Source organism: Streptomyces sp. NPDC050422 (assembly GCF_044458665.1).
In the GTDB taxonomy this organism is placed as follows: Bacteria; Actinomycetota; Actinomycetes; order Streptomycetales; family Streptomycetaceae; genus Streptomyces.
Genome location: NZ_JBITIE010000022.1, coordinates 55,512 through 112,311 on the forward strand (window position 1 = coordinate 55,512; position 56,800 = coordinate 112,311).

The 56,800-nt window shown below is 70.9% G+C and carries 50 protein-coding genes (2 of these 50 only partly in view); 27 read left to right on the top strand and 23 right to left on the bottom strand.

Annotated elements, in window-relative coordinates; translation table 11 throughout:
• Positions 1-734, top strand: partial view of an ABC transporter permease gene (locus ACIBJG_RS30880; RefSeq protein ID WP_399312463.1) — the 3' portion only. 130 nt of this gene lie to the left of the window's left edge; 734 of the gene's 864 nt are visible here — the last part of the coding sequence; its start codon lies off the left edge, out of view; the stop codon is at positions 732-734.
• Between the two features lie 71 nt (positions 735-805).
• Positions 806-1,843, top strand: a complete 1,038-nt coding sequence (locus ACIBJG_RS30885) for an ABC transporter substrate-binding protein (protein ID WP_399312465.1) — start codon at positions 806-808, stop codon at positions 1,841-1,843.
• A gap of 75 nt (positions 1,844-1,918) precedes the next feature.
• On the opposite strand, the gene ACIBJG_RS30890 is transcribed toward ACIBJG_RS30885, so the two are convergent.
• Positions 1,919-2,230, bottom strand: coding sequence for a hypothetical protein (locus tag ACIBJG_RS30890; protein WP_399312467.1), 312 nt, complete (start codon positions 2,228-2,230; stop codon positions 1,919-1,921).
• 369 nt (positions 2,231-2,599) lie between these two features.
• Here ACIBJG_RS30890 and ACIBJG_RS30895 point away from each other — a divergent pair, with 369 nt between their 5' ends.
• Positions 2,600-3,997 (top strand): APC family permease, encoded by a 1,398-nt coding sequence (locus ACIBJG_RS30895; protein WP_399312469.1) that lies wholly within the window; start codon positions 2,600-2,602, stop codon positions 3,995-3,997.
• A gap of 78 nt (positions 3,998-4,075) precedes the next feature.
• On the top strand, positions 4,076-4,939 hold the full coding sequence (locus tag ACIBJG_RS30900) for a PepSY domain-containing protein (RefSeq protein WP_399312471.1): 864 nt from the start codon (positions 4,076-4,078) through the stop codon (positions 4,937-4,939).
• 99 nt (positions 4,940-5,038) lie between these two features.
• On the opposite strand, the gene ACIBJG_RS30905 is transcribed toward ACIBJG_RS30900, so the two are convergent.
• Positions 5,039-6,970: an ABC transporter ATP-binding protein gene (locus tag ACIBJG_RS30905; protein WP_399312473.1), complete on the bottom strand. Its 1,932-nt coding sequence runs from the start codon at positions 6,968-6,970 to the stop codon at positions 5,039-5,041.
• 286 nt (positions 6,971-7,256) lie between these two features.
• Here ACIBJG_RS30905 and ACIBJG_RS30910 point away from each other — a divergent pair, with 286 nt between their 5' ends.
• The 5 genes from ACIBJG_RS30910 to ACIBJG_RS30930 all read left to right on the top strand — a co-directional run bounded on the left by ACIBJG_RS30910 (position 7,257) and on the right by ACIBJG_RS30930 (position 13,093).
• Positions 7,257-7,418, top strand: a complete 162-nt coding sequence (locus ACIBJG_RS30910; protein ID WP_356316403.1) for a hypothetical protein — start codon at positions 7,257-7,259, stop codon at positions 7,416-7,418.
• 246 nt (positions 7,419-7,664) lie between these two features.
• Positions 7,665-9,485 (top strand): SpoIIE family protein phosphatase, encoded by a 1,821-nt coding sequence (locus ACIBJG_RS30915; protein WP_399312623.1) that lies wholly within the window; start codon positions 7,665-7,667, stop codon positions 9,483-9,485.
• Between the two features lie 180 nt (positions 9,486-9,665).
• Positions 9,666-10,343 carry a TNT domain-containing protein gene (locus ACIBJG_RS30920; protein WP_399312475.1) on the top strand — a complete coding sequence of 226 codons (678 nt, stop codon included), beginning with the start codon at positions 9,666-9,668 and terminating at the stop codon, positions 10,341-10,343.
• A 7-nt stretch (positions 10,344-10,350) separates the two neighbouring features.
• Positions 10,351-10,587, top strand: a complete 237-nt coding sequence (locus tag ACIBJG_RS30925; protein ID WP_399312478.1) for a hypothetical protein — start codon at positions 10,351-10,353, stop codon at positions 10,585-10,587.
• A 142-nt stretch (positions 10,588-10,729) separates the two neighbouring features.
• A complete protein-coding gene (locus tag ACIBJG_RS30930) occupies positions 10,730-13,093 on the top strand; it encodes a glycoside hydrolase family 9 protein (protein ID WP_399312480.1) in 2,364 nt (787 codons plus the stop codon).
• Between the two features lie 54 nt (positions 13,094-13,147).
• On the opposite strand, the gene ACIBJG_RS30935 is transcribed toward ACIBJG_RS30930, so the two are convergent.
• The 6 genes from ACIBJG_RS30935 to ACIBJG_RS30960 form a co-directional block, all read right to left on the bottom strand.
• Positions 13,148-14,113, bottom strand: coding sequence for an ABC transporter substrate-binding protein (locus ACIBJG_RS30935; RefSeq protein ID WP_399312482.1), 966 nt, complete (start codon positions 14,111-14,113; stop codon positions 13,148-13,150).
• Position 14,114: 1 nt separating this feature from the next.
• Complete coding sequence (locus ACIBJG_RS30940; protein ID WP_399312483.1) at positions 14,115-16,073, bottom strand: ABC transporter permease; 1,959 nt, start codon at positions 16,071-16,073, stop codon at positions 14,115-14,117.
• 61 nt (positions 16,074-16,134) lie between these two features.
• A complete protein-coding gene (locus tag ACIBJG_RS30945; protein ID WP_399312485.1) occupies positions 16,135-17,184 on the bottom strand; it encodes a glycine betaine/L-proline ABC transporter ATP-binding protein in 1,050 nt (349 codons plus the stop codon).
• Complete coding sequence (locus ACIBJG_RS30950; protein ID WP_399312487.1) at positions 17,184-18,722, bottom strand: GMC family oxidoreductase; 1,539 nt, start codon at positions 18,720-18,722, stop codon at positions 17,184-17,186. Before ACIBJG_RS30950 ends, ACIBJG_RS30945 begins: the two co-directional genes overlap by 1 nt.
• 16 nt (positions 18,723-18,738) lie before the next feature.
• On the bottom strand, positions 18,739-20,250 hold the full coding sequence (locus tag ACIBJG_RS30955; protein ID WP_399312488.1) for an aldehyde dehydrogenase family protein: 1,512 nt from the start codon (positions 20,248-20,250) through the stop codon (positions 18,739-18,741).
• Between the two features lie 183 nt (positions 20,251-20,433).
• Entirely contained in the window at positions 20,434-21,027 is a 594-nt protein-coding gene (locus ACIBJG_RS30960) for a TetR/AcrR family transcriptional regulator (protein ID WP_399312490.1), read from the bottom strand.
• 256 nt (positions 21,028-21,283) lie between these two features.
• Between ACIBJG_RS30960 and ACIBJG_RS30965 the strand changes: the two genes are divergently transcribed.
• Together ACIBJG_RS30965 and manD are read left to right on the top strand one after the other, a co-directional pair.
• On the top strand, positions 21,284-22,138 hold the full coding sequence (locus ACIBJG_RS30965; RefSeq protein ID WP_399312492.1) for an alpha/beta fold hydrolase: 855 nt from the start codon (positions 21,284-21,286) through the stop codon (positions 22,136-22,138).
• A gap of 171 nt (positions 22,139-22,309) precedes the next feature.
• Positions 22,310-23,524: a D-mannonate dehydratase ManD gene (gene manD / locus ACIBJG_RS30970; protein WP_399312495.1), complete on the top strand. Its 1,215-nt coding sequence runs from the start codon at positions 22,310-22,312 to the stop codon at positions 23,522-23,524.
• 27 nt (positions 23,525-23,551) lie between these two features.
• On the opposite strand, the gene ACIBJG_RS30975 is transcribed toward manD, so the two are convergent.
• Positions 23,552-25,345 carry an ABC transporter ATP-binding protein gene (locus ACIBJG_RS30975; protein WP_399312497.1) on the bottom strand — a complete coding sequence of 598 codons (1,794 nt, stop codon included), beginning with the start codon at positions 25,343-25,345 and terminating at the stop codon, positions 23,552-23,554.
• An 85-nt stretch (positions 25,346-25,430) separates the two neighbouring features.
• The gene (locus ACIBJG_RS30980) at positions 25,431-26,660 is read right to left on the bottom strand and encodes a benzoate/H(+) symporter BenE family transporter (RefSeq protein WP_399312498.1); all 1,230 of its coding nucleotides are present in this window, start codon (positions 26,658-26,660) and stop codon (positions 25,431-25,433) included.
• A gap of 113 nt (positions 26,661-26,773) precedes the next feature.
• Here ACIBJG_RS30980 and ACIBJG_RS30985 point away from each other — a divergent pair, with 113 nt between their 5' ends.
• On the top strand, positions 26,774-27,373 hold the full coding sequence (locus ACIBJG_RS30985; protein ID WP_399312499.1) for a helix-turn-helix domain-containing protein: 600 nt from the start codon (positions 26,774-26,776) through the stop codon (positions 27,371-27,373).
• On the opposite strand, the gene ACIBJG_RS30990 is transcribed toward ACIBJG_RS30985, so the two are convergent.
• The 4 genes from ACIBJG_RS30990 to ACIBJG_RS31005 all read right to left on the bottom strand — a co-directional run bounded on the left by ACIBJG_RS30990 (position 27,351) and on the right by ACIBJG_RS31005 (position 33,988).
• On the bottom strand, positions 27,351-27,941 hold the full coding sequence (locus ACIBJG_RS30990; protein WP_399312500.1) for an N-acetylmuramoyl-L-alanine amidase: 591 nt from the start codon (positions 27,939-27,941) through the stop codon (positions 27,351-27,353). The genes ACIBJG_RS30985 and ACIBJG_RS30990 overlap by 23 nt on opposite strands.
• Positions 27,942-28,235: 294 nt before the next feature.
• Positions 28,236-29,585 carry an esterase-like activity of phytase family protein gene (locus ACIBJG_RS30995; protein WP_399312501.1) on the bottom strand — a complete coding sequence of 450 codons (1,350 nt, stop codon included), beginning with the start codon at positions 29,583-29,585 and terminating at the stop codon, positions 28,236-28,238.
• A gap of 144 nt (positions 29,586-29,729) precedes the next feature.
• Positions 29,730-31,094, bottom strand: a complete 1,365-nt coding sequence (locus ACIBJG_RS31000) for an SWF or SNF family helicase (protein WP_399312502.1) — start codon at positions 31,092-31,094, stop codon at positions 29,730-29,732.
• Positions 31,091-33,988 carry a DEAD/DEAH box helicase gene (locus ACIBJG_RS31005; RefSeq protein ID WP_399312504.1) on the bottom strand — a complete coding sequence of 966 codons (2,898 nt, stop codon included), beginning with the start codon at positions 33,986-33,988 and terminating at the stop codon, positions 31,091-31,093. Before ACIBJG_RS31005 ends, ACIBJG_RS31000 begins: the two co-directional genes overlap by 4 nt.
• A 255-nt stretch (positions 33,989-34,243) precedes the next feature.
• Here ACIBJG_RS31005 and ACIBJG_RS31010 point away from each other — a divergent pair, with 255 nt between their 5' ends.
• The 3 genes from ACIBJG_RS31010 (at position 34,244) to ACIBJG_RS31020 (ending at position 36,123) form a co-directional block, all read left to right on the top strand.
• Entirely contained in the window at positions 34,244-35,287 is a 1,044-nt protein-coding gene (locus ACIBJG_RS31010) for a fatty acid desaturase family protein (protein ID WP_399312506.1), read from the top strand.
• Between the two features lie 95 nt (positions 35,288-35,382).
• Positions 35,383-35,565, top strand: a complete 183-nt coding sequence (locus ACIBJG_RS31015) for a hypothetical protein (protein ID WP_136325839.1) — start codon at positions 35,383-35,385, stop codon at positions 35,563-35,565.
• A 15-nt stretch (positions 35,566-35,580) separates the two neighbouring features.
• Positions 35,581-36,123, top strand: a complete 543-nt coding sequence (locus ACIBJG_RS31020) for an MOSC domain-containing protein (protein WP_399312508.1) — start codon at positions 35,581-35,583, stop codon at positions 36,121-36,123.
• Between the two features lie 78 nt (positions 36,124-36,201).
• Here the strand turns inward: ACIBJG_RS31020 and ACIBJG_RS31025 are convergent, their stop codons facing one another.
• The gene (locus ACIBJG_RS31025) at positions 36,202-37,125 is read right to left on the bottom strand and encodes a hypothetical protein (protein WP_399312509.1); all 924 of its coding nucleotides are present in this window, start codon (positions 37,123-37,125) and stop codon (positions 36,202-36,204) included.
• Between the two features lie 117 nt (positions 37,126-37,242).
• On the bottom strand, positions 37,243-37,551 hold the full coding sequence (locus ACIBJG_RS31030; protein WP_399312510.1) for a hypothetical protein: 309 nt from the start codon (positions 37,549-37,551) through the stop codon (positions 37,243-37,245).
• A gap of 90 nt (positions 37,552-37,641) precedes the next feature.
• Here ACIBJG_RS31030 and ACIBJG_RS31035 point away from each other — a divergent pair, with 90 nt between their 5' ends.
• Positions 37,642-38,544 (top strand): oxygenase MpaB family protein, encoded by a 903-nt coding sequence (locus ACIBJG_RS31035; protein WP_399312512.1) that lies wholly within the window; start codon positions 37,642-37,644, stop codon positions 38,542-38,544.
• A 93-nt stretch (positions 38,545-38,637) separates the two neighbouring features.
• Here ACIBJG_RS31035 and ACIBJG_RS31040 read toward each other — a convergent pair whose 3' ends face one another.
• Positions 38,638-39,237: a class I SAM-dependent methyltransferase gene (locus ACIBJG_RS31040; RefSeq protein ID WP_399312514.1), complete on the bottom strand. Its 600-nt coding sequence runs from the start codon at positions 39,235-39,237 to the stop codon at positions 38,638-38,640.
• 159 nt (positions 39,238-39,396) lie between these two features.
• Here ACIBJG_RS31040 and ACIBJG_RS31045 point away from each other — a divergent pair, with 159 nt between their 5' ends.
• From ACIBJG_RS31045 to ACIBJG_RS31060, 4 genes are all read left to right on the top strand, one after another.
• Positions 39,397-40,272, top strand: coding sequence for an MHYT domain-containing protein (locus tag ACIBJG_RS31045; protein WP_399312516.1), 876 nt, complete (start codon positions 39,397-39,399; stop codon positions 40,270-40,272).
• 65 nt (positions 40,273-40,337) lie between these two features.
• Positions 40,338-42,917, top strand: a complete 2,580-nt coding sequence (locus ACIBJG_RS31050; RefSeq protein WP_399312518.1) for a nitrate- and nitrite sensing domain-containing protein — start codon at positions 40,338-40,340, stop codon at positions 42,915-42,917.
• Positions 42,914-43,351 carry a roadblock/LC7 domain-containing protein gene (locus ACIBJG_RS31055; protein WP_359080229.1) on the top strand — a complete coding sequence of 146 codons (438 nt, stop codon included), beginning with the start codon at positions 42,914-42,916 and terminating at the stop codon, positions 43,349-43,351. Before ACIBJG_RS31050 ends, ACIBJG_RS31055 begins: the two co-directional genes overlap by 4 nt.
• Before the next feature lie 17 nt (positions 43,352-43,368).
• Positions 43,369-43,797, top strand: a complete 429-nt coding sequence (locus ACIBJG_RS31060; protein ID WP_399312521.1) for a DUF742 domain-containing protein — start codon at positions 43,369-43,371, stop codon at positions 43,795-43,797.
• Positions 43,798-43,809: 12 nt separating this feature from the next.
• Here the strand turns inward: ACIBJG_RS31060 and ACIBJG_RS31065 are convergent, their stop codons facing one another.
• Complete coding sequence (locus tag ACIBJG_RS31065) at positions 43,810-44,319, bottom strand: MarR family winged helix-turn-helix transcriptional regulator (protein ID WP_399312522.1); 510 nt, start codon at positions 44,317-44,319, stop codon at positions 43,810-43,812.
• Between the two features lie 81 nt (positions 44,320-44,400).
• Here ACIBJG_RS31065 and ACIBJG_RS31070 point away from each other — a divergent pair, with 81 nt between their 5' ends.
• Positions 44,401-46,515, top strand: a complete 2,115-nt coding sequence (locus tag ACIBJG_RS31070) for an MMPL family transporter (RefSeq protein ID WP_399312524.1) — start codon at positions 44,401-44,403, stop codon at positions 46,513-46,515.
• Positions 46,516-46,598: 83 nt separating this feature from the next.
• On the opposite strand, the gene ACIBJG_RS31075 is transcribed toward ACIBJG_RS31070, so the two are convergent.
• Positions 46,599-47,174: a TerD family protein gene (locus tag ACIBJG_RS31075; RefSeq protein WP_399312525.1), complete on the bottom strand. Its 576-nt coding sequence runs from the start codon at positions 47,172-47,174 to the stop codon at positions 46,599-46,601.
• Between the two features lie 100 nt (positions 47,175-47,274).
• Positions 47,275-47,481 carry a Sec-independent protein translocase subunit TatA gene (tatA, locus tag ACIBJG_RS31080; protein ID WP_399312624.1) on the bottom strand — a complete coding sequence of 69 codons (207 nt, stop codon included), beginning with the start codon at positions 47,479-47,481 and terminating at the stop codon, positions 47,275-47,277.
• A 194-nt stretch (positions 47,482-47,675) separates the two neighbouring features.
• On the opposite strand from tatA, the gene ACIBJG_RS31085 reads away from it, so the two are divergent.
• Positions 47,676-49,178, top strand: a complete 1,503-nt coding sequence (locus ACIBJG_RS31085) for an LCP family protein (RefSeq protein ID WP_399312527.1) — start codon at positions 47,676-47,678, stop codon at positions 49,176-49,178.
• Positions 49,179-49,228: 50 nt separating this feature from the next.
• On the opposite strand, the gene ACIBJG_RS31090 is transcribed toward ACIBJG_RS31085, so the two are convergent.
• From ACIBJG_RS31090 to ACIBJG_RS31100, 3 genes are read right to left on the bottom strand one after another with little or no spacing between them, the layout of a single operon-like run.
• A complete protein-coding gene (locus tag ACIBJG_RS31090) occupies positions 49,229-49,756 on the bottom strand; it encodes a GNAT family N-acetyltransferase (RefSeq protein ID WP_399312528.1) in 528 nt (175 codons plus the stop codon).
• A gap of 5 nt (positions 49,757-49,761) precedes the next feature.
• Positions 49,762-52,473 (bottom strand): magnesium-translocating P-type ATPase, encoded by a 2,712-nt coding sequence (gene mgtA / locus ACIBJG_RS31095; RefSeq protein ID WP_399312529.1) that lies wholly within the window; start codon positions 52,471-52,473, stop codon positions 49,762-49,764.
• Positions 52,457-52,822: an ArsR/SmtB family transcription factor gene (locus ACIBJG_RS31100; RefSeq protein WP_399312530.1), complete on the bottom strand. Its 366-nt coding sequence runs from the start codon at positions 52,820-52,822 to the stop codon at positions 52,457-52,459. The genes mgtA and ACIBJG_RS31100 overlap by 17 nt, the downstream gene beginning before the upstream one ends.
• 443 nt (positions 52,823-53,265) lie before the next feature.
• Between ACIBJG_RS31100 and ACIBJG_RS31105 the strand changes: the two genes are divergently transcribed.
• From ACIBJG_RS31105 to ACIBJG_RS31125, 5 genes are all read left to right on the top strand, one after another.
• Positions 53,266-53,889: a GTP-binding protein gene (locus ACIBJG_RS31105; RefSeq protein ID WP_399312532.1), complete on the top strand. Its 624-nt coding sequence runs from the start codon at positions 53,266-53,268 to the stop codon at positions 53,887-53,889.
• 118 nt (positions 53,890-54,007) lie between these two features.
• Positions 54,008-54,421 carry a roadblock/LC7 domain-containing protein gene (locus tag ACIBJG_RS31110; RefSeq protein WP_399312534.1) on the top strand — a complete coding sequence of 138 codons (414 nt, stop codon included), beginning with the start codon at positions 54,008-54,010 and terminating at the stop codon, positions 54,419-54,421.
• Between the two features lie 115 nt (positions 54,422-54,536).
• Positions 54,537-55,706 carry a DUF6397 family protein gene (locus ACIBJG_RS31115; protein WP_399312537.1) on the top strand — a complete coding sequence of 390 codons (1,170 nt, stop codon included), beginning with the start codon at positions 54,537-54,539 and terminating at the stop codon, positions 55,704-55,706.
• Positions 55,681-56,169 (top strand): GNAT family N-acetyltransferase, encoded by a 489-nt coding sequence (locus tag ACIBJG_RS31120; protein ID WP_399312539.1) that lies wholly within the window; start codon positions 55,681-55,683, stop codon positions 56,167-56,169. Before ACIBJG_RS31115 ends, ACIBJG_RS31120 begins: the two co-directional genes overlap by 26 nt.
• 244 nt (positions 56,170-56,413) lie before the next feature.
• Positions 56,414-56,800 carry the 5' portion of an LAETG motif-containing sortase-dependent surface protein gene (locus ACIBJG_RS31125; protein WP_399312541.1) on the top strand. Its footprint extends 240 nt past the window's final position, so the window shows 387 of its 627 coding nt (coding positions 1-387); its start codon is at positions 56,414-56,416; its stop codon lies beyond the right edge, outside the window.

Genomic DNA, 56,800 nt, shown 5'->3' on the forward strand with positions numbered 1-56,800 from the left:
TCGGGCTGTGGGAGTGGCTGGCCAGGACCGCCGTCATCGATCCGTTCAACTTCTCGATGCCCTCGAAGATCTGGGACCAGATCCGGATCTGGGTGACGGACGGCACCGCCCAGGGCTCCCTGTGGGAACAGATCTGGTACACGCTGTACGAGGCGCTGCTCGGCTGGGTCATCGGGGTGATCGCCGGCGTTCTGCTCGGCATCGCGCTCGGCCGCGTCCGCTTCGCCGCCGATGTGCTCGGCCCGTACATCAAGGTGCTCAACGCACTGCCCCGGATCGTGCTCGCCCCGATATTCCTGATCTGGTTCGGCCTGGGTCCGGCGTCCAAGGTCGCCTCCGCGGTGGTCCTGGTGTTCTTCCCCGTCTTCTTCAACGCCTTCCAGGGGGCGAGGGAGGTCGACCGTAATCTCGTCGCCAACTCCCGCATCCTGGGCGCCAGTAACCGTCAGGTGACGCTTCAGGTGGTCATCCCCTCGGCCACCTCGTGGATCTTCACCAGCCTGCACGTCAGCTTCGGGTTCGCCCTGATCGGCGCCATCGTCGGGGAGTACATCGGAGCGACCAAGGGGCTCGGCCTGCTGGTCGCCGCCTCACAGGGGACCTTCAACTCGGCCGGTGTCTACGCCGCGATGGTCATCCTCGCGATCGTCGCGCTGCTCGCCGAAGGGCTGCTGACCTTCCTGGAGAAGCGGCTCTTCCGCTGGAAGCCGGCCGACGCCGACACCGCACGCTGACCCGTGCCGGACCGCTCCTCCACTCCTTCGCTTTTTCTCCAGCGACTCCTCTTCACAAGGACGTGAACCAGATGCGTATGTCCCCCCGGATCCCGGCACTCGCCGTCGCCGGAGTGCTCGCCGCGGCGAGCCTGACCGCCTGCGGAGGCGACTCCACCTCCGCCTCCGGTGACAAGAACGACAGGGTCAAGATCATGGTGGGCGGCCTGGACAAGGTCATCTACCTGCCCGCGATGCTCACCGAGCGACTCGGCTACTTCAAGGACGAGGGGGTGTCGGTCCAGCTGCTGACCGAACCTGCCGGCGTCCAGGCGGAGACCGCCCTGGTCTCCGGCGACGTACAGGGCACCGTGGGCTTCTACGACCACACCCTCGACCTCCAGGTGAAGGGCAAACAGGTCGAGTCCGTGGTCCAGTTCTCCCAGGCGCCCGGCGAGGTCGAGATCGTCTCCAACCAGGCCGCGGGCGACATCAGGTCGGCGAAGGACTTCAAGGGCAAGAAGCTCGGCGTCACGGGCCTTGGCTCGTCCACCGACTTCCTGACGAAGTACCTTGCCGTGAACAACGGTGTGAAGACCAGCGAGTTCACCCCCGTCGCGGTCGGCGCCGGGCAGACCTTCATCTCCGCGCTCCAGCAGGGTTCCATCCAGGGCGGCATGACCACGGATCCGACCGTGGCCACCATCCTGGACAAGAAGCTGGGCCGCATCCTCATCGACATGCGGACACCGGAGGGCTCCAAGCAGGCTCTCGGCGGGCTCTATCCGTCCTCGAGCCTCTACATGCAGACCGAGTGGGTCAACAGCCACAAGAAGACCGTGCAGAAGCTGGCGAACGCCTTCGTGAAGACCCTCAAGTGGATGTCGTCCCACAGCGCGGACGAGATCGCCGCCAAGATGCCGGCCGACTACGCGCAGGGCGGAGGCGCCGCTCTCTACGCCCAGTCCATCAAGAGCACCCTGCCCATGTTCACCACGGATGGCGTGATGCCCCCGGACGGGCCGGCCACCGTCGAGCGGGTCCTCAAGGCTTTCAACCCCAACCTGCAGAACGCCGACGTCGACCTCTCCAAGACGTACACGACGGAGTTCGTGAAGAAGGCCGGCTGACCCTCGCGCCGTCCACACGTCCGGGGGCCCGTACGCGGTTGCGTACGGGCCCCCGGACGTGTGCGTCGCGCTGGGCTACTCGGCGGCGGCTTCCCCCGCCGTCCGGTCCGGGCCGGGCTGTGGGACCGTGGCCGCCGCACCCTGCCGGACGGCCTCCACCGCGGCCTCGTGCAGCGACCGGCTGGCCTCCTCCGACGGGCAGGGCACGGGGCTGCCCGCCATCGTGAACCAGTCGGCCGCATCGGTGTACTGCACAGTGATCTGCGCCATGCCCTCGGCCCACGTGGTGTGGACGGTCAGGTCGCCGGACAGCGGCCCGACCTCCTCGGTGAGCACGCCGCCGTGCCCCGAGTAAACTCCGCGTGTCGTCCAGGACGCCCAAGTCATGCATCCAGGCTCGCACCAAAGCCGGCGTATCGCGACCCACGGGCGACAAGTCCCGGAACCGCACGGTCCGTAGGGCCGTGACCACCGGGCCCACCGGCGAACGGCGGGTGGATTTGAACGAAACTTTTCGAGCGCCCGCACTGCGGTTCCCGCAGCGGCCGATCCCGTTGCCCCGACGCAATCTTGGCGGCAAATCGTTGACCGATGATCTCCAGGCAACGAATTCCGAAGGAAAACTGCTATTGACCTGCGGAACGCGTCGGTATTGCATGACGCGCTGGGAGCACCGGAACCATCCATCACACCTCGTCCGGAGGCGATACCGCTCCCACGCTCAGACATCGCACCTGTTGATCGGAACCCGACTCGATGACCGACACGCTCAGCGCTCCACAGGCACTCGCCCCCGCGACCGGACCCACCCCGCAGAAGCTCAAGCGTTCCATCGGCGTCGTCGGGGGGACCCTGCTCACGCTCTCCTGCGTGACTCCCGCCTCCACCCTCTTCGTAGTGGTGCCGGACCTGTTCGCCGGCCTCGGTACGTACACCGCGCTCACCATCGCGATCGGCTCGCTGCTCTGTATCGCGGTCGCCTTCTGTTACTCGGAACTGGGCACGCTCATCCCCAGCGCCGGTGGCGAGTACGCCATGGTGTCCACGATGGCGGGCCGGCTCGCGGGGTGGCTCGTCTTCGTGCTCTCCCTGCTCGTCGTCATGATCGTGCCCCCGGTCATCGCCATGGGGACCGCCGACTACCTCGCACCCCTCGTGCACATCCCCGCCTCCCTCGCCGGAGCGGCCGTCATGCTGCTGGCCACCCTCGCGGGCCTCCTCGACCTGCGTGCCAACGCCTGGATCACCGGCATCTTCCTGGTGCTGGAAGTGATCGCCGCCGGTGTCGTCGCCATTCTCGGGTTCGCCCACTCCGAGCGGGGCGCCTCCGCGCTGGTGCACGGTTCCGTCGCGGTGCCGGGCGGCACGAGCTCGACCGTCACCGCCATGATGGTCGTCTCCGGGCTCGCCATCGCCCTCTTCATCACGCAGGGCTTCTCCACGGCCGTCTACCTCTCGGAGGAGCTGGAGGACCCGCGGCGCAACGTTGCCCGTACGGTCCTGGCCACGCTCGCCATCTCGACGGCCGTCATCCTCGTTCCCGTCATAGCCATCACGATGGGCGCCCCCGACCTCGCGGCCCTGACCTCGGGCGACCTGAGCGGCATGGTCGAGGCGTGGTCCAACTCGGCCGTCGGCACGTTCGTCAGCCTCTGCGTCGCCCTCGCCATCATCAACGCCGGCATCGTCATGGTCATCCAGAACTCCCGGGTGCTGTTCGCCTCCGCCCGCGACAAGGCGTGGCCCGCCCCGGTCAACAAGGCCCTCTCCCGGCTCGGCCGGTTCGGCTCGCCGTGGGTGGCGACGCTGCTCGTCGGCATCCCGGGAGCTGCTCTCTGCTTCGTCAACCTCGACACCCTGTACGGAGTGACCGGCGTCTCCGTCACCGCCATGTACCTGCTGGTGGCCGTCGCGGCGCTGTTCTGCCGCCGTGGCTCCCACCGCGACGCACCCGCCTGGCGTATGCCGCTCTGGCCCGCGATCCCGGTGCTGCTCATCCTCGTCCTCGCGTACATCCTGACCCAGCAGGAGACCGAGTACCTGCTCTGGACCGGCGGGATCACCGCCGTCGCCACGCTCTACTGGGCCCTGTACCTGAGGCCCCGCCGCGCGACCCGGTGGCTGGTGAGCATCCCCGAGGACACGCAGGTCTGAGACAGGTTCTCCGGTGATCGGGTGACACCGGGCGGTGGCACGTCATGCCGGACCGGCCGCGCGGTTAAGTATCCGGGCATGACATGTGACTCCCCACCGAAGAACACCGGATTCCTCCGCACCCAGCGCCTGCGCGCCGCCGGCGCCGCCGGCGTCCTGCTGGCCGCGGCCCTGCTCACCGGCTGTGGCCAGGGCAGCGGTGACACCTCGACCGGCACCGCCACCTCGGAAGCCGCGCGGGCCGTCCCGGAGCGGACCACCACGCCCTCGTACAGCGCGAGCACGAGCGCGTCCCCCACCGCCTCGATGACCAAGGACCAGAAGGACCGCAAGAAGCTCCTGGACGAAACCAAGATCACCGTCGACAAGGCCGTCACGACGGCCGAGGGCGCCGTCAGCGGCGGCAAGGTGATCGAGCTCGACCTGCGCGGTCCGGGCAAGTCGGACGACGACACCGACCGGGAGAGCGCGTCGCCCTCGGCGAGCGCCTCGCCGTCGGGCAACAGCGCCTCGCCGTCCGGGAGCGCGAGCGCCTCCCCGACGGCCACCGGCGCCTCGCCCAGCGGTGCGAGCGCCTCACCGGCCGCCACCGGCCCGGAATGGGTCGCCACGGTCGCCGTGAAGGACGGAACCGAGCACACCGTGCGCATCGACGCAATCTCCGGCAAGGTCGTCAAGTCCACCAAGGACTCCGGTCAGGACGCCCAGGAGATGAGCCGCACGGCCGACTGGATCGCCAAGGCCAAGCAGACCCCGCAGCAGGCGGCCAAGGCGGCCACGGACAAGAAGAAGGGCACGGTCACGTCCCTGGACCTGGACGAGAACGACAAGAACGTTCTCGTCTGGTCGGTGGACGTCGTGGACAAGAGCTGGAACGAGACCACGCTCGACGTCGACGCGGCCACCGGCTCCGTCACCGCCGAGAAGACCGACACCGACTGACCGGGCCCCCCGGTCCACCCCCCCCACACACACACACGGAATGCCCCCGGTTCGCACGGACCGGGGGCGTTCCTCGCGCGGTGCGCGGGCCGTGCCGGATCAGACGGACTCGGCGTGCGCTCCCTGTGTCTCCCCGGCCTGCGGCGACTCGAACTGCGCCTCCCCGGCCTGCGGCGACTCGAACTGTGTCCGGTACAGCTCCTCGTACCGGCCGCCCGCGGCCAGCAGCTCGGTGTGGGTCCCGCGCTCGATCACCCGGCCCTCCTCGACGACGAGGATCAGGTCGGCGGCGCGCACGGTCGACAGCCGGTGCGCGATCACCACGGCAGTACGCCCGTCCAGCGCCTCCGCCAGGGCCTCCTGCACCGCCGCCTCCGACGTGGAGTCGAGGTGCGCGGTCGCCTCGTCGAGAATCACCACACGCTGGCGGGCCAGCAGCAGCCGGGCGATCGTCAGCCTCTGACGCTCACCGCCGGAGAGCCGGTAACCGCGCTCGCCCACCACCGTGTCGAGCCCGTCGGGCAGGGAGGCCACCAGCCCGTCGAGCCGGGAGCGCCGCAGCGCGTCCCAGATCTCGTCCTCGGTCGCCCCGGGCCTGGCCAGGGTCAGATTGGCACGGACCGACTCGTGGAAGAGGTGACCGTCCTGGGTGACCATCCCGAGCGTCTCGCGGATCGACTCGGCGGTCAGATCACGCACATCGACGCCACCCAGCCGCACGGCTCCCGAATCGGCGTCGTACAGCCGGGGCAGCAATTGCGCGATCGTCGACTTGCCGGCGCCGGACGAGCCGACCAGGGCCACCATCCGGCCGGGCTCGGCACGGAAGGAGACCTTGTGCAGGACCTCCGTACCCCCGCGGGAGTCGAGGGTCGCGACCTCTTCGAGTGAGGCGAGCGAGACCTTGTCGGCCGACGGATACCCGAACGAGACACCGTCGAACTCCACGGACACCGGCCCCTCCGGCACCTTGCGCGCATCCGGCTTCTCAGAGATCAGGGGCTTCAGGTCGAGGATCTCGAAGACCCGCTCGAAGCTCACCAGGGCGCTCATCACCTCGACCCGGGCACCGGCCAGCGCCGTCAGCGGGGCATACAGCCGGGTCAGCAGCAGGGCCAGGGCCACGACCGCGCCCGGCTCCAGGCTGCCGCGCAGCGCGTAGTAGCCGCCCAGTCCGTAGACGAGCGCCAGCGCCAGCGCGGAGACGAGGGTGAGCGCCGTGATGAACGTGGACTGCGCCATGGCCGTACGGATGCCGATGTCACGCACCCGGCTCGCACGGGCGGCGAACTCGGCGGACTCGTCATCCGGGCGGCCGAACAGCTTGACGAGTGTGGCGCCGGGGGCCGAGAAGCGCTCGGTCATCTGCGTGCCCATGGCCGCGTTGTGCGCGGCCGCCTCCCGCTGCATCCGTGCCATGCGGGAGCCCATCCGGCGGGCGGGCACGACGAACACCGGAAGCAGGACGAGCGCGAGCAGGGTGATCTGCCAGGAGATGGTCAGCATCACCGTGAGCGTCAGCAGCAGGGTCACCAGATTGGACACCACCCCGGAAAGGGTGTTGCTGAACGCCCGCTGCGCCCCGATCACGTCGTTGTTCAGCCGGCTCACCAGCGCGCCGGTCCGGGTCCGGGTGAAGAAGGCGACCGGCATCCGCTGGACATGGTCGAACACGGCCGTACGCAGGTCCAGGATCAGGCCCTCGCCGAGCGTCGCCGACAGCCGACGGGTCAGCAGACCGAGCCCCGCCTCCGCCACCGCGATCACGGCGATCAGCAGCGCGATCCGCGTGACCGTGCCGTTCTCCCTGCCCTGCACGATCGCGTCGACCACCCGGCCGGCCAGCACCGGTGTGGCCACCGCCAGCAACGCCATGACGACGCTCAGCAACAGGAAGCGGTAGAGCTCCCGGCGGCGCGGCCGGGCGAAGTCGGCGATCCGGCGGACGGTGGCCCGCGAGAACGGTCTGCGGTCCTGTTGGGCGTTCATCGCGCTGTGCAGCGATGACCAAGCGGTGACTTCCATACTCATGCGGTGCCTCCGGGGTGCGAAAAGGTCTAGGCGGCTCCCGGTGGCCGGACAAGGACCGGGGCGCAGGGAGAACGCTATGAGCTCAAGCGGACTTGAGGTCAACCGCTTTCCCCGCCGGGGCGGCCCAGGAGCGGCTCCGAAGATCAATTTCTCCGACAAGTGCGCAGGTCGGCCGGGTGGACGCCCAATCCTCGGTGCCGTCTGCGGCGGCGCAAACCGACCACGTAGAATCGGCCCCTGTTTCCGGCCGAACGATGGCAAACACAACCGATTGAGGCAGTGCGACGTGAGTTTCACAGACAGTACCGAGGCACCGATCTACGCCGGACTCGTGGAAGAACACGGGGATGTGCCGGCAGAGGTGCGCCGGGTGGCTGAGGAGACGCTGCGCGAGGCCGACCGGGCCATCGACTTCAGTGACGTCCGCAGGGCGGCCGCGTACCGGTAGCTGCGGGGGCGATGCCGTCCCCGGGGCCCGCGGCGATCCACGGCGGACGCACCCCGTCCTCGACGCGGCGAAGGCGCCCCGGCCTCCGGCAGCATTCCCCTCCCGACTCCCTGATCTCCCGCGTCACGGCGGGGCACGGCACCCCGTGCCCCGCCGTTGTCATGACGTCTCGCACTGCGGACCCGGCTCTCCCGTCGGAGCATGGGACGAACAGTCGGCGACGACATCGGGACGAAGGGATGCCGGATGGGTGGTGAACGGCGTGAGCCGCCGCCGGAGGAGGGCGAGGCCGAGCTGTCCCAGATCGATGCCCTGAACCGCATGGAGGCTCCCCGCCCGGGCCCCATGGACCGGCAGAGGCGGGCCGAAGGGGCGGAGGACGAGGTCAGGCGCCGGGACTCCCGGCTGCTCTCGGCGGGGCACGCCGTCGCCGAGGCCGACTCCGTCGACGAGGCGCTGAAACTCGTGGCCGCGCTGTACGCCCCCGATTTTCCGCTGGACGGCCAGTGTGTGTTCGGTATCGGCGAGGGAACGCTGAGCTCTCTGGGACAGTACGGATTCAGCCCCGGGGGAGCGGATCGCGGGTTCCGGATGCCGATGACGACCGGCTACCCGGCCGCAGAGGTGGCCAGAACAGGCCGGGCCGTCTACCTCGCCTCTCAGGAGGAGTACCAGCGCCGCTTCCCCACCACCTGGCACTCGTCCGCCCGTAAGAGCCGCGCGGCGTGGGCCTTCGTCCCGCTCGTGACCGCCGGGCGGATCACCGGAGTCTGGCTGACCGCCTTCCGCGCGCCGGTGGCGTTCACCGACGCCGAGCGTGCCCTGCTGACCATGACCGGACGGATGATCGCCCAGGTACTCGAACGAGCCCGGGCCAGCAGAGCCGAACTGGAACTCTCCCGGGGGCTGCGCCACAGCATGCGCACGGACGGTCCTGCCCTGACCGGACTGAGCGTGGCCACGCGCTACGTGCCGACCGGGGGAGGACTCATGGTCGGCGGGGACTGGTACGACAGCATCGATCTGCCCAACGGCCGACTGGCCCTGGTCATCGGCGACGTGCAGGGACACGATGTGCACGCCGCCGGGCTGATGGCCCAGCTGCGTACCGCCGTGCACGCCTACGCCGCCGAGGGACACGGCCCGGACGCCGTACTGGCGCGGGCCTCACGCTTCCTGACCACCCTCGACGAGGACCGGTTCGCCACCTGCCTCTACATCGAGGCCGACCCGTCCACCGGCGACCTGCACATCGCACGGGCCGGACATCCGCACCCCGTCCTGCGCACGCCGGACGGCACCTGTCTGATCAAGCACATCAGCGGCGGCCTGCCGCTCGGCCTGATGCCCGGCGAGGAGGACTACCCCGTGGACATCGTGCGTCTGCACGACGACGAGGTCCTCATGCTGTGCACGGACGGGCTGATCGAGAACGGCGGCCACGACATGTACACCGGCTGGGTCCGGGTGCGCGACGCGTTCTCGCCGGGCCCCGTCGAGGACCTGGAGGGGATGGCCGACCGGCTGATGGCGGCCGCCCTCAGCACGGAGCCCGGGACCCGTGAGGGCGACACCGTACGGGACGGCGACGACATCGCCCTCCTGCTCCTGCGCCGGGACCCCGGACAGGCGCGAGCCGAGGTCAGCCGGCGCCGGCTGATGCTGAGCGTGGGCCAGGACCAGGGCGAGGGACTCTCCGAAGCCCGGGCCCAGCTGAAGGCGCTGCTGCACGACTGGGCACGGCCGGACCAGGTGGACACCGCGGTGCTCCTGGCGACCGAACTCCTCGGCAACGTGCTCGTCCACACCGACCAGGACGGCGCCCTCAACGCGTACGTCACCGGCGAGGCCGGCCACCGCCGGCTGCTCGTCGAGGTCATGGACCGGGGCGACGAACTGCCCCATCAGCGGACCCCCGGTGAACTCGCCTCGTCGGGCCGTGGGCTGATGCTGCTCGACATCCTGGCCGACCAGTGGGGTGTGCGCCCCGAACCCGAGGGCAAGACGGCCTGGTTCGCGCTCGACGAAGCCCCTCCGGCGGACGCCGGCGGCACCGCGACGGGCTGACGCGCGCCACACGGGCTGCACCGGCCACACCGGCCACAAGAGCCACAAGGGCCACAAGGGCCACACCTCGAGAAGTCCCCCTCCGGGGTACGGCACGGCATGCCGTGAATCCCTGGAGTGATCATGCGGATACCCTGTGTCACCTCACGTTTGATCATCAGTACCTGAGGGGACCTCTGAATGCACCGCATGCGCACCGTATTCGCCGCGCTCGGCATCACCGCCGGACTGATCACGGCCCCCGCCGCCGGCGCCGCCACGAAGCCGCAGGACCCGACGGCGGGCGCCGCTGCCCGGCACGAGCCCTGCACTGGCGAGTTCCGCGACGACGCACGCCTCGGCCCGAAGTGGCTGCCGAACAGGAAGCTGGCCCCCGTCGGTCCCCTCCTCAAGGGCTACAAGCGCACCGGCGACCTCTCCCCGGAGGCCTTCCTGAAGAAGTACTGGGAGGGGCCCGCCGACTCCGGCAGCTGGAAGTACCCGCCGAACGACGGCTTCGGCGAGGTGAACGGCGAGATCGACAAGGAGCCCACGAAGCTCCGCCCCGGTCAGCGCCTGGACCGCTTCGGTTCGGAGTACGGCGGCTACCTGGCCCCGGCCGGTGACGCGTACGCGGAGCGCGCACTGCCCCCGCAGAACCTCAACACCCGGGACACGGCTGTCGCGTGCGACTACCGCGTGTACAAGGTCGCCAAGCCCTTCTGGGTGTGGCAGGGCAGCATCGCCCCGTGGTTCGAACAGCCGGGCAGGGGTCAGCAGATCAAGCTCGACGCCGTCTTCCTCGACCCGGGTCAGGGGCAGCGGCTGAACGTCAAGTGGCTGCTGGAGCACGACTACCTCACCGCCGCGGGCGCGTAACGCCGTCATGGACCGCCTGGAGCTGCGCAGCGCACTGCGTGCCGCGGGCGTGGCCGACGGCTACTACCGCATCGAGGGGGTCCATGAACCGGTCCCCACCCCCACCGACTTCCTGTTCCTGAGGCAGGCGTCCGACGGGGAGTGGGAGACCGGCGCGTACGAACGGGGCGCCTACGAGGTGATCGCCCGTCACCCGGGCGAGGCGACGGCGTGTGCGCACCTGCTCCGGCTGCTCCTTCCGTAGGCTGACCCGCTTGCTGAGGTGTTCCTGTCAGAAGTGTTGACAGGCTCCCTCGGTAGCTGGCTTCATGAGCAACGCCTATGGGAGCGCTCCCACGCAGTCGCGGTGCCGGCGCGCCCACCGACGTACGGAAGGGGAAGTTCCGTTGCGCTCGCTCACTTTCACCGCTCTGCGAAGACGACTCCGACGGGCCGGCAGCGGCCCTCTCGCCAACCGGCCCGGAGCCATCGCTCTGGCTCTCGCTCTCGGTGCCGGGCTGCTGCTGCCGCTCTCGCTCTCCGGCAATGCGGCCGCCGCACCGGCCTTCGACTACGGCGAGGCGCTGCAGAAGTCGGTGCTGTTCTACGAGGCGCAGCAGTCGGGCACGCTCCCCGGCACCAACCGGGTCGCCTGGCGCGGAGATTCAGCCCTTGACGACGGCAAGGACGTCGGTCTCGATCTCACGGGTGGCTGGTACGACGCCGGCGACCACGTCAAGTTCGGACTTCCCATGGCGTTCTCCACCACGATGCTCGCCTGGGGCGGTGTCGAGCAGGAGGACGCCTACGCGGCCTCCGGCCAGCTTCCGTACCTGAGGAACAACCTCCGCTTCGTCGACGACTACTTCCTCAAGGCGCATCCGTCACCCAACGTCCTCTACGGGCAGGTGGGCAACGGCGCGGACGACCACAAATGGTGGGGACCGGCCGAGGTGATGCCGATGAAGCGGCCCGCCTACAGGATCGACGCCTCCTGCCCCGGCACCGACCTGGCCGGTCAGACGGCCGCGGCCCTCGCCTCCTCGTCGATGGTGTTCGCCGACAGCGACCCGGCGTACGCCGCGAAGCTGATCGCCCACGCGAAGCAGCTGTACACGTTCGCCGACACCTACCGCGGCAAGTACAGCGACTGCATCACCGACGCGCAGGCGTACTACAACTCCTGGAGCGGGTACAACGACGAGCTGGTCTGGGGTGCGATCTGGCTGTACAAGGCCACGGGCGACGCCTCGTACCTCGCCAAGGCGGAGTCGTCCTACGACAATCTCTCGACCGAGCCGCAGAGCAGCACACGGTCCTACCGCTGGACGCTCTCCTGGGACGACAGTTCCTATGGTGCGTACGTGCTGCTCGCGCAGTTGACGGGCAAGCAGAAGTACGTCGACGACGCGAACCGCTGGCTCGACTGGTGGACGGTCGGCGTCAACGGACAGCGGGTGGCCTACTCGCCCGGCGGACAGGCCGTCCTGGACAGCTGGGGATCACTGCGGTACGCGGCGAACACCGCTTTCGTGGCGCTGAGCTACTCGGACTGGCTGACCGACACCACGCGCAAGGCCCGCTACCACGACTTCGCCGTCCGCCAGATCGACTACGCGCTCGGCGACAACCCGCGCAAGTCGAGTTACGTGGTCGGCTTCGGCAGCAACCCGCCGACCAAGCCGCACCACCGCACCGCCCATGGGTCCTGGACCGACCAGATGAACAACCCTGTGGAGAGCCGGCACACCCTGTACGGAGCACTGGTCGGCGGGCCGAGCGCGGCGGACGACACGTACACCGACGACCGCTCCAACTACGTGAACAACGAGGTCGCCACCGACTACAACGCGGCTTTCACCGGCGCGCTGGCCCGGCTCTACGGCGAGTACGGTGGCGCCCCGCTCGCAGACTTCCCGCAGCAGGAGACACCGGACGGGCCCGAGATGTCGGTCCAGGCTTCGGTCAACGCGGCGGGCGGCAACTTCACCGAGATCAAGGCGTATCTGGTCAACAAGTCCGCATGGCCGGCGCGAGCACTCACGGACGCGTCCGTGCGTTACTACTTCACGCTGGAGCCCGGCGTCACACCCGGGCAGATCAGCTTCACCACCAACTACAACCAGTGCGGTGAGGTGACCGGCCCCACGCACGAGGCGGGCGACGTCTACTACGTGACGGTGGACTGCTCCGGTACGGACATCGCGCCCGCCGGCCAGTCCGCGTACCGCAAGGAGGTGCAGTTCCGCATCACCTCGGCCGGAGCCTGGGATCCGGCGAACGACTGGTCCTACCCCTCGTCGGCCACGACCCCCGGCACCACCCCGGTGGACGCACCGCACATGGTGCTGCTGGAGGGAACGGCACCGCAGTGGGGGAGCGCGCCCGACGGCACGGACCCGGAACAGACCCCCGATCCGACCCCGACGCCCGATCCGACCGACACACCAGGTCCGGCCGGCTCCTGCGCGGTCACGTACCGGGTGAGCCAGTCCTGGGGCAGCGGGTTCACGGCCGATGTGACGGTCCGGAACACCGGCACGGATCCGGTCGACGGCTGGCAGCTGGGCTTCGCCTTCGGCGGGGCCGAGACGGTCACCAACGCCTGGAACGCGACCGCGACCCAGACCGGCTCCCGCGTCACGGTGAAGAACGCCACCCACAACGCGGGAATCCCGGCGGGCGGCACCGTCTCCTTCGGATTCCAGGCCGCCGGTGCGCCGGCGCAGGCGCCGTCCTCCTTCACCCTCAACGGGACGGAGTGCGGCTGACCGGCGACGAGGGGTGCAGCTCCGGCCGTGGCCGGGACAGCACCCCTCAGGCCGTCACCCTGGGATCCAGGCCCGCCACTTCTCCTCGTTCGCGTCCACCCACTTCCTGGCCGCGTCCTGGGGCGACATCTTCTGATCGGCGATCATCAGGGCGACCTTGTTCTGGTCCTCCGTACCCCAGGAGAAGTTCTTGAGGAACGAGGCCGCCTTGCCGCCGGCGCCGGCGAAGCGCGCGTTGAGGTACTTCTTCAGCGGCGTGTGCGGATAGGCGCACGCCACTTTCTCGGGCTCGGCATCGCAGCCCTCCTTGTACGCCGGAAGCTTCACCTCCGTCATCGGCACCTGCTCGAACAGCCACTGCGGCTTGTACCAGTAGGTGAGGAACGGCTTCTTCCCCTTGGCGAACTGCTTGATCTGGGTGATCTGCGCCGCCTCGGACCCCGAGAACACGACCTGGTAGTCCAGGCCGAGATTCTGCACGAGGGCCTTGTCGTTTGTGACGTAGGACGGCGAACCGTCCAGCAGCTGGCCCTTGCCGCCGCTCTCCGCCGTGCGGAAGCTGTCGGCGTACTTGTCGAGGTTGTGCCAGTCGGTGACGTCGGGATGCGCCTTGGCGAAGTACGTCGGCACGAACCAGCCGATGTGACCGGTGACCCCGAGATCACCGCCGGGACGGATCGTCTTCTTGTCCTGGACGTACCGGGCCTCCTGGTCCGGGTGGCCCCAGTCCTCCAGGATCGCGTCCACCCGGCCCTGGCTGAGGGCGTCCCAGGCCGGCACCTCGTCGATCTGTACGGTGTCCACCCGGTAGCCCAGCTCGTGTTCGAGGAGGTACTCGGCCACGGCGACATTGGCCTGGGCACCCACCCACGACTGCACGGACAGCGTCACGGTCTTCGCGCCCCGCGCGTTGGCGAACGGGGAGGCCTGCTGCGTCATGTCCGCCGCGCCGCAGCCGGCCACGGCGATCAGGGCCGTGGCCGATGCGAGCGCGACAAGAGGGGTTCGCGTACGAGCCATGTCAGGCCCCCTTTCCGGAACGGCGCCGGGTCGGCTGGGTGACCCGGTCGAGCATCAGGCCGAGGAGGACGATCGCGGCACCGGCCACCAGACCGGTCGCCAGGTCACCCTGCGCGAGGCCGAACACGGCGGAGTAGCCGAGCGAACCTCCGCCGACCAGACCGCCGATCACGACGACGGCCAGGACCAGGACGACGCCCTGGTTGACGGCGAGGAGCAGCGCCGGGCGGGCCAGCGGCAGCTGGACCTTGAGCAGTTGCTGGACGCCCGTCGCGCCGAGTGAGCGCGAGGACTCCATGGTGACGGGATCGACGCCGTTCATGCCCTGTGTGGTGATGCGTACGACGGCGGGCAGCGCGTAGATGACGGCGGCGGCCACCGCCGGTGCGCGGCCGACGCCGAACAGGGCGACGACCGGGATGAGGTAGACGAACTGCGGCATCGTCTGGAACACGTCCAGCACCGGCCGCAGCAGCCGTTCCACACGTTCGCTGCGGGAGGCGGCGATCCCGACCGCGAAACCGGCCACCAGTGTCACCGCGACACCGGCCAGCACCTGGGACAGCGTGTCGAGCGCCGGGTCCCACACGTCGAGGACACCGATCGCGGCCATCGCGAGGACGGCGGTCAGCATGGTGCGCCAGGTACCGATCAGCAGGGCGAGCACGGCGATCAGCAGGAGCACCGCCCACCAGGGCAGCCACTGCAGTCCGTCGCGCACCGGGTCCAGGACCCAGGTGGTGAACCGTCCGGCCCAGTCCGCGGTGCCCCCGATCACGGGCACACCGGAGTAGAGGTGGTCGGTCATCCAGCCGACGGCCTTGTTGACGGGACGGGCGATGTCGGCTGTCCATCCGTCCGGCCAGCCCGTCCCGGAGACCAGGCGTGCCACGACGGCGGCGACGACGGTGCCGGCCGCGACGAGGGCCCAGCCGAGCCGGGCGGATCGGGCGCGCGGCGCCGCGCCGATGCGGTTGCCGGCCGCGGCGGTCACCCGGTCGAGCACCACGGCGAGCAGCACGATCGGGATCCCGGCCGCGAGTGCGGCGCCGACGTCCACGGACGCGAGCGCCTGGTAGACGCGGTCACCGAGGCCGCCGGCGCCGATCACGGAGGCGATCACGGCCATCGAGAGAGCCATCATGATCGTCTGGTTGAGGCCGAGCAGCAGTTCCCGGCGCGCCAGCGGAAGGCGCGCGGTGAGCAGCCGTTGCCGTCCCGTGGCGCCGAGCGAGGCCGACGCCTCCATCACTCCCGCGTCGGCGTCGCGCAGTCCGAGAGCCGTCAGCCGGGCCATCGGCGGCGCCGCGTAGACGACCGTCGCGAGGACGGCGGCGGGGACACCGATGCCGAACACGAGGACCACCGGCAGCAGATACGCGAAGGCCGGCATGACCTGCATGGTGTCGAGCACCGGTCGAAGGATGCGGAAGACGCGGTCCGACAGCCCGGCGGCCAGGCCGAGGACCGCACCGAGAGCGACCGACGCCAGGACCGCGATGACCATCAGCGCCAGCGTCTGCATGGTGGGCACCCACATGCCGAGCACGGCGCAGACGAGGAAGGCGACGACGGCGGTCAGCGCGAGCCTGACGCCCGCCACCCGCCAGGCGATCAGCCCGGCGGCCGCCGTGACACCGGCCCAGCCGGCGGCGAGCAGCACCAGGTAGACACCGCGGACCGAGAGCACGACGGCGTTGCTGAGGTGCCCGAAGAAGTAGAGGAACAGCGGATGAGTGTCGCGGTTGTCGATGATCCAGTCGCTGACGTCACCGAGCGGTCCGGAGAGGTCGACGGTGAGGCGCGTCGGCCACGCACCGTGGCCGACGAGGACGGTGCCGAGCACCAGCAGCACGGCCGCTCCGGTCAGCAGGAACGCCGTGCGGTGCCGGGCGAGGGAAGCGGCCGGCCCGGCTGTGCCCAGCGAGGCGTTATGCGTGGCGGTCGCGGTCGCCGTCATATCGCCCACCTCCCGCTGCCGTACACGCGGCCCGGCGGCCTCGGGGAGGTGCTCACTCGCATCACGCGGCCTCCTTCACGGCCGGGACCCCGGCCACGACGCCGAGCAGGCACGCGTGGTCGACCACACCCAGGCAGCGCCCGTCCTCGACCACACGTGCCGTCTCCCCGGTGCGGACGACCGCTTCGATCGCCTCGGAGACGGTGGCATCCGGTGCCAGCGCAGGACCGGAGACGCTCTCCGGGCCGTCGGCGGGACGCATGGCCGCCCGCACGGTCACCACCTGCTCGCGCGGCACGTCCCGTACGAAGTCCCGTACGTAGTCGTCGGCGGGCGAGCCCACGATCGCCTCCGGCGTGCCGAGCTGCACGATCCGGCCGTCGCGCATCAGCGCGATGCGGTCGCCGAGCTTGAGGGCCTCGTTCAGGTCATGGGTGATGAAGACCATCGTGCGGCCCTCCTCACGGTGCAGCCGTACGACCTCCTCCTGCATGTCGCGGCGGATCAGCGGGTCGAGCGCGCTGAACGGCTCGTCGAACAGCAGCACTTCGGGGTCGACGGCGAGTGCGCGCGCCAGCCCGACCCGTTGCTGCTGACCGCCGGAGAGCTGCCCCGGGCGGCGGCTCTCCAGCCCGTCGAGACCGACCTTGGCGATGAACCCGGCCGCACGCTCACGGCGTTCGGCCCGGCCCACGCCCTGGATCTCCAGGCCGTAGGCGACGTTGTCGAGGACCGAGCGGTGCGGCAGCAGACCGAAGTGCTGGAAGACCATGGCGGCCCGGTGACGGCGCAGTTCGCGAAGCCGGGCGGTGTTCATCGACAGCACGTCCTCGCCGTCCATCGTGACCTCGCCGGACGTCGGCTCGATCAGCCGGGTGAGGCAGCGCACGAGTGTGGACTTGCCCGAACCGGACAGGCCCATCACGACGAACACCTCGCCCTTGCGGACGTCGAAGGAGACATCACGCACGGCGGCGGTGCAGCCGGTGCGGGCGCGCAGCTCCGCGGCGTCGAGCGCACCGAGTTCGGCGTCACCGGGTACGCGGTCGGCCTTCGGGCCGAACACCTTCCACAGATCGCGTACGGAGAAGACGTGCGGTGGCGTGTTCATCAGGCATGACCCCCATAGGTGGCGCCGAGCAGATCCGCACACTTCTCGCCGACCATCAGCACACCGATCATCGGGTTGACGGCAGGCATGGCCGGGAAGACCGACGCGTCGGCTATCCGGATGGCTTCGAGTCCCCGGACCCGCAGGTCCGGGGCGACGACCGCGAGCGCGTCGTCGGGCGCGCCGATGCGGCAGGTTCCGGCCGGGTGGTAGACGGTGTGCGCGACCTTGCGTGCGTACTCGCTCAGGTCCTCGTCGGAGGTGACCTCCGGCCCCGGACAGACCTCGCGCTTCAGCCAGCCGGCCAGGGGCTCCTGAGCGGCGATCTCCCGGGCGATCCTGATCCCGTCCACGAGCGTGCGTCCGTCGTAGTCCTCCGCGTCGGTGAAGTAGCGGAAGTCCAGGGCGGGTTTGACCTCGGGATCGGGGCTCGTCAGGTACAGCCGGCCGCGGCTGCGCGGCTTGGGAATGTTCGGCGTCATCGAGACCCCGTGCGGCGGGCGTTCGTAGCCGAGCCGTTCGGGATTGTCCGTGAACGGGATCTGGTAGAAGTGGAACATCAGGTCGGGGCCCGGACTGTCGGGATCCCGCCGTACGAAGAGCCCGGCGTCGCTGTCCATCGCGGAGTTCTCCGGGATCGGCCCGTGCGTCTCCCAGACGATGACCGACTCGGGGTGGTCGAGCAGGTTCTCGCCGACGCCGGGCAGATCGTGCCGCACCGGAATGCCGAGCTTCTCCAGCTCCGCGCGGTGACCGATCCCGGAGTGCATCAGCAGCCGGGGCGTGTCGACCGCGCCCGCGCACACCACCACTTCGCGCCTGGCCCGCACGACCCGCTCCTCGCCGTCCGCGGTCCGCACCCGCACACCCGTGGCCCGGGTGCCGTCGAACTCCAGGCGGAACGCCCAGGTCTCCAGGGCGATATGGAGGTTCGGCCGGTCGAGGAAGGGATGCAGGTACGCGACCGAGGCCGAGGAGCGCTTGTTGTCCTCCGGGTGGTAGGCGAGGTCGAAGAACCCCACACCGTCCTGGAACGCCTCCTTGTTGAAGCCCTCGACGCGCGGGACGCCGAGCGCCGACTGCGCCGCGTCGACGAAGTCGCGGGCGATGGCGTTGCGGTCGGCCTCGTCGACGGGGACGATGTTGTTGCGCAGCCGGTCGAAGTACGGGTCCATCGACGAGGCGTCCCACCCCGCCGCACCGGCGGCCGCCCACTCGTCCCAGTCGGACGGCAGCGGCTTGAACGCGATCAGGGTGTTGTGCGACGAGCACCCGCCGAGCACCCGCGCCCTGCTGTGGCGGATGTGCGAATTGCCGCGGGGCTGCTCGGTGGTGGGGTAGTCGTAGTCCAGCTCGCCACCGAGCAGGCCCATCCAGCGGCGCAGGGTCAGCACGTCGTCGCGCCCCACGTCGCTCGGTCCGCCCTCGATGAGGGCGACGGTGACGTCGGGGTCCTCGGTCAGCCGGGACGCGATCACCGAACCGGCGGTGCCGCCGCCGACGATGACGTAGTCGTACGGGGTCATGTCGTTCTCCATCGCCTCTGCTCCCCGTTCAGCCCGCGAACCAGCGCACCGGGCGCGGGGCGAGGTTCTGGTAGATGTGCTTGGACTCGCGGTACTCGGCCAGGCCCGTCGGGCCCAGTTCCCGGCCGATGCCGGACTTGCCGAAGCCGCCCCATTCCGCCTGCGGCAGATAGGGGTGGAAGTCGTTGATCCAGACCGTGCCGTGCCGCAGCCGCGCCGCGACCCGGCGGCCGCGGCCCGCGTCGGCCGTCCACACACCGCCGGCCAGGCCGTACTCGGTGTCGTTGGCGAGGGCCACGGCCTCGTCCTCCGTACGGAAGGTCTCGACGGTCAGTACCGGACCGAACACCTCCTCGCGTACGACGCGCATGGAGCGGTCGCAGTGGTCCAGGACCGTCGGCCGGTAGAAGTAGCCGGGCCCTTCCGGACGCTCGCCGCCCGCCCGCAGCACCGCGCCCTCCTTGAGTGCGGAGGCGACGAACTCCTCGGTCCTGGCGAGCTGCTGCGCGGAGACGAGCGGGCCGCACTCGACGCCCTCGTCCGTCCCGCGGCCGATCCGGATCCGTTCGGCGCGTCGCGCGAGCTCGGCCACGAAGCGCTCCCGCACCGACTCCTCGACGATCAGCCTGGATCCGGCGGAGCAGACCTGGCCGCTGTGGATGAACGCGGCGTTCAGCGCCTGGTCGACGGCCGTGTCGAAACCCTCCTCGGTGGCGCACGCGTCGGCGAAGACCACATTGGGGTTCTTGCCGCCGAGTTCGAGCGCGACCTTCTTGACCGAGTCCGCGGCGGCCCGCATCACCTTCGTGCCGCTGGCGAGCCCGCCCGTGAAGGAGACCAGGTCGACATCGGGGTGGTCCGCCAGCCGGGCGCCGACCGTGGCGCCGGGACCGGTCACGATGTTCGCCACACCGGCCGGCAGTCCGGCCTCGGCGAGCAGCGCGACGAGGGCGACGGTGGTGAGCGGGGTGATCTCACTGGGCTTGATCACGAAGGTGTTGCCCGCGGCGAGCGCCGGAGCGATCTTCCAACTGGCCTGGAGAAGAGGGTAGTTCCACGGGGTGATGAGGCCGCAGACGCCCACGGGCTCATGCACCACGACGCTGTGGATCTCCTCGGACCCGGCGTCGACGACCCGTCCTCCGCTCTCGTTCATGACGAGGTCGGCGAAGTAGCGGAAGGCGTCGCGCACACAGTCCACGTCGACCCGGCCCTCTTCGAGGGTCTTGCCCGCGTCACGGCACTCCAGCGCGCCGAGTCGCTCCCGGTCGCGCTCCAGCAGCCCGGCCACCCGCCTCAGCAGTGCGGCGCGCTCGGCGACGGGGGTGTGCGGCCACGGCCCCGCGTCAAAGGCGGCCCTGGCGGCGGCGACCGCGGCGTCCGCGTCCACGACGTCGCCCTCCGACACGACCGCGAAGGCGGTCGCGTCGACGGGGTCGAGGATCTCGCGCGTGGCGCCGGAGGCGGCCGCGCGCCACTCTCCCGCTACCTGGATGGTGTGTTGTGCCGACACGTCGTGTGCTGCCCTTTCGGTGGCCATGGGTTCGACGCCGGGTGATTCCCAGCGGTCTGGCCATCTGCCCCGGAAGGGGGAAGCCATGCGTGAAGGCTGTCGGGAAGTGACCCGGCTCACCCGGACGGCGACGGGCCGGAGGCAGGAGCCCACGGCGACGGGCCGGGGGCAGGAGCCCCCTGGCGGTCACGCAGCCGGTCTTCGGTGAGGTCAGGGCTGAAGCGAGCGCCAGATCCGGTCGGGCAGGATCCGCTCCGCCTCGGCGAGGTCCATGTCGTACGTGCTGGCGAGCCAGCGGTGCGCGGCCTCGGCGATCGGCCCCATCACCAGGACCTCCAGCAGCGGGCCGGGCAGAGGGGCCATCTCGCCCGACAGGACCCTCGGCAGCATCCACTCGGCGACGACGGTCATCTTGGCCGCCTTGGCCGTGCGAATGCGGTCCGCGTGGGCGGACAGGTAGCCGGAGTAGGCGGAGGCGTGCACGAAGAGTGCGGCGTCAGGGTGCTCCTGGGTGAAGCGGAGATAGGCGCGGACGAGTGCCCGGACTCCGGTGCGGGCCGTGCGGGTCCGTCCGAGAGCGGCGATCATCTCGTCGAACAACTGCTCCATGCAGCGGATGTACAGGGCCGCCGCGAGACCGTCGAAGCTGCCGAAGTGGTGATAGAGGCTGCCGAGGCTGACACCGCTGGCCGTCGTGACCGCGTTCACCGTGAAGCCGGACTGGCCCGACGTGGCGTAGACCTCCAGCGCGGCGGTCAGGAGGCGGTCGACGGTGGCCTCGCCGCGCTGCTGCTTGGGCGTCATGATTCCGCTCCGTCGTCCTGCGAAGTCCCCGCCGTGCACGCTGACGCGCTGTTCGCCATGGCCGAGAGCCTATCCCATGAGAACTAGAGGATTCTTCTAGAAAACCTCTCCGAATCCCGCTTCCCGGATCACCGGTCGCTCTCGCCGGCTTCCGCAGGGCCTGTCCCGGACGCGCCTGCTCAGGTAGGCAGTTGACGTGCGAGAGAGATCGTTAATCCCGTGCCCGAGGCGCTGTGCGCCCCTACAGTGACGTCCAATGACACTCCTACATGCCCATGACTACGGGGGCGATGGCCCTCAACTGGTTCTCCTGCACGGTTACGGACGGTCGCACGCCGACTGGGACGCCTCGGCCGCGCACCTCACGGCCGGCCACCGTGTTCTCGCACTCGACCACCCCGGGCACGGCCGCTCTCCCGGAACCATCCCCTGGACCATCCCCGACGTGGTGCGGCACGTCACGGACACGCTCGACGCCCATGACGTGCCGGAGGCCGTCCTGGTTGGCCATTCCCTCGGCGGACTGGTCGCGGTCGAGTACGCCCGGGCGAATCCGGACCGTGCCCGGGCCGCCGTGAACCTCGACGGTTTTTGGTGGGGACGCGACTACCCGGGCGCCGAACGGGTGAGTGAGGGGCTGCTGGCGTCGGCCGGGGCGGTCGCGCCACCCGAGTACATCGAGGGGCAGGCCGCCGGCTCCGCCCGGCTCGGGATTCCCGCCGCCCTCGCGGAAGCAGCGGCCCGCGCCGCCGCACGCCCGCTGCCCGACGGCACGTGGCAGACGTTCCCGGAACGGGCGGCGGCGCTGGGGATCCTCGCCGAACTCCACCGGCTCGGCGATCTCGGTGTCACCACCTGGCTGGACGGGATCGAGCCCCCGCTGCTGCTCGTACAGGCAGGCCGAAGCCTGCCGCCCGCGCCCGGCATGGAGTGGTTCAGCGAGTTCAACACCCGGTTCGCGACCGAGGTCTCCGAGGACCTGGCCGCACTCTCGGGCACGCGGCCGACGATCGGCGTCAGCCGGATCGATGCCACCCATCTCATGCACATGGAGGCTCCGGAAGCGGTGGCGGCCCTGGTCGCCGAGTTCGTTCGGGGACTGCCGGGCTGAGAAGCGTCCGGCACGGTTCGTGAACGTCGATCCCGGTCCTCCTGCCGCTCGAACGCGGACTCGAGAAGCCCCGCCGGCCTGCTCGCGCAGGCCGGCGGGGGCCCGCCGCGGCAGACTGTGGTTGGCTGCGTCCGGACGGCCGCATCGGGGACGGAACAGGTGAGAGCGCGCATGAAGATCGTCGACGCGAAGGTCGTCGTCACCAGCCCGGGACGCAACTTCGTCACCCTGAAGCTGACCACCGACGAGGGCCTCACGGGCCTGGGCGACGCCACGCTCAACGGACGGGAGCTGGCGGTCGTCAGCTACCTCAGCGAGCATGTGGCGCCCCTGCTCACCGGCCTCGACCCGCACAGGATCGAGGACACCTGGCAGTACCTCTACCGCGGCGCCTACTGGCGGCGCGGGCCGGTGACGATGGCCGCGATCGCCGCCGTGGACGTGGCGCTGTGGGACATCAAGGCGAAGGCCGCCGGCCTGCCGCTCTACCAGTTGCTGGGCGGCGCGAGCCGGGACCGTATCGGCACCTACGGCCACGCCAACGGCCGTGACATCCCCGAACTCCTCGACTCCGTACGGGCCAGGCTGGCCGAGGGCTACCCCGCCGTCCGCATCCAGACCGGCATCCCCGGACTCAAGGCCGTGTACGGGGTGTACAACCAGGACGACCACGGCGCCACGGTCGCCCACCAGCAGGCCCGCCCCCTGGTGGAGGACTGGGACACGGACGCGTACCTGCGTCACATGCCGGCCGTCTTCGAGGCGGTACGCGCGGAGTTCGGCACCGAGCTGCCGCTGCTCCATGACTCCCACCACCGGCTCACCCCGATCCAGGCGGCGCGGCTCGGCAAGGACCTGGAGCCGTACCGGCCGTTCTGGCTGGAGGACTGCACTCCCGCCGAGAACCAGGAGGCGCTGCGTCTGGTCCGCCGCCACACCACCACGCCCCTGGCCGTCGGCGAGGTCTTCAACACCGTGTACGACTACCAGGCACTGATCACCGAGCAGCTGATCGACTACGCGCGTTCGGCGGTCACGCACTTCGGCGGGGTCACACCGTTGCGCAAGCTCTTCGACTTCGCCGCCCAGTACCAGGTCAAGAGTGCTGTCCACGGACCTGAGGACATCTCGCCGGTGGGCATGGCCGCGGCCGTCCACCTCGACCTCGCCATCCACAACTTCGGCATCCAGGAGTACTCCGGCCACAACTCCCGTACCGAGGAGGTGTTCCGGCACGGCTACACCTTCACCGACGGGTACCTGCACCCGGGCGAGACGCCGGGCATCGGCGTGGAGCTGGACGAGGAGGCGGCGGCCGCGCACCCGTACGCGCGGGCCTACCTTCCGGTCAACCGTCTCCGCGACGGCAGCGTCCACGACTGGTGAGCCGCGGGACGCCACCGGCCTGGCCGGCTACGGGTAGGCGGGCTGCAGGCCCGCGTACACCCCTTCCCGGCCGATCAGTTCCTCGTGCGTCCCCACCTCCGCGATCCGGCCGCCCTCCATCGCCACGATGCGGTCGGCGCCCTGGATCGTGGAGAGCCGGTGGGCGACGACGAAGACGGTACGGCCGTGCACGAGCCGGGAGAGGGCTTCCTGTACGAGGGCCTCGGAGCGGTTGTCCAGTGCGGACGTGGCCTCGTCGAGCACCAGCACCCTGGGGTCGCGGATCAGCGCCCGGGCGATGGCGAGCCGCTGCTTCTGGCCGCCCGAGAGACGTGCGCCCCGCTCGCCGACGACCGTGTCGAGGCCGAGCGGCAGATCCCTGACGAACTCCAGCGCGTTGGCGTCCGTCAGCGCGCGTATCAGCGTGGCCTCGTCCGTGTCACCCATCCCGTACGTCACGTTCTCGCGGATGCTGCCCTCGAAGAGGATCGACTCCTGCGGCACCACGGACAGGAACCGCCGGTAGCTGCGCAGATCGAGCCCCGCCATGTCGGTGCCGTCGAGCATGATGCGGCCCGACGTGGGCCGGATGAAGCCGATGAGGAGGTTCAGGACGGTCGACTTGCCCGCGCCCGACGCGCCGACCAGCGCGATGGTCTCGCCCGGCCGTGCGGAGAGGGTGAATCCGTCGACGGCGGGGGCCGCGTCCTCGTAGGCGAAGCCGACGTCCTCGAAGTCGATCCGGCCGGTGACGCGGTCGATCTGCGCCTTGCCCGCGTTGTGTTCGAGGTCGGGCGCCTGGAGCACCTCACCCGCCGAACGCACCGACTCCAGCCCCTTGGTGAGGATGGGGGCCAGGCCCAGCAGCGTGGTCACCGAGCCGGTCAGGACGGTGAAGAAGGCGCTGAGCATCACGACGTCGCCGGGGGTGATGGGCATCCAGCCGTGGTACGCGACCAGTGCCGACCCCGTCAGGCACAGCACGCCGAGCGTGTTGAGGATGACCCAGGCCAGGGATCCGAAGCGGCCGTTGATCACGTCCAGGCGCAGACCGGCCGCGAAGACCTGGCGCAGCGAGCCGTCGACCCGGCCGAGCGCGGTGCGCTCCAGTCCGTGGGCGCGGGTGATGGGGATGAGGGTGGTCATCTCGCCGACGCGGGAGGAGAGCTGCTCGACCTCGCGCCGGAAGGACTCGTTGTGACTGCGCAGCCGGGCGCGGAGCTTCATCACGAGGAAGCCTGCCGCGGGCACCACGATCAGGAAGACCGGAAGGAAGGCGGGCACGCGCACGCCGATGACGACGAGGCCGCCGACCAGGGTCACGACGGCGCCGAGTCCCATGTCGGCGCTCTGCTGCATCATCTGCTCGACGGACTCCACGTCGCGGACCACCTTGGCCTGCAGGACGCTCGAACTGACCCGCGAGTGATAGCCGATGGACAGTTGCTGCATGCGGCGGCACAGCGCCGAGCGCAGGGTCGTGCCCATGCGCCGGATGCTGCCGCCGAGGCAGCGTACGTACCACTGGTGGAGCGGGTAGTTGATCACGAGGATGAACAACAGGACGCCGGTGGCCTTCCAGAGCCTGGATTCCGGTCCGTGCTGGACGACCACGTCCAGGACCGTGGCGGTGATCAGGGGAAGCAGCCAGATGGGACTGTGCTTCACGACGAAGAAGGCGACCGCGAGAGCCAGCCGGCCGCGGTCCGGCCGGAAGAGATGTCCGAGGGTGCGGAACGGGTTCTCGCCGCGGTAACGGTGGTCGAGGTGGTCGAAGGGCGCCAGGGGTTCGGCGGAGGGTGGGGAAACCGCTTTCTGCATGGTGTCCATCCCACCCCGCTCCCGCCGTCCGGGGCAACCCCGTCCCACGGACGGGACAGGAGGGGGTGGCGGGGCCCGACGGGTCTCAGTGGACGCGGACCTCGTCCGGCAGCGGCTCGGGTGCGGGTTCCTTGCGGCGTGGGCGTCCCACCGAGGCGATCGCGGCGGTGACCAGGCCGGCCAGCAGCCCCCAGAACGCGGAGCCGATCCCCAGCAGCGTCACTCCGGAGGCCGTGGCGAGGAAGGTCACCACGGCGGCTTCCCGGGACGCCTTGTCGGCCAGTGCCGCAGTCAGCGAAGCCTCGATGGTGGCGAGCAGGCCGATGCCGGCGATCGCCAGGACGAGTTCCTGCGGCATCGCGGTGAGGAGCGAGGCGACGGTCGCGCCGAGCAGCCCGACACAGAGGTAGAAGACGCCCGCCCACACCGCGGCCAGGAAGCGCCTGTCGCGGTCGGGGTGTGCTTCCTCGCCCGTGCAGATGGCGGCCGTGATCGCGGCCAGATTGAGGCCGAAGGCTCCGAAGGGCGCCAGGACGGCGTTGGCCGCGCCGGTCCACGTCATCAGGGGCGAGACCGGCACGTCGTAGCCCGCGCCGCGGATCACGGCGACGCCGGGCAGGTTCTGCGAGGCCATCGTGACGACGAACAAGGGCGCGCCGACGCTGACGAGGACCTTCCAGTCGAACTCCGGAGCGGTGAACACCGGGGTCGCCAGGGCGAGTCGGACCCGGCCCAGCTGCCAGCCGCCGGTGAACACGGTGGCCACCACGCCCGCGGCGAGCGCCAGCAGGACCGCGTACCGGGGCAGCAGGCGCCGGCCCAGGAGGTAGAGCGCGAACATGGGGAACGCGACCGCGAATCCGCCGTGCATCGTGCTGAACAGCCCCGTGCCGAACCGCAGCAGCACCCCGGCGAGCAGTGCGGCGGCCAGCGGCACCGGGATCCGGCCCATGAGCCGGCTGAACCAGCCCGTCACCCCGCTCACGAGGATGAGCAGTGCCGAGAAGACGAACGCGCCGACCGCCTGAGCCATCGACACGCCGCTGAGACCGGTCGTGAGCAGCGCGGCCCCCGGCGTCGACCACGCGGTCACGACGGGGGCCCGGTAGCGCAGCGACAGCCCGATGCAGGTGCAGGCCAGGCCGACGCCGAGGGCGAGCATCCAGGAGGAGATCTCGCGCGAGTCCGCCCCCGCCGCCCGCGCGGCCGTGAAGACCAGCGCCGCCGAACTCGTGACACCGACCATGACGGCGATCAGTCCGGCGACCACCGCCGACGGTGGCGCGATCGAGCGTATGCGGGTGATCGCGAGCATGCGTGAGCCACTTCCTGAGCTGCGCGTTCCGTATACGGAACGTTCTGTATATGGAACACTAGAGAGGCGGGCCGACGCCCGTCAACCAGGACAGCGGAGCGGGTGCACGGCCGATGGGGCTGAACGAGGACGTGGGGCGCAGACTGCGCACGCTGCGGCGCGAGCGGGACCTGTCCCTCTCGGAGCTCTCCCGGCGCTCCCGCGTGGGCAAGGGCACGCTCTCGGAGCTGGAGAGCGGGACGCGCAATCCCACCCTGGAGACGTTGTACGCACTCACCACCGCGCTCGGGTTGCCGCTCAGCGCCGTACTGAGCGATCCGCTGCCGACGGGAGGCCGGGGCCCGACCCCTCCGGGCGTCTCCGGGAGCGCGGTCACCGCCGTCCTGCTGGAACGGTACGAGGACGACGCCGCGGTCACCGACGTGTTCCGGGTCAGCATCCGGGCGGGGGCCGTCCAGGAGTCGGAGGCGCACGTCCCGGGCGCGCGGGAGAGTCTGATGGTGCTGAGCGGGACGGCCGTCGTCGGCCCGCCGGACGACATCAGGACGGCCGGCCCGGGCGCTTCCGCGCACTGGCGGGCCGACGCGCCCCATGTCTACGGCGCACCCGACGGTGATGTGGAGGGTGTCCTCTTCGTCCGCACCCCGGTGGTCGCGGAGGGCCCGCAGGGGGCGCCGGCCGGTCAGCGGGTCACGTCGCGCCCAGGAGGTTGACCATGCGGATGTAGCGGACCCAGTCCCAGTTCGGGCCCGGGTCCGTGTGGTCCGTACCCGGGACCTGTACATGGCCGAGGATGTGCGCGCGGTCCTTCGGGATGGCGTAGCGGTCGCACACCGATGCGGTCAGCAGGGCCGACTTCTCGTACATGGCGTCGGTGAAGTACGCGGGCTGGTCGACATAGCCCTCGTGCTCGATGCCGATGCTGCGGGTGTTGTAGTCCCAGTTCCCCGCATGCCAGGCGACGTTCTTCTCCCGCACACACTGGTCGATGTAGCCGTCGGCCGAGCGCACCACATAGTGCGCGGACACCTGTTTCGCCGGATTCTGGAAGATCGCCACGGCGTCCGAGAACGTCTCCTGGGTGACATGGATGATCACGTACTGCACCGGATACGCCGAAGGCCGGGTCGAGACCGTGTAGTTGGACGTCGAGGCCGGTACCCAGTGGGCCGCCGGATAGTCCGTGTCGCCCGCCGTCGCCGCGGTGGCGCGGACGGAGGCGGGAAGCAGCACCCCCGCGGCCGTCGCCGCGGCGCCCTGAAGGATCCTTCTGCGGTCCATGCGTACTCCTGGGTGTGGGGGGAGGGGCAGGGCAAGAGGCGGGGCGACGGGTCAGCCGGCCCGGGGCCCGGTTCCCCGGCGGCCCGTGACTCTCCTCTTGTCCGATGACCGGAATGTGCTGTCCGCTGTGCGGCCGGGCCATGTGCGCGCCCCACCGTACGGGCGTCCTGCGCGTGACGGAAGACGGCACGAGAGCGAAATCGGTGCGAGAGAGGGGGAGTCGACGGGAAAGCCGGTCGAGCGGCTTCCTGGCCGCCGGAAGAAGTGGTCCGGCGGCCAGGAACCTTCGGTCCGTCAGCGCGTCAGCGGGCGGGGCAGCTTGAGCAGCGTCACGGACGTCTCGATCCCGGAGTCGACCAGTCGGCCGGCCGCGTCGAAGGCGCCCGCCCCGTCGGTCATGCCGAAGTCGTTGTCGTTGATGAGGGCGAGCGTGCTGCGGCCCGTCACCGCCACACCCTCGATCTTTCCGGGCACGCCCGCGACCGTGCCCAGGTCGACGACGAGACTCTTGCGCAGTACCGGGACGCCCGAGGCCGCCGGGTCCGTCAGCTCCTCGTACGAGGGCGAAGCGGACGGGGCGTCCCAGCGGGAGCCCAGGATGCCGGCGCCGCGGGGGAGCGTGACCCGGTGCAGACGGGCCGCCCGGTCGGTGCGCTCCTCGACCAGGAGGTCGTTGCCGCCGATCGCGACGACGGAGGAGACCTTCAGCTCGGACGTGTCGTCCTCACCCGGATCCACGACGCCCACCGCGTCGAAGCGGTACGCGTACTCGGCCGTGACCGCGCGCTTCTTCGGGGAGAAGCGCAGCAGCCGCACATTGCGCGAGGCCTCGCCCGCGTCCTCGTCGGGCAACGACAGCGGGCTCTGGACGGCGAGCACCAGATCGCCGCCCGGCAGCAGGGCCAGGCCCTCGAAGCCGCGGTTGATCTTCCGGTGCAGCAGGACGCCGGGCAGCGCCTCAACGACGGGATAGTCCGCGCCCTTGAGGTTCAGGCCCTCGGGGACGTAACGGGCCAGCACCCGGCCGCGTTCGGAGACGTGCACCAGAGAGGGGCCGTACTCGTCGACCAGCCAGAACGAGCCGTCCGCGCTGCGGACGATGCCTTCCGTGTCCAGACCGTTCGGGTTGTACGTGAGAGGCGTCTTCGCGTCGTAGGAGTACGGGGCCTCGTCCCGTCCCGCCTGGTTCGGCAGACCCGTGACGGGAGCGCCGGACCGCGTGGTCAGCGGGATGGACCGCAGCACCTCGACGCGCTTGCCGCTCACCCGAACCTTGACGATCGCCGGGTCGAACCCGGGGACGGGGAAGGTGCGCCGCTTGGTGCCGTCCACCTTGATCTGGCCGTTCGGGCCGCGGTCCGTGACGGTCCAGAACTCGCCCGTGCGGCCGGCCGGGTAGATGTCGCTGCCGATTCCGCCGAGCATCACGCCACGGTCGTCCGCGACGGACCCGGGCAGCAGCCCGTTGCTGAAGCCGGCCAGCGAAACGTCCCCGAGCAGGGCGCTCGCGGTGACCCGCGCGGCGCCTTCGGGGCGGTGGTGCCGGTCCTGCGCGCCGGTTGCGGTGCCTGCGACACCCACCGTGCCGAGCAGGGCGAGCGGCAGCCCGACGGCAAGGGATCGACGGACTGCACGCGCGGACATGGGGCCTCCTGGGGGCATAGGGATCTGACGGCCGTCACGTTCCGCCGCGCTCCTCAACGGCCGGTGACATCGAGTTGAACTCCCGGGCAGAACACGGCGGCGGGCAGGGGCGATGATCCCCAGCCCGCCGCAGTCGAGCCCTTGTCAGACGTCGGCGGAGGCCGCCGCGTCCGCCCAGGCCGCCGCCGGATCCTCGTCGGAGGGCCCCGCCGGAGTCCAGCGGCCGCTCTCCTTGCGGTACGGATACCAGCGCCCGTCCCGCCCGTAGCGCAGCTGAACCGTGCCGTCCGCCGACGTCCAGCGATTGCGCTCGGCCCGCAGCCGGGGCGCCTCGTCCTCCTCCCAGGCTCCGGCGAGCCGCGTCCTGGCCCGGGCCAGCGCGGCGGCGTCCGGCGTCCACTCCTCGTCGAGCACGGCGAGCGCGGCCGCGCCGCCGTACTGCCAGGCGCGCACCGCGGCCGGCAGACCTGCGCGTTGCCGGCCCGATCCGGTCGCCAGCCGGTCCGCGATCCACGGCTCGGGCCGCGCGTCGGCCGCCAGCCGCACCGCGTCCTGTTCGGGCGTCAGGCCTGCCGGGACGGGCTGCTGTCCGTGCCCGGGTGCCAGTGCCTCCGCGAGCATCCGGTGCGCGCGCGCCGCGCCGTCCGTGGCCAGCATCTCCAGGGCCGCCGGGTCCACGCCCGGCTCGGGATCGGTCTCCGCGTCCAGGGACGGAGCCGGGCCCGGCTCGTCGGGAAGCTCCGGGACCGGGGGCAGCGGCGGAAGGATGCCGGCTGCCGCGTAGGCCTCCGTCGCCGGGATCCCGCGCACCACGGCTTGCTCCGCGGTCTCCTCGGCGGGCTCGTCCGCCGTGGCTGACGGCGCGTGACCCGCCGCCCTGGCGGCGATCCGCACCTGGAGCTCGTCCAGCAGCCGCCGTTCCCCGCGGCCCCGCATCAGGAGTACGACGAACGGATCCTGGTCCAGCAGCCGCGCCACCTGGTAGCAGAGTGCGGCGGTGTGCGGGCAGTGGTCCCAGGCCTCGCAGGCGCACTCCGGGTCGAGGTCGCCGATGCCCGGCAGCAGGTCCACCCCGGCCGCGGCCGCGTCCTCGACCAGATGCGGCGGCATCTCCCGGTCGAGCAGTGCGGCGATGTGCCCGGCCCGGTCGACGGCCATGTCCAGGAAGCGGTCCCATTCCTCCTCGGTCAACTCCTGGAGCAGTACGTCGCTGCGGTAGCCGCTCTCGTCCCGGTCCCGGACCACCGCGGTGATCCGGCCCGGCCGCACGGAAACCGCGCCGACCCGGCCCTCGCGGGCGAACCGGCGCCCCTTCTTGAGCTGTTGTCCGTCGAGCGCGGTGTCCTCCAGGGCCTTCAGCCAGGCCCGGCCCCACCAGGACTCGGCGAAGCCGCGGCCCTGCGCCGGGGGCAGCGCGGCGAAGGTGCGCTCCTGCCCGGGCGCCGTGTCGTCCTGCCCGTCCCCGTCGTACCGGTCACCGAACGCGTCCGACTCGTATCCGTCGCTCATCGTGCGCCCCCTCGCAGCTCCACCAGATCGGCCAGTTCCGCATCGCTGAGCTCGGTCAGGGCGCTCTCGCCGGAACCGAGCACCGCGTCCGCGAGCCCCTGTTTGCGGGCCAGCATCTCCGCGATCCGGTCCTCGATCGTGCCCTCGGCGATCAGCCGGTGGACCTGCACCGGCTGGGTCTGCCCGATGCGGTACGCACGGTCCGTGGCCTGCGCCTCCACGGCCGGGTTCCACCAGCGGTCGAAGTGCACCACATGGCCCGCGCGGGTGAGGTTGAGTCCGGTCCCCGCTGCCTTGAGCGACAGCAGGAACACCGGTGCCCCGCCCGACTGGAACCGGCTGACCATCGCCTCCCGCTGCGCCACCGGCGTCCCGCCGTGCAGGAACTGGGTGCCGATCCCGCGCGCGGCCAGATGCCGCTCCAGCAGCCGGGCCATCTGCACGTACTGGGTGAACACGAGGACGCCCGCGCCCTCGGCGAGGATGGTGTCCAGCAGCTCGTCGAGCAGCTCCACCTTGCCCGAACGGTCCGCGACCTTCGGATCCTCCTCCTTGAGGTACTGCGCGGGGTGGTTGCAGATCTGCTTGAGCGCGGTGAGCAGCTTCACCACCAGACCGCGCCGGGCCATCCCGTCGGCCTCGGAGATCGTGGCCAGCGTCTCCCGTACCACCGCCTCGTACAGGCCCGCCTGTTCGGCCGTCAGCGACACCGCACGGTCCGTCTCCGTCTTCGGCGGCAGCTCCGGGGCGATGCCAGGATCGGACTTGCGCCGGCGGAGCAGGAACGGCCGTACCAGGGCGCCCAGTCGCTCGGCCGCCGCGGGGTCGCTGCCGCCCTCCACCGCACGCGCGTACCGGGTGCGGAAGGTGCCGAGCCTGCCCAGCAGGCCGGGGGTGGTCCAGTCGAGGATGGCCCACAGCTCGGAGAGGTTGTTCTCCACGGGGGTGCCGGTGAGGGCGACCCGCGCCTGCGCGCCGATCGTCCGCAGCTGCCTGGCCGTCGCCGAGTACGGGTTCTTCACGTGCTGCGCCTCGTCGGCGACGACCATGCCCCACCGCACGGCCGCGAGCCGGGGCGCGTCCAGCCGCATCGTGCCGTACGTGGTCAGGACGAACTCGCCGTCCACCAGGTTCTCCACACTGCGGGACGCGCCGTGGAAGCGGCGGACGGGGGTGCCCGGGGCGAACTTCTCGATCTCTCGCTGCCAGTTGCCCATCAGCGAGGTCGGGCAGACCACCAGAGTGGGTCCGGCAGCCCTTTCGAGCGTCTGGCGGTGAAGGTGCAGGGCGATCAGCGTGATGGTCTTGCCGAGCCCCATGTCGTCGGCGAGACAGCCACCGAGCCCGAGCGAGGTCATCGTGTGGAGCCAGTTCAGGCCGCGGAGCTGGTAGTCCCGCAACGTAGCGGTGAGCGCGGCCGGCTGACCGACCGCCGGCTCCTCGCCCGCCCCGGACTCCGGGTCCGCGACCCGCTGCCGCAGGCGCTCCAGCCAGCCGGTCGCCCGGACGTCGACGCGGTGGCCGTCGACCTCGGTGGACCCCGTCAGCACGGCGCCGAGCGCGTCGATGGGGGTGACCTTGCGGTCCTGTGTCTCCCGGGCGCGACGCGCCTCTTCGGGGTCGATCAGCACCCACTGGTCGCGCAGCCGCACCAGAGGCCGCCCTGCCTCGGCCAGCCGGTCGAGTTCGGCACGGCTGAGCTTGTGGTCACCGAGGGCGAACCACCAGTTGAACGTCAGCAGGGAGTCGGTGGCGAGGAGGGGCGCGGTGTCCGACACGTTGCGTGGGCTCCCGTCCGGCTCGCCTTCGCCGTCCGTGTCGTCCGGGGGGCCGATCACCGCGCGCGCCGTCAGCTTGCGGGCCAGCTCCCGGGGCCAGTGCACCTGAACACCGGTGGTGGCGAGCGCCCGTGAGGCGGGGCCGAGCAGGTCGGCGATCTCCTCGTCGGCGGGCTCCACGGCGTCCGGTACGGCAGCCGACAGCAGGGGAGCCAGGGGTGGCCAGGCGCGGGCGGCCCGGCGCAGCATCAGAAGGGTGTCCATCCGGGCCCTCGGCCCGAAGGCGGCGGCGGCCGGTCCCGAGCCGGCCCAGACCTCGGCGGCGTCGGCGACCAGCGTCGGATCGCTCACGCCATGGATCTGCGGGACGACCCGGAAGGAGGGGCCCGAGGGCTGTCCCGGGGGCACCTCGCCGGTCCGGTCGAGGCCCGACACCTCCACGCGCAGCGAGAGCCGGACGCCCGCGTCGTGCCCCGCGGCGACATCGGTGACCCAGGCCCGCTGATGGGGCAGGTGCTGCGGTGCGTCAGCGGCGAACGCCGGGCCACCCGCGGCGAAGGCGGCTCCGGGTGTGCGCGGCAGGCCGTCCGCGACCGCGTCGAGGAACTCCCTTACCAGCCATTCCGGTTCGGGCAGCAGCACGGGCTGCGCCAGCGCGTCGGCCGGCACCGCGTGGGCGGTCGGCGGCATGGACGCGGCAAGGGTACGGATCCGCGTCAGGTCGTCCGCCGTCAGCGGGCCGGCCCGCCACGCGTCGTGATCCGTGGCGCTCAGCCCCGGCAGCAACAGCCCCCGGGCGGCGAACTGCAGGGCCAGCAGCCCCGCCGCCCCCCAGAACAGGGCTGCCGCGGAAGCGTGTGCGGCGGTCCGGGCGCGTGTCAGCACCGCGAGCGCGTCCCGGACCGGGATGATCCGTGCCGGCACCGCGTACGGCAGGGCATCGGCGCCGGTGACGGTCAGTTCCTCCACAGTTCCGGGGGCATCGGGCGGACTGCTGCCGTCCGGATACCAGAAGGCGATCCGCCCGGTCCGGGCGGGATCCGCGGGCAGGAAGACCACGGAACAGCCGGCGAGTGCGGAGATCTCGGAGAGCGTTGCTGCGGGGAGGCGGTGCACAGCGATGTCAGAGTCCTCAAGTTTGACTAGTGGGCCGAGGTCGCCGAGGGTACTCCTTCGCTGTCGTCGGCGGCAGTCCGCGAAGCGTGATTCATATCACTCACAAATGCCCCGAATGTCTTCCAGGTGTAGCCAGCCCCCCGTGCGAATGAGGGGGCTGGCACCAGGAAATCCCGGGTGGTGGCTCCATGGCTGCTATACATCTGCGACCCGTACGTTTCATCAGGTCAGCGCACCTATAAGACCGGAGACATCATGCCTCAGGCCGCAACCACCGTCGCGGAACGAACCCGTGACAGTGACAGAAGTGCTGGAAGTGACTTCGCGCCACTGCTGCGGGCCGTCAAGGGGCAGGGGCTCCTCGAACGACGCACCGGCTGGTACGCGGCGGGCATCGCCGCCAATCTGCTCGCACTGGGTGCGCTGCTGACCGCAGTGGTGCTCCTCGGGAACACCTGGTGGAACCTGCTGCTCACGCTGCCCCTGGCCATCATCTGGTCCCGCACCGCCTTCGTCGGACACGACGCCGGCCATGCCCAGATAACCGGCGACCGGCGGGTGAGCCGGATCATCGGCTTCATCCACGCCAACCTCCTGCTCGGCATGAACGAGGCGTGGTGGAACGACAAGCACGTACGTCACCACGCCAACCCCAATCACATCGACAAGGACCCGGACGTCGGCGTCGGCGCCCTCGTCTGGACCCAGAAGCAGGCGGCGCAGCGCGAGGGCTTCGCCCGCTGGCTCACCCGTAACCAGGCCCGGCTGTTCTTCCCGATGCTGCTCCTCGAAGGCATCGCCCTGAAGATCTCGGGCTTCCAGTACCTGCGGCAGCAGCCCGTCAGGGAGCGTGCCCTGTCGGCCACACTTCTGGTGGCTCACCTCGGCCTCTACGCGACGCTGCTGCTCACCGTGATGTCTCCCGGGAAGGCCGTCGTGTTCGCGCTCGTGCACCATGCGCTCTTCGGCCTCCACCTCGGCATGGCCTTCGCCCCGAACCACAAGGGCATGGAGATGCCCGATCCCGACGGGGACCGCTGGGGACACCTGCAGCGGCAGGTCCTCACTTCGCGCAACGTGCGCGGCGCCGTCCTCACCGACTGGTTCCTCGGCGGGCTCAACTACCAGATCGAGCACCACCTCTTCCCGAGCATGCCGCGCCCGCATCTGCGGCTCGCCCAGCCCCTGGTCAAGGCGCACTGCGAGGAAATCGGCATGCCGTACGCAGAGACCGGGCTCATCGAGTCCTACCGGCAGGCGCTGGAGCACATGCACGAGGTCGGCGCCCCTCTCAGGTGACCGGTGCGGACGCTTCTGCCGCAGCTGGAACCGATGGGCACCCACAGGCGTTCTCACAGCAGGAGCGGCCACGGGCCGCGAAGGAGGCGTGGACGATGTCGAACAGCGCAAAGATCGCCATCGGGGGAGTTGTCGTCGCGGTCGTCCTGATGCCGTTCATCGGGTTCTGGCTGTCGCTGCTGGTGCTCATCGGAGTGCCCGCGATCGCCTATCTGGCCTTGGATCCGAGTCAGCGGCGCAGGCTCCGTAGGATCACGCGTAAGGAAATAGGCCGCTGAGAGGGGACCCGCACCGTGGGTGGGACAGTCACCGCTGTGAGCAGCAATGAGGCGTACAGCTTCACCAAGCCGAACCGGGACAGCGTGACGCTGCTGACCGGGCTGGGCGTGGAAGGCGACGTACACGCGGGGGTGACGGTCAAGCACCGCTCCAGGGTCGCGCAGGACCCCACCCAGCCGAATCTGCGCCAGGTCCATCTCATGCACGAAGAGCTGTTCGACGAGGTGCGCGAGGCTGGATTCGACGTCTCTCCCGGTGACCTCGGAGAGAACGTCACCACCCATGGTGTCGATCTGCTGGCGCTTCCCGTCGGTACCCTGCTGCACCTCGGCGGCGAGGCCGTCGTCGAGATCACGGGGCTGCGCAACCCGTGCCTTCAGATCGACAACTTCCAGGACGGACTGCTCAAGCGGGTCGTCGGCCGGGACGAGGCGGGCCACATCGTCCGCAAGGCCGGGATCATGAGTGTGGTCGCCGTGGGCGGCGTGGTCCGGCCCGGCGATCCGGTCAGGGTCGAGCTCCCTGCCGAGCCCCACCGGCCGCTGGAGCGGGTCTGACACCCTGACGCGCGCGGGAGCCCCGGGATCGAAGGATCCCGGGGCTCCCGCGCGCGGTGGTCCGGCCGCCCGCCGAGGTCAGGACGGCCGCACGGCCATCGCGTCCAGGGCCTCGAGCAGCTTGGGCAGTTCCGTCCCGCGCCCCACCGTCATGATCTCTCCCGGCACCTCGTCCAGCAGCAGGAAGGCGATGTCGTCGGTCCTGGCGACCATGGACCAGCCCGGGCCGTCGGCCCGGATCATCCGGGCGTCGCCGGGTGCGAAGGAGGAGCGGACGCGGCCGGGGGGCGGCGGGGTGTCCACGTAGGTGTGTGCCTCCGCCAGAGCCCGCCGTACACCGGGATGCATTCCGGAGCGGGGGGCGTCGTCCGCGGTGGCCTCCGTGCCCTCGCCCGACCGGTCCGAGTCGCCCGACCGGTCCGGGCCGTCCGAGCTTTTCGAGGCTTCCGTGTCGGCAGCCGGGTCCGCGTCCCCGTCACCCGCCGGCGCAAAGGCCGTCTCGTCGTCGATCTGCTCCCGCCAGACCGCCCACTGCAGCGCGATCGAGTCCGCGCCGAGCCGGCGCTGCGCGGGCCCCCACACGTCGGTGTCCGGCGGAGAGAGCGTCGGCAGGTCCTCCCCGTCCGCCTCCGGGTCCGGCTCCGGATCGTGCGGAGCGCTCACTCCGGGAGCGGCGACCGCCACGGCCAGCGGCCAGCCAGGGAGTGCGCAGACCACCGAGTTGTCGTCCGGCGACAGGTCGTACTCCATCCCGCAGTCCCAGGACGCTATCGCGACGGCCACCAGGGACACGTCGTCGACGACCACGGTCCACCGGGCCCCGTCCCCGTCCTGCCCCAGGATCAGCCCGTACCCCTCGGCGTACGGTTCCAGGCCGAGAGCCGCACAGGCTGCCGGGTAGTCGTCGCCGAGGACGCTCGGAAACTGCGCAGGGGTCAGCAGGACCGCAGTCAGCACGTACAGTGCGTCGTCGTCGGCGACTGTGTTGTCCGTCCCGGTCACTGCACCCTCCTCTTCCGTCGTGGTTGTCGTCGGCGCACCTTAACCAGTGGGTAACCCGCTCGTCGAGGCCCTGACAAGGCAGGACGCGGGCTCGGGCGACGAACCGGACGGCAGCCCTCAGCCGTCCGCCAGGCCGAGCAGCGTACGGGCCACCCTCTCCGGCGACTCGTCGCGCTCACGGGCGAGCGCGATGACGGCACGGCAGGCCAGTTCGCCGACGCCGAACGAGAGCGCCTCCGGCGACACCCAGCCGCTTGCCTCGTCCATACGGTCCTGGTCCTCCTCCACCGATGCGGCGACGAACGTGGCGGCCGCCTCGAAGAGGTTGTGCTGCCGGCGCTCCGGTGCCGGTGCGGCCGAGACGGACAGTCCGTCCTTGCGCCCCGGGGTCACGGCTCTGCGCAGTATGCCGAACATGCTGGTCATGGGGACCGCCTTTCGTTGACGCGTACGTACTCACCGTCCTGCCCCCGCACGTACGCTGGGACACTCGACCTGGACAAGGGGGACGGTGCGGTGAAGCGTTACGACCGGCTGAAGGACATCCAACGCCTCGATCCGGAGCGGGACTTCCTGGAGATCTACCGCATCACGGCGACGTACGAGTTCCCCTGGGACATCACCCGCGCCCTCGAACTGGCGCTGTACCGCACGTATGCAGTCCCCAGCATCGGTCGGCTCCTCGCGCGGACAGCCGAACTGACGGACCGTTCACAGAAGCGTTACGACGACACCGCGCTGCTGCTCGACACCGTCGTCGAGCACGGCTTCGACAGCGAGCCGGGACGTACGGCCATCCGCCGGATCAACCGGATGCACAACAGCTTCGACATCAGCAACGACGACATGCGCTACGTGCTGTGCACCTTCGTCGTCACCCCGAAGCGATGGCTCGACGCCTACGGCTGGCGCCGGCTCTCCGGCCACGAACTGCGGGCTTGCGCCGCCTACTACCGGACGCTGGGCGCGCACATGGGGATCAAGGACCTGCCGCAGACGTACGAGGACTTCGAGCGCACCCTCGACGCCTACGAGGAGGTTCACTTCGGCTGGGACGAAGGGGCGCGCTCGGTGTCGGACGCGACGCTGGAGCTGATGGCCTCCTGGTATCCGCGCCCTCTCGCGCCGCTCGTGCGCGGCGCGAGCCTCGCCCTCCTCGACGACTCGCTGCTGCGGGCCTTCCGCTACGGACAGCCGAGCGCCGCAGCCCGCGTACTCACCCGAGGCGCCCTGCGCCTGAGAGCCCGCACGGTCCGCCTGCTGCCGCCGCGCTCCCGGCCCCACTACGCCCGGCAGAACCCGGAGATCAAGGGGTACCCGGACGGGTACGAGGTGGCCGCGCTCGGCACCTTCCCCACACCGGGCGTCGGCGGCTGCCCGGTTCCGCACCTTCGCCGCCCGGACGCCGAGGCCGGGTGACCTAGGGCCTTCCGTTTGGATCATGCCGGGCTCGCGGGGTCCGGCCTGATCCAAACGAAAGGCCCTAGGAGGCGGCACGCCGCGCCGCCCGCGTCACCCGGTGCGTTCGGCCAGCGCGAGGAAGCGGCTGTCCTCATCGGCGTACGAAGTCAGACGCCAGCCCCAACGGGCCAGCAGGGGGCCGAGGTTCGGCTCGGCCCGCAGGTCGCGGTCGGTGATCTGCCGGCCGTGCCGCGCGGCCAGTGCCGCCCTGCCGATGGGGTGGAACAGCGCCAGCAGCCCGCCCGGCCGCACCACCCGGGCCAGTTCGGCCAGGTCGGGGCCCGGCCGGTGCAGGTGCGAGATCAGCCCGGCCGCGAACACCGCGTCCAGGGCACCGGGCCGCAGCGGCAGCAGGGCGACATCGGCCTGGATCAGCGGCCCGCTGCTGCCGCGCCCCGCGCGCACCGCCGACTGCAGCATGGCCGCGGTGAGGTCGGCGCCCAGCACGGTGCCCCCGGGCCCGACAGCCGCCCGCAGGGCCGGCATCGCCCGCCCCGTACCGCATCCCGCGTCGAGAACGGCATCGCCGGGGCGGAGCCCCAACGCGGCGACCGCGGTGGCGAAGGCCGGGCCGTCGTCGGGAAAGCGCGTGTCCCAGTCCGCGGCGCGAGCGGCGAAGAACTCCTGGACGTGTGTGTGGTCATCGGCCATACGGACATGATCGCGCAGCCATCGACCGAACGAAACGTCGTGGATCGATGCACATGTTCGACCACGCTCCGATCGTTCGGGAACATCTCTCTGTCATATTTCGGCAGCTTTCGAATGCGCCCCAGGCGCGCGCCCCGGCGCGACTAGCGTCCCCGAGTCATGGGACACCTGGACCACGCCGCCTTCGGCTGGCTGACACCTCTGCTGTCGTACGCGATGGCCTGCATCGGCGCCGCGCTCGGCCTGAGCTGCACCGTGCGTGCGCTCGACACGACCGGGCGCTCGCGCCGCAACTGGCTGATCACAGCCGCATCGGCCATCGGCTCGGGCATCTGGACCATGCACTTCGTCGCGATGCTCGGCTTCGGCGTCTACGGGACCGACATCCGCTACAACGTGCCGCTGACCTTCCTCAGCCTGCTCGGCGCCATGGTGGTGGTCGGCGGCGGTGTCTTCGCCGTCGGCTACAGCCGCGACCCGACCAGGGCGCTGCTGCTCGGCGGGTTCGCCACCGGGATCGGCGTCGCCAGCATGCACTACCTCGGCATGGCGGCACTCCGGCTGCACGGCACCGTCCACTACGACCCACTGAAGGTTCTCCTCTCCGTCGTCATCGCGGTCATCGCCGCGACGGCCGCTCTCTGGGCCGCGCTCAACATCCGGTCGACCCGCGCCGTCGCCCTCGCCTCCCTCGTCATGGGAGCGGCGGTCAGCAGCATGCACTACACCGGAATGCTGGCCGTGACCGTGCAGGTGACGCCCTCGGGAGCCGCGCTCCACGGGGCCACCGCGATGCAGTTCATCTTCCCGCTCGCCGTAGGGCTCGGCTCCTACCTCTTCCTCACCTCGGCGTTCGTGGCGCTTTCCCCGACCGCGCCGGAACGCGCCGCGTACGCCCATGCCGAGCATGTGCAGACCACCGAAGCGGCTGCGCCCGGACCTGTCGGCCGAGGCCCTGACCTCCGGCCCCGACGCGCCGCGCCCAGCCCCGACGCGCCACCCGTCGGCACCGGCTCACCCGCCGGCACCCGTTGACGAACGGCCCGGCCCGCCCCACCAGCCGCCCAGCCCGCCCAGCCCCGACCCGGAACGAGGAGGCCATGCGCCCACCCCGCACGACCCCGGACCCCGGTGCCTCCGACGCCCGGCCCGCCACCCCGTCGGCTCCGCCGGCCCGAGGCCGCCGCGCGCACGCCGGACCGCCGGCCGACGAGAGCGCCGAGCACGACGGCCCGCTGCCCACGCATGGCATACGCGCCCCTCGCGGGCGTCGGACATTGCGCCCCAGGACCGTGCGCGCGAAGATCATCTCGCTGCTCATGCTGCCCGTCGTCTCCCTGCTCGCCCTCTGGGGCTTCGCCACGGTGTCCACCGCCCAGGACGTGGCACGGCTGCGGCAGTTGCAGCGCGTCGACGAAGAGGTCAGGGCGCCGGTCGCGGCGGCGGTCGCGGCACTGCAGAACGAACGCAAGGCGGCCATGCTCCAGGCAGCCGACCCCGGCAGCGCACACGCCTCCGCCCTGGAGGAACGCGCCGGGCGAACCGACACCGCTCTTGACGCACTGCGGCTCGACGACGGTCACACAGTCGCCGACACCGGCAACCTGCCCGGGGGAGTGGCCGGCCGGCTCGGCCGCTTCCTGGTCCTCACCCAGGACCTGCGAGGGGACGAGGGGAACCGCAAGAGCGCCGACGGTGACGAGGGTGCTGTGTACGACCGCTACACCTCGACGCTCAGCGCCGCCTTCGCCGTCTCCGGCGCCCTCACCGGCATCCAGGACGACGCCCTCGGTTCCGACGCCCGCGTTCTGCTCGAACTTGCCCGCGCCGACGAGATGCTGGCCCGCGAGGACGCCCTGATGGCCACCGCCGCACGCGTCGGCACCCTGAAGGACCGCCCCCTGCGGCTGTTCACCGGCGCGGTCGACACCCGGCGCAGCCTCACCGAGACCGCGGGCGCTGACCTGCCCGCCACCGAACGCGCCGCCTGGCGGGAGTTCACCGCACGGCCCGCCTACCGCTCCGTCCAGACCGCCGAGGACGAGGTGCTCACGGCGGCCCCCGGCAGCGACGCCGCCCGGGCCGTGTCCGCCACCGACTGGCAGCGCGCCGCCGACGACGTCCGCGGCGAACTGCACAGCATCACGGTCGGCGCCGGAGAACGAGCCGCCGACCGTGCGGACCCGCTCGCCCACGGACTGCTCAGCCCGTCCGGCGCCGCCGTGATCTTCGGCTGCGTCGCCGTCGCCGCCTCCCTCGTGATCTCCGTACGCATCGGGCGCGCGCTCGTCGTGGAACTGGTCAGCCTCCGCAACAGCGCCCTGGAGATCGCCCGGCGCAAACTGCCCCTGGCCATGCAGCGGCTGCGGGCGGGCGAAGAGCTCGACATCCGGGCCGAGGCCCCGCCGGGGCTCGCCTCGCAGGACGAGATCGGCCAGGTCGGCGAGGCTCTCGGCACCGTCCACCGGGCCGCACTCAGTGCCGCCGTCGAACGGGCCGAGCTCGCGGACGGGATCTCCGGCGTCTTCGTCAACCTCGCCCGACGCAGCCAGGTGCTGGTCCACCGCCAGCTCAACCTCCTGGACAGCATGGAACGCCGGGCCGACGACCCCGACGAGCTGAGCGACCTCTTCCGCCTCGACCACCTCACCACCCGGATGCGCCGGCACGCCGAGAGCCTCATCATCCTGTCCGGCGCCGCGCCCGGCCGGGCCTGGCGCATGCCGGTGTCCCTGACCAACGTCGTGCGCGCGGCCGTCTCCGAGATCGAGGACTACGCCCGGGTGGAGGTCAGCCGGCTGCCCGACGCCGCGGTGAAGGGCACGGCAGTCGCCGACCTCACCCATCTGCTCGCCGAACTGGTGGAGAACGCCGCGCAGTTCTCACCCCCGCACACCAAGGTGCGCATCACGGGCGAGCCCGTGGGCAACGGCTACGCCCTGGAGATCGAGGACCGCGGCCTCGGCATGGGAGCCGAACTGCTCGGCGAGGCCAACCGCCGCATCGAGCAGGCGGAGGCGCTCGACCTGTTCGACAGCGACCGGCTCGGCCTGTTCGTCGTCAGCCGGCTCGCCGTACGGCACCGGATCAAGGTCCAGCTGCGCACCTCTCCGTACGGCGGCACCACGGCGGTCGTCCTGCTGCCGACGGCGCTGCTGCAGACCGCACTGCCGCCGGCCGAGGAGCAGGAAGCGCCGCAGAAGGCCTCCGTAGAACGCCGGGACACGTCCGAGCGCACCTCCTTCGGACCGGGCCCCCGTGCCGTACGGCCCCAGAACACGGCCTTCCCCGCGCCTGTCGCGGTCCAGGCGCTGGAGTCCCGCACGGGCCCCACGGCCCAGGTGACCTCGCTGCGCCCCCGCCGGGCGGAGGGCAAGGACGAGACCGGGCCGGCGCCGCAGCCACCTGCCGGAGCGAAGGATGACGACGAGACCCTGCCCCGCAGGGTGCGGCAGGCCAGTCTCGTACCCCAACTGCGCGAGGAACCGCGACCCGAACCGCCGCGTGCCGGCGGACCCGCCGAGGACACGGCCGCGCACCGCACCCCCGAACAGGCCAGGGACCGGATGACCGCCTACCGGGCCGGCTGGGTGCGCGGCGGCGGCGCCGCCCCGGGAGCCCCGGCGACACTCCCCGGCACCACCGAATCCCGCCCGCTCAGCGAAGGAGACCCCGCATGATCGCGAACGAGAGGACCGGGGTGCCCCGCCGATCCGGTGAACTCGACTGGCTGCTGGACGATCTGGTGACCCGCGTCGGCGAGGTCCGGCACGCCGTCGTGCTCTCCGGCGACGGGCTCGCGGTCGGGGCGTCCAGCGCGCTGAGCCGCGAGGACGCCGAGCACCTCGCCGCCGTCGCCTCGGGATTCCACAGCCTCGCCAAGGGTGCGGGACGGCACTTCAGGGCGGGAGACGTACGTCAGACGATGGTCGAGATGGACGACGGATTCCTGTTCGTGGCCGCCGCGGGGGAGGGGTCGTGCCTCGCCGTGCTCAGCACGGCGTTCGCCGACATCGGCCTGGTCGCCTACGAGATGGCCCGCCTCGTCAAGCGGGTCGGCGAGCACCTGCGTACTCCGGCGCGCTTCGCCGAGCACCCGTCGGCAGCCGGCTGAAGGGGGCGGGGAGAGCAGTGTCCAGGAACGACGGGGGCCAGGAGGCCCCGGACCCGTATGACCTTCCGGGCAGCCAGTGGTACGACGCCGACGCGGGCCCGCTCGTCCGTCCGTACGCCATGACCGGTGGCCGGACCGAACCGGGCCCCGGTGGCGCGCGCTTCGACCTGATCGCGCTCGTCACCTTCGACGAAACCGTGTCAGGGAGCGGCGAGGACGCACTGCTGGGACCCGAGCACCGGACGCTGCTCACCCTCTGCCGGACCGAGACGCAGTCGGTCGCCGAGCTCTCCGCCGACGCCGACCTGCCGGTCGGTGTGGTGCGCGTACTGCTCGGCGACCTGCTCGAATCGAGGTATGTGACGGTCAGCCGCCCGGTGCCACCCGCCCAACTGCCCGACGAACGCATCCTCCGCGAGGTGATCAACGGCTTGCGCGCGCTCTGAGGGCCGGCCCCACTACGGTTGTCCCTGGCCGCTCCTCAGCTGCGTGAGCTCGTCGTTCGTGGCCTGCAGGAAGCGGATGACGACGCGGAGTTCGTCCTCGTCGAACTGCTTGCGGGCCGCATCGGTGGCGGCAGCCAGCGGTCTGAAGAAGTCGCGGGCCACCAGTTTGGCCGCGGCGGCGTAGTGCAGGCGCACCACCCGGCGGTCGCCGCCGTCCCTGACGCGGTGGATGTGACCCGCACGCTCCAGCCGGTCCAGACACGCCGTCACCGCACCCGAGGTGAGGTCCAGCTGCTCGCGCAGCCTTCCGGGGGTCATGGCCGAGCCGGCCTCGCCGTGATCGGCGTCCAGGATGGCGATGAGAGCCTGCACATCCGTCGGGTGGAGCCCCTGGGCCTGGGCGAACTCATGGGTGATGCGATTGAACTCGCTGGTCATCCGGCGCAGCAGGACAGCGAACGACTGGAGCCCGGTGGGGCCGTCGCTCGTGTCTCTGTCCGGGCCTCCGTCTGCGGTGGGCATACCCCCAGAGTAATATCTCTCATTCATTGAGATAATCAATAGTCGAGAGATATCTGTCGTGCGTCGACCCATGGGGAAGCAATGAAGCCCGCACCGCGGCACCGCATCGTCCGATGGCTGGTGCCCGTAGCCCTGCTCGTCGTCTGGCTCGGCATCGGAGGGACGCTGGGCCCCTATGCCGGCAAGCTCGGCGAGGTGGCCACGAACGACCAGGCGGCGTTCCTGCCGCGCAGTGCCGAGTCGACCAAGGTGTCCGAGGCGCAGAAGGCGTTCCAGAAGTCGGGGACGGTGCCCGCGATCGTCGTGTGGACCGGCCGGAAGGGCGGGGTCCCGGCCGGCGCGCAGAAGTCCGCCACCCGGGCACTCGCCTCCCTGGCCGGGCAACCCGGTGTGGTCGCCGCGCCGTCGGCCGTGAGGCCGTCCGAGGACGGTGCGGCGCTCTCCGGCGTCGTGCAACTGCGTTCGGACCTGGGCGACGCGCTGCCGGACACCCTCGACCGGGTCCGCACGGCGGCCGCCTCCGTGCCGGGTACGAGGGCGGAGATCGCCGGGCCCGCGGCCAGCCAGGCCGACCTCAAGGACGCGTTCGCGGGGATCGACGGGCTGCTCCTGGGAGTGGCGCTGGCCGCGGTGCTGGTGATCCTGCTGCTCGTCTACCGCAGTCTGCTGCTGCCGTTCCTGATCATCTTCAGTGCCGTCCTGGCCCTGGGCCTCGCCTGCGCCGTCGTGTACGCCCTCGCGGACCACGACGTCGTCCGCGTGGACGGGCAGGTGCAGGGCATCCTGTCCATTCTGGTGATCGGGGCGGCCACCGACTACGCCCTGCTCCTCACCGCCCGCTTCCGCGAGGAACTGGCCCGGCACGGTGACCGGACGGCCGCGGCCCTCGCCGCGCTCCGCCGCTCCTTCGGAGCGATCACCGCGAGCGCGGCCACCGTGGCGCTGGGTCTCCTCGCGCTGCTGCTCAGTGATCTGACGAACAACCGTGCGCTCGGACCGGTCGGAGCCATCGGCATCGTCTGCGCGGTGCTGAGCACGCTGACGTTCCTGCCCGCCGTGCTGGTCCTGTGCGGCCGGGCCGCCTACTGGCCCGCCAGGCCGCGCCCGGCTGACGAGGAGCCGGGAGGCCACGGCATCTGGCGCCGGGTCGCCGGCCGCGTCGACCGGTCCCCGCGCAAGGTGTGGATCTCCACCACCCTGGTCCTCGTCGCCTGCGCGGCGTTCGCGCCGACGCTCAAGTCGCAGGGCGTGCCCCTGGACGAGATCTTCGTGAACGACGCCCCGTCGGTCTCCGCCCAGGCCACCCTGGGCAAGCACTTTCCCGGAGGCTCCGGCAACCCCGCCGTGGTCGTCGCGGCGGCCGGCCGTGCCGACGAGGTGACGGTCGCGGCCGCCGGAACCCCCGGCGTCGCCAACGCGGCACCGGTCACCGCGTCCGGCAGCCCGGGCGGGGGGCCGCCCCTCGTGGTCGACGGCCGGGTACGGATCGACGTGACCCTGGACGATGCCGCGGACAGCGACGCGGCCAAGGCGACGGTCCAGCGTCTGCGTACCGCCGTGCACGCCGTCACGGGAGCCGACGCGCTCGTCGGCGGCTACACGGCCCAGCAGTACGACACGCAGCAGACCGCCGAGCGGGACCGCGGCATCATCGTGCCGGTGGTGCTCGTGATCATTCTCCTGATCCTGATGGGGCTGCTGCGGTCGGTGCTGATCCCCGTCCTGCTGGTGGCCACCGTGGGCCTCAACTTCCTGGCGACCCTCGGGGTTTCGTCGCTCGTCTTCAAGCACATCCTGGGATTCAGCGGTACGGATGCGTCGGTGCCGCTGTACGGATTCGTCTTCCTGGTGGCGCTCGGCGTCGACTACAACATCTTCCTGATGTCACGGGTCCGGGAGGAGGCGCTGGAGCACGGGGCGCGGCAGGGGGTACTGCGGGGGCTGGTCAGTACGGGTGGGGTCATCACGTCGGCCGGGGTGGTGCTGGCGGCCACGTTCGCGGCGCTCATCGTCATTCCTCTGGCGTTCCTCGCCCAGATCGCGTTCATCGTGGCCTTCGGGGTGCTGCTGGACACCCTGGTGGTGCGTTCGCTCCTCGCCCCGGCCCTGGTCGTGGACATCGGTCCCAAGGCCTGGTGGCCGAGCAGGATCAGCCGGATCGCGGCCGGAGCGGAGCGGGGCGGCACGGCCGAGTGACGCACCTGGGCCCCGGTCCCGCCCCGGACGTACGGGGCGGGACCGGGGCCCAGGGGTGCTGCGGGGGCGCCGTGTCCGACCGGTCAGACGTTGACGCCGTAGTCCGAAGCGATTCCGGCCAGCCCGGATGCGTAACCCTGGCCCACCGCGCGGAACTTCCACTCCGCACCGTTCCGGTAGAGCTCGCCGAACACCATCGCGGTCTCCGTCGAGGCGTCCTCGCTCAGGTCGTAACGGGCGAGCTCCACCCCGTTGGCGCGGTTCACCACACGGATGAACGCGTTGCGCACCTGGCCGAAACTCTGACCCCGGCTCTGCGCGTCATGGATGGAGACCGGGAAAACGATCTTCGCGACATTTGCGGGGACGCCCGCCAGGTCCACGTTGATGGACTCGTCGTCGCCCTCACCCTCGCCGGTGAGGTTGTCACCGGTGTGCTGGACGGAACCGTCCGGGCTGTTGAGGTTGTTGTAGAAGACGAAGTGCTGGTCCGAGAGGACCTTGCCGGCGTCCGAGCACAGCAGCGCGCTGGCGTCCAGGTCGTGGTCGGCGCCCGTCGTCGTCCGTACGTCCCAGCCCAGGCCCACCGTCACCGCGGTCAGGCCGGGCGCCTCCTTCGACAAGGAGACGTTGCCGCCCTTGGCCAGGGTCACACCCATGAACTTCCTCCAATGATCCGGTGATCCGTTGATCAGTGTTCCTTCGGCCGCCACCGAAGAGGATGGCGGCCCTTCCCCTATGGTTCCCTGGTTGTGCGGGTCATGAAGTGGTGGCGTGGTCGCGGGAGTCACCGACGGTGGTCCGCACGGGCACGTCCTCCTTCATGGCCTTGGTCTCACTCTTCAGGATCCGCATGGATTTGCCCAGGGCGCGGGCGGTGTCCGGCAGCTTCTTCGAGCCGAACAGCATCACCACGACGATCGCCACGATCAACAGGTGCCAGGGTTCGAGGCCGTTGCGCAGCATGTGCGTCACGCCCTTTCATGAGGTGTCTTCCGGACAATGTTTCCAGCAGGCGTTTGTGGACAGGGGATCGGACCGACGATGGACGGGGCCGTTGATCCACACGGACACCAACACTTGCTACATTGCGCAACTGTACAACCATGCGGGGGCGGCGGCAGTCCTCCTTCATGGAAGCCGGACGAACGGGGTGGTCGATGACAGGCAGTCACAAGGGGGCAGCCGGCGGTAAAAGGGGAGGACGCCTGCGGCGGACGGCGCTGATCGGGCTGTCCTTCCTCGTCCTGCTGGTCGCCGGCGTCGGCTGGGGATATCTCAAACTCACGGGGAGCATCGATACGTTCAGTGCCGACGGGATCTCCGGTGACCGGCCGCCCGACTCATCCTCGGGGCAGAACGTTCTCGTCATCGGGTCGGACTCCCGATCGGGCGAGAACAGCGGACTCGGCGGCGGTACGGGCGAGGTCGGCCGCTCCGACACCGCGTTCCTGCTGCACGTCTACGCCGACCACAAGCACGCCGTCGCCGTCTCCATCCCCCGGGACTCGCTGGTCGACATCCCGGCCTGCAAGAAGCCCGGTGGTGACTGGACGACGCCTCAGCACCGCGTCATGTTCAACGGGGCCTTCTCCGTAGGGGAGACCGCAGAGGGAAATCCGGCGTGCACCCAGAACACCGTCGAGCACCTCACCGGCTTGCGCGTCGACCACACCGTCGTGATCGACTTCGCCGGCTTCTCCGCACTGACCTCGGCCGTCGGCGGAGTGTCCGTGTGCCTGCCGCAGGAGATCTACCAGCAGGACCTGAACCCCAAGCGCCCCACCCGTGGTGAGCAGGTCTTCGCCAAGGGGCCCCAGACGGTTTCGGGACAGCGCGCGCTCGACTACGTGCGGCTGCGGCACGGCATCGGCGACGGCTCCGACATAGGCCGCATCAAGAGGCAACAGGCGTTCGTCGGATCCCTCGTCAAGAAGGTGAAGTCCCGCGGTCTGAACCCCACCACCCTGCTGCCGCTGGCCAACGCGGCGACCGACGCGATGACCGTCGACCCGGGACTCGGCTCGGCCGACAAGCTGCTGTCCTTCGCCATGTCGATGAAGAACATCGACCTGCACAACACCAAGTTCGTGACCGTGCCCTGGCGTTACGAGGGAGAACGCGTCGCCATCGTGGAACCGGAGGCCGACGCGCTGTGGGCGGCGCTGAAGGCGGACCGCACGATCGACGGCCAGGACGCCGCGGGCACGTCCGGCGCCAAGAAGCCCACGCCGGGACCGGGCACGACGGCGTCCGGCGCGACACCCTCTCCCACCGGACCCGTCTCGGGCGAGGGCATCGACGTGGCCGTCTACAACGGCACCACGGTGACCGGACTCGCGGCCCGGGCCGCCGAACTCCTGAGCACGCACGGGTTCACCGTCACCGGCACGGCCACCGCGAACTCCCAGGACCAGGCCCGCACCGTCGTCACCTACGGCCCCGGCCTGCAGAACGCGGCCGCGACGACGGCCCGGCTCTTCGGGGGTGCACGGACCACGGAGTCCGGCGAGGCCGGAATCCAGGTGATCGTGGGCAGTGACTTCGCCGCGAACCCCTCGCCCGCCCCCGCGTCACCGACGCCCGACGCCGTACCGTCCACCGTCGCCGACGAGGCCCGCTCGGCCGACGACGACCCGTGCAGCGACCTCTCCTACGGCTGAGGGCGGCTGACGGACGGCAGCTGAGGGTCGATGAGGCGGCTGCGGACGGCTCAGGCCTGCGGCCGGGCCGTCCGCAGCTGCAGCGACGGATGCCGGGGCGGTACGAACCCGAACGACGCGTACAGCCCGGCCCCGTCCCCCGTCGCGTTCAGATCGACCACCGTCACACACGTCTCCTGACGGAACCAGGTCAGCAGCGCATCCACGCAGGCGCGCGCATGCCCGAGCCGGCGCCGCCGGGGATCGGTGCTCACGTTGGACACGTGCCCGTGCAGCCCGCTCGGATTGGACGGACTCGGCGCATGCGCGTCGCACGCTCCCACCGCGCACGCCACCACGCCCAGTTCCGCATCCTCGACGAGGAACGCGGCGAACTCGTCGGTCCGGGGCATCCGGTCCAGGAACCATCGCGCCGCGTCCGCCCGCCAGGGAGCACGGTCGTCGCCGACCTCCAGACCCATGTCGGCGAGCATCAGGGCCCGCATGCGCACCAGCGCTCCGACATCGGCGGGAGTTGCCCGGCGCACCCGCGCCGGCCTGCCGTCCGCCGGCCCGGTGGCGGTGCTGCCGGCATCCACCGTCACTAGATCCTCCGGTTCCGTTCGTAGCGGTTGCGCGCCCATCCGAGACCGCATGCGTACAACGCGAGGACGGCTGCGAGCAACAGGTAATAGAGCGGCGGCAGGGCGCCCATGCCCAGCATGGGTCCGAGCGCGGTGAGCGGCAGGAGCACACCGACGACCCCCAGTCCGGCCGCCGCCGCCCGCAGCGGCCCGCCGCCGTGGCGCTGCGCGGTTCGCCGCCCGGTGCGCAGGAGCAGCATCACGAGGGCCTGGGTGAGGAGGTTCTCGGTGAACCAGCCGGAGTGGAAGGCAGCCTGGCCGTCCGCCGGCGAACTGTGCAGGGCCAGGGCGAGAACCCCGAAGGTCGCCAGGTCGGCAGCGGCGTTCAGCAGCCCGAAGCCGGTGATGAAGCGGAGGAAGTCCCGCGGGCGCAGCACCGCCGGACGCTTCAGGGCCGAGGACGCGGGCCGGTCGAAGGCGAAGGCGAGCTGCGCCGCGTCGAAGCACAGGTTCTGGACCAGTACCTGCGTCGGCAGCATGGGCAGGAAGGGCAGCAGCAGACCGGCGGCGAGCATCGCGATGACATTGCCGAGGTTCGACGAGAGCGTGATGCGCAGGTACGCGGCGATGGTGCCGCTGCTGCGCCGGCCCGCCGTGATCGCGTGATCGATAGCGCCGAGGTCCTTCTCGGCGAGCACGACGTCGGCGGCCTCCCGCGCGACATCGACCGCGTTGCGCGGACAGATGCCGACGTCGGCCGCGTGGAGGGCCGGCAGGTCGTTGACACCGTCGCCGAGGAACCCGGTGGTGCGCCCCGAGGCTCGCAACGCGTCGACGATCCTGGCCTTGTGCGCAGGGGTGCAGCGCGCGAAGACCGTCGCCCGTCCTGCGATGCCGGCGAGCCGTTCGGCGGACAGGTCGTCGATCTCCCCGGCGGAGAGGACCTCCCCCGGGTCCAGGCCGAGATCCCGGCAGGCGCGGGCGGCGGTGCCCGGGTGGTCGCCGGTCAGGACCTTCACCGCGACACCCCGGCGGACCAGTACGTCAAGGGCGTCGGCGGCGCCCGGAGTGAGCGCGTCCCGCAGGGCGACGAAACCGAGGAACGTCAGCCCGCGCTCGTCGGCCGGCGTGTACGCGCCGAGCCGGGCCGGCCGCTCGGTGCGGGCGACGGCGAGCAGCCGCAGGCCGTCCGCGGCCTCGCGGGCCGCGAGCGCGCCCAGCCGGTCCCGTTCCGCCGGGTCCAGATCGCACCGCTCCAGGACGGCCTCCACCGCGCCCTTCGTCACCAGGACATGGGTGGTGAACCGGCCGGGAGGACGGATGACCGCGGTGGAGAGACGGCGCACCGGATCGAAGGGCAGCGCGGCCACCGCGTCGTACTCCTCGACGGGCAGGAGCGGCGCCGCATCGGCCCCGCCCTGTTGGGCCCAGGCGTCCAGAACGGCCTCGTCCAGGGCGTCCGGCGCCGGCAGATCGGCGAGCTGCAGCGTCCACAGGGCATTGACGGCCGCCCAGTGCAGCACCAGGGGATCGGGTGCGCCCGTTGCGCCGAGCGTCCGGTCGAGGACCGGACGGTCCTGGGTGAGCGTGCCGGTCTTGTCCAGGCAGAGGACATCGATCGCGCCCAGGTCGTGCAGCGCGGGCAGGCGCTTCACGATCACCGCATGGTCGCGAGCGAGCAGCGAGGCCCCGCGGGCCAGCGCCGTGGTGACGATGACGGGAAGCATCTCGGGCGTCAGCCCCACCGCGACCGCGACCGCGAACGGCAAGGTCTCCAGACCTCGTCCGCGCAGCGCGGCGTTGGCCATCAGGACCAGCGGCGGCGTGAGGAGCATGAACCGGACCAGGGTCCAGGAGATGCCCTGCACCGAGCGGTCGAACGCACTCGTGCCGCGGCGGCGCGCCGACCGGTCGTACGCCGCGGCGAACCGGGTGTCGCCACCGGTAGCCACCACCACCGCCGTACCGCTGCCGGACGCCACGCTGCTGCCCTGGAAGCACAGCTGCCGCTGCGCGAACACGCCGTCCCCGGCATCGGGCACGTCCTGCGGCCCGGCCGCGTGCAGGGCCTGCGCGTCGAGGGGATGCTTCGCGACCGGCACGGACTCCCCGGTGAGGGCCGACTGGTACACGGTCAGGCCGCTCGCCCGCAGCAGGTGCACATCGGCGGGGACGAGATCGCCCGGGGCGAGCCGGATCACATCACCCGGCACGAGCTCCCCCACGGGCAGTTCGCGGGCCTGAGCCACCGCGTCGTGGCCGTTGCGCCGCAGTACCGTCGCGGTCGTCGCCACCAGATCGTGCAGCGCGGCCGTCGCCCGGTCCGCCCGGTGCTCCTCGGTCGAACGCAACAGACAGCTGACGACCACGAGCACCGACGTCACAGCGGCCGTGCCCCACGCATCCACCAGGGCGGAGACCAGCCCCAGACAGAGCAGCACCGAAGTGAAGGGGTCCCGCAGGGCGCGCAGGAACCGCCGCGGCCAGGGGACCGGACGCCGGGCGGGGAGCGTGTTCTCGCCGAACCGCGTCAGGCGCTCCTGTGCCTCCGGTTCCAGCAGCCCCCGCGGCCCGCTCTCCAGTGAGCGGAGCACCTGGAGGGAGGTCGGCGGGGTGGACGGCCGTACGGCACCGCCGGCCGATGCCGCGCCTGGCATCGGCACGACGACGGCCGACTGCTCGCCGGTCGGTCCCGGCCCCTCGGCGGCAGCGTTCTCAGGCACCGAGTTCACGGAGACGCACGGGCTGCGCGGCCTGGTACCCCGCCCGCTCGGCGAGCTGGCCGACCATCAACCGCACGACCGTCACGACATCGGGATCATCGACCAGGTACACCTGCCGGCGGCCTTCGCGCCGGGAGCGGACGAGACCGGCGAGTTTGAGTTTCGTCAGATGCTGGCTGACCGAGGGGAGCGTGCCGCCGACCCGCTCCGCCAGACCGGTCACGTCGCTCTCGCCCTGGGCCAACGCCCAGACGATGTGCAGCCGGGCCGGGGTCGCCAGGAGACCGAAGGAGGCGGCCGCCTGGGCCAGCACGTCCGCGGGCGGATCCTCGAAACCGCCGTCGGCACCTGTCGACACTTCTGTACTCCCGTCCGCGTGGGCCGACTACTCGCACCCGAGACGACCAGTGTAGGCGCCGGAGGCGGAGCTCCCGGGGCCCGCTCGCAGCCCGTACGGCAGGCGCCGAAGCCGTACGGTCGGTGACGCGCCGGCAGCGGAACCGGCCGGGTCCAGAACAGTCGAGACGGGAACAGGAACACGGGGCCGGGGAAGGGCTACACGTGGTTATCGGCCAAGAACAATCGAATGGCTGACAATCACACCGGAATTCGTGCGGTTCCGGGCAGCGGACGGCCCGAAACAGTCACATCCCCAAAATTGTGATCGCACTCCACGGGCCGGGTGCCGGTTTGCCATGCTGTCGCCGTACACCTGCCGATGATTCACTGAATCCGAGGCCCCAAGATGACTCTGACCTGCGCATTCGACGCCTTGGGGCTCACTGGTGAGAGAAGTGATCCATGCCGACCGAGCACGCTGACAGCCCCCGGGACGAGTCCGCCGGGGCCGCCCCGAACGACGCCCTGGCCCTGAAGATCCTGGTCGCGGGCGGGTTCGGGGTCGGCAAGACGACGCTCGTCGGCGCGGTGAGCGAGATCAGGCCCCTGCGTACGGAGGAACTCCTCAGTGAGGCCGGGCAGTCGGTCGACGACACCGACGGCGTCGCCCAGAAGACCACCACGACCGTCGCCATGGACTTCGGACGCATCACCATCAGGTCCGGACTCTCCCTGTACCTGTTCGGCACCCCGGGTCAGGACAGGTTCTGGTTCCTCTGGGACGAACTCTCCCAGGGCGCGCTGGGAGCGGTCGTCCTGGCAGACACCCGGCGGCTGGAGGACTGTTTTCCCGCGGTCGACTACTTCGAGCACCGCCGGATCCCCTTCGTCGTGGCCGTCAACTGCTTCGCGGGGGCTCGTTCGTACGGTGAACAGGACGTGTCTCGCGCCCTCGACCTCGATCCCGGAACGCCTGTGGTGCTGTGCGACGCGAGGGACCGGGATTCAGGCAAGGAAGTCCTGATCCGGATGGTCGAGTACGCGGGCCGGATGCACACCGCACGGCTCCTGGACTCGGTGGGCTGAGCCGACTCGGCCGGATCCCGCCCCGCTGTTGCACAGCGGGGCGCTTGCCCGTACGTGACCGGTGCGTAAGGCTTGCAACAAGTGGGGCACGGGGAACGTATGAGCGGGGAGGAACAGAATGGCGCTGGACAGGGGACTCGACTGGCTGCTTGACGATCTCACCAGCCGGGTGAAGCACATACGGCACGCCCTGGTGCTGTCGAACGACGGCCTGGTGACGGGAGCGAGCACGGGGCTGGCTCGTGAGGACGCGGAGCACCTGGCCGCCGTCTCGTCCGGACTGCACAGTCTCGCCCGAGGATCGGGCCGGCATTTCCGTGCAGGGAAGGCCCGGCAGACGATGGTGGAGTTCGACGAGGCGTTGCTCTTCGTGACGGCCGCCGGGGACGGCAGCTGTCTGTGTGTGCTGAGCGAGGCCGAGGCCGATGTGGGTCAGGTGGCGTACGAGATGACGCTGCTGGTCAACAGGGTCGGGGAACATCTCGGTGTCGCCGCACGGCAGGACGGGAGCGTGGGGGTCGACCGGATCTGACCGCTCGGTCGCTCTGCCGCCCGGCCCGGGAGTTATCCACAGGCCGGGCGGCAGCTGCCCTTCCCGGGCTACCGTGGTCACGGAGAGTATTCGGGTCTCACGGGGGAGAATCGTCATGTCGATGACGGAAGCGGTGCGCGACGACGGCGTTCACATGGTCACCGCAAGCAGGGCCGCTGCGGAACTGGAGCTGAGGCGCGGAGAGTTCGCCCTCGCCGTCCACCTGGGCATCGTCCGGGTGGAAGCGCGCGAGACCGGCGGGCGGGTCAGGGTCGGTCAGGAGGAGATCGACCGGCTCCGGTCGGAGGACGGATTCCCGGAGGCACTGCGGGAGCGGGTGCGCACGGTGGGGACCGCCGAAGGGGCTGGGCTGCTCGGGATCAGCCCGGTCCGCTTCACCCGGCTGGCGCGCGCGGGCTGTGTCACGCCGGTCGCCTTCTACCTCAATCGCTACCGAGCGGTGGTGTGGCTCTATCTCGCGCAGGAGCTGGGCGGACTGGCCGCCCGGTCATCCGGACTGTTGGTGGGCAACAGCCCGCCCTGGTTGCGCAGCCGGCTGGACGCGGGCATGGACTGCCGGGCGCGCAACTGGCGCTCGCGCCGGATCGAGCGGCTGCTGACCCTTGCCGAGGACCCCTGGGCCCGTGCGGCCGTCGTCGCGGAAGCGCTGGACCCGGTCCAGCTGGCCGAGGTGGTCGACGATCCGTACGAGCGCGCCTACTTCGGCAGGGTCCGGCCCGTGCCGGTATTCGGCCGGGGCGGATCGGCTGCCGGTCGCGAGGCCATGGCAAAGCTGATGCTCGCCGATGAACCGGACGAGATCCTCTGGCGACGGGTCACCCTCGGGATGGAGCTGGACAGCGCACGCGAGCTGCGTCCGGCCCCGCGGCCGGGCGAGGAGCGGTGGCCCGGAGATACGGACGAGCCGCGGGCCTCGGCCGGACCGGTGGGGCTGTTGGAACTGGGGGAGACGGCGGCCGAACGGTCGGATCCGGGCACGCAGGACGGCGCGGCGAAGGAAGGCGGTGCGCTGGACGGCCGCGCGCAGGACGGCGGCACGCGGGATGACGGGACAAAGGCAGGCGGCACGCGGGAAGGCTGCGGCCGGGCCGGCGCGGGCGGTGACGGTGGCGGCGCGCCAGGTCTGCTGGCCCGGCTCCGCCTGCGCAGGTCACGCGGGAGCCGGCATCCTCGCCAGAGCGCCGCCGGCAGGGGGAAGCCGCTCGCTCCCGACCCACGGACCAGGCATTCTTTGCACCATGTTGATCAGGGAAGCCACCGCTGAGGACTGGCCCGCCATCTGGCCCTTCTTCCACGAAATCGTCGCCGCAGGCGAGACGTTCACCTACCCCATCGACCTCAAAGAGGCCGACGCCGTCGACTGGTGGCTCCTGAAGCCCCCGAACCGCACGGTCGTCGCGGTGGCCGAGGACGGCAGTGTCCTCGGCACGGCCAAGATGAACAACAACCAGATGGGCAATGGTTCCCACATCGCCAGTGCCAGTTACATGGTCGACCCCCGGCACTCCGGAAAGGGGGTGGGGCGGGCCCTGTGCGAGTACACGATCGACTGGGCGCGCAAGGCCGGGTTCCGTGCCATGCAGTTCAACGCGGTCGTGGAGGGCAACGCAGCCGCGGTCGCGCTCTACCGCTCCCTCGGGTTCGAGGTTCTGGGGACCCTGCCGGAGGGGTTCGACCACCCGAAGAGGGGGTTCGTGGGTCTGCACATCATGCACCGGCTGCTCTGACGGACCCGGGGGTGATCGTGGCCGCGAGCGCCCCGTGGACACGGTCCGGGGCCGGGCGTTTACGTCGCGCCACGGGGCGGCAGGGCCGGCGCCGGTATCCTGTCCGTGTTGCCCCAACCGACGACGATGTGCGGCCAGTTGTACGTCGAATGGTCTGTGGGGCGGGTGCACACAAGGGGGAAGAGGGCAGTACTGTGCGCCCCACCGCCATTCGGGCGATGAAACATTTGCGGAGGAAGAATCCATGACCATACCCAGGAGATCGTGGCGTGCTGCGGGAACCCTCGCCGCCGCTGCGGTTGTCGGTCTGACCGGTGCGGTTCTGACCGCCGGTCCGGCCGCAGCTCACACCCCCACCTGGGACGTGACCTGTACCGAAGTGAGCCTGCACCTGTCCGCGTACAACGATGACGTCACCAACCAGGTGACCGTCACCGTCGACGGAAAGGACCTCCTGCCGACGGAGACCTTCGGCAAGGGGCTGGACAAGAAGATCGCACTGCCCGAGCACGACAAGGCGCTGACGGTCCGTCTGGTCGTCAAGGCCGGTGACGGCGAGCAGTACTCGCGCGACGAGTCCAAGCAGGCGCTGGTGTGCAAGGAGACGCCGCAGGAGCCCAAGCCGACGCCG

Coding starts and splice junctions, on each gene's coding strand:
- ACIBJG_RS30885 (WP_399312465.1), top strand. CDS start 806: ATGCGTATGTCCCCCCGGATCCCGGCACTCGCCGTCGCCGGAGTGCTC.
- ACIBJG_RS30890 (WP_399312467.1), bottom strand. CDS start 2,230: ATGACTTGGGCGTCCTGGACGACACGCGGAGTTTACTCGGGGCACGGC.
- ACIBJG_RS30895 (WP_399312469.1), top strand. CDS start 2,600: ATGACCGACACGCTCAGCGCTCCACAGGCACTCGCCCCCGCGACCGGA.
- ACIBJG_RS30900 (WP_399312471.1), top strand. CDS start 4,076: ATGACATGTGACTCCCCACCGAAGAACACCGGATTCCTCCGCACCCAG.
- ACIBJG_RS30905 (WP_399312473.1), bottom strand. CDS start 6,970: ATGAGTATGGAAGTCACCGCTTGGTCATCGCTGCACAGCGCGATGAAC.
- ACIBJG_RS30915 (WP_399312623.1), top strand. CDS start 7,665: ATGGGTGGTGAACGGCGTGAGCCGCCGCCGGAGGAGGGCGAGGCCGAG.
- ACIBJG_RS30920 (WP_399312475.1), top strand. CDS start 9,666: ATGCACCGCATGCGCACCGTATTCGCCGCGCTCGGCATCACCGCCGGA.
- ACIBJG_RS30925 (WP_399312478.1), top strand. CDS start 10,351: ATGGACCGCCTGGAGCTGCGCAGCGCACTGCGTGCCGCGGGCGTGGCC.
- ACIBJG_RS30935 (WP_399312482.1), bottom strand. CDS start 14,113: ATGGCTCGTACGCGAACCCCTCTTGTCGCGCTCGCATCGGCCACGGCC.
- ACIBJG_RS30940 (WP_399312483.1), bottom strand. CDS start 16,073: ATGACGGCGACCGCGACCGCCACGCATAACGCCTCGCTGGGCACAGCC.
- ACIBJG_RS30945 (WP_399312485.1), bottom strand. CDS start 17,184: ATGAACACGCCACCGCACGTCTTCTCCGTACGCGATCTGTGGAAGGTG.
- ACIBJG_RS30950 (WP_399312487.1), bottom strand. CDS start 18,722: ATGGAGAACGACATGACCCCGTACGACTACGTCATCGTCGGCGGCGGC.
- ACIBJG_RS30955 (WP_399312488.1), bottom strand. CDS start 20,250: ATGGCCACCGAAAGGGCAGCACACGACGTGTCGGCACAACACACCATC.
- ACIBJG_RS30960 (WP_399312490.1), bottom strand. CDS start 21,027: ATGACGCCCAAGCAGCAGCGCGGCGAGGCCACCGTCGACCGCCTCCTG.
- ACIBJG_RS30965 (WP_399312492.1), top strand. CDS start 21,284: ATGACACTCCTACATGCCCATGACTACGGGGGCGATGGCCCTCAACTG.
- manD (WP_399312495.1), top strand. CDS start 22,310: ATGAAGATCGTCGACGCGAAGGTCGTCGTCACCAGCCCGGGACGCAAC.
- ACIBJG_RS30975 (WP_399312497.1), bottom strand. CDS start 25,345: ATGCAGAAAGCGGTTTCCCCACCCTCCGCCGAACCCCTGGCGCCCTTC.
- ACIBJG_RS30980 (WP_399312498.1), bottom strand. CDS start 26,660: ATGCTCGCGATCACCCGCATACGCTCGATCGCGCCACCGTCGGCGGTG.
- ACIBJG_RS30985 (WP_399312499.1), top strand. CDS start 26,774: ATGGGGCTGAACGAGGACGTGGGGCGCAGACTGCGCACGCTGCGGCGC.
- ACIBJG_RS30990 (WP_399312500.1), bottom strand. CDS start 27,941: ATGGACCGCAGAAGGATCCTTCAGGGCGCCGCGGCGACGGCCGCGGGG.
- ACIBJG_RS30995 (WP_399312501.1), bottom strand. CDS start 29,585: ATGTCCGCGCGTGCAGTCCGTCGATCCCTTGCCGTCGGGCTGCCGCTC.
- ACIBJG_RS31000 (WP_399312502.1), bottom strand. CDS start 31,094: ATGAGCGACGGATACGAGTCGGACGCGTTCGGTGACCGGTACGACGGG.
- ACIBJG_RS31010 (WP_399312506.1), top strand. CDS start 34,244: ATGCCTCAGGCCGCAACCACCGTCGCGGAACGAACCCGTGACAGTGAC.
- ACIBJG_RS31015 (WP_136325839.1), top strand. CDS start 35,383: ATGTCGAACAGCGCAAAGATCGCCATCGGGGGAGTTGTCGTCGCGGTC.
- ACIBJG_RS31030 (WP_399312510.1), bottom strand. CDS start 37,551: ATGACCAGCATGTTCGGCATACTGCGCAGAGCCGTGACCCCGGGGCGC.
- ACIBJG_RS31040 (WP_399312514.1), bottom strand. CDS start 39,237: ATGGCCGATGACCACACACACGTCCAGGAGTTCTTCGCCGCTCGCGCC.
- ACIBJG_RS31045 (WP_399312516.1), top strand. CDS start 39,397: ATGGGACACCTGGACCACGCCGCCTTCGGCTGGCTGACACCTCTGCTG.
- ACIBJG_RS31050 (WP_399312518.1), top strand. CDS start 40,338: ATGCGCCCACCCCGCACGACCCCGGACCCCGGTGCCTCCGACGCCCGG.
- ACIBJG_RS31055 (WP_359080229.1), top strand. CDS start 42,914: ATGATCGCGAACGAGAGGACCGGGGTGCCCCGCCGATCCGGTGAACTC.
- ACIBJG_RS31065 (WP_399312522.1), bottom strand. CDS start 44,319: ATGCCCACCGCAGACGGAGGCCCGGACAGAGACACGAGCGACGGCCCC.
- ACIBJG_RS31070 (WP_399312524.1), top strand. CDS start 44,401: ATGAAGCCCGCACCGCGGCACCGCATCGTCCGATGGCTGGTGCCCGTA.
- ACIBJG_RS31075 (WP_399312525.1), bottom strand. CDS start 47,174: ATGGGTGTGACCCTGGCCAAGGGCGGCAACGTCTCCTTGTCGAAGGAG.
- tatA (WP_399312624.1), bottom strand. CDS start 47,481: ATGCTGCGCAACGGCCTCGAACCCTGGCACCTGTTGATCGTGGCGATC.
- ACIBJG_RS31085 (WP_399312527.1), top strand. CDS start 47,676: ATGACAGGCAGTCACAAGGGGGCAGCCGGCGGTAAAAGGGGAGGACGC.
- ACIBJG_RS31105 (WP_399312532.1), top strand. CDS start 53,266: ATGCCGACCGAGCACGCTGACAGCCCCCGGGACGAGTCCGCCGGGGCC.
- ACIBJG_RS31110 (WP_399312534.1), top strand. CDS start 54,008: ATGGCGCTGGACAGGGGACTCGACTGGCTGCTTGACGATCTCACCAGC.
- ACIBJG_RS31115 (WP_399312537.1), top strand. CDS start 54,537: ATGTCGATGACGGAAGCGGTGCGCGACGACGGCGTTCACATGGTCACC.
- ACIBJG_RS31120 (WP_399312539.1), top strand. CDS start 55,681: ATGTTGATCAGGGAAGCCACCGCTGAGGACTGGCCCGCCATCTGGCCC.